The organism is Micromonospora sp. NPDC049366 (genome assembly GCF_044466625.1).
GTDB lineage: Bacteria > Actinomycetota > Actinomycetes > Mycobacteriales > Micromonosporaceae > Micromonospora.
In genome coordinates this window covers 1-54,982 of the sequence record NZ_JBITMV010000013.1, presented here as the reverse complement: position 1 = coordinate 54,982, position 54,982 = coordinate 1, and the positions used below count along the sequence as shown (strand labels likewise).

Annotated in this window: 58 protein-coding genes (1 of these 58 cut by a window edge); 24 read left to right on the top strand and 34 right to left on the bottom strand. The window is 74.0% G+C overall.

Annotated features, from left to right (window positions below; translation table 11 throughout):
- Window positions 1-380, bottom strand: the start of a protein-coding gene (locus ACIBTV_RS19295; protein WP_396706621.1) for a protein kinase. The gene continues 988 nt to the left of window position 1, outside the view; the window shows 380 of its 1,368 coding nt (coding positions 1-380); it begins with the start codon at window positions 378-380; the stop codon falls past the left edge of the window.
- A gap of 146 nt (window positions 381-526) precedes the next feature.
- Between ACIBTV_RS19295 and ACIBTV_RS19290 the strand changes: the two genes are divergently transcribed.
- The 7 genes from ACIBTV_RS19290 to ACIBTV_RS19260 all read left to right on the top strand — a co-directional run bounded on the left by ACIBTV_RS19290 (window position 527) and on the right by ACIBTV_RS19260 (window position 6,869).
- Entirely contained in the window at window positions 527-1,264 is a 738-nt protein-coding gene (locus ACIBTV_RS19290) for a hypothetical protein (RefSeq protein WP_396706619.1), read from the top strand.
- A 119-nt stretch (window positions 1,265-1,383) separates the two neighbouring features.
- Window positions 1,384-1,725, top strand: coding sequence for a PadR family transcriptional regulator (locus ACIBTV_RS19285; RefSeq protein WP_396706617.1), 342 nt, complete (start codon window positions 1,384-1,386; stop codon window positions 1,723-1,725).
- Window positions 1,722-2,672, top strand: a complete 951-nt coding sequence (locus ACIBTV_RS19280) for a permease prefix domain 1-containing protein (protein ID WP_396706616.1) — start codon at window positions 1,722-1,724, stop codon at window positions 2,670-2,672. The genes ACIBTV_RS19285 and ACIBTV_RS19280 overlap by 4 nt, the downstream gene beginning before the upstream one ends.
- A 183-nt stretch (window positions 2,673-2,855) precedes the next feature.
- Complete coding sequence (locus ACIBTV_RS19275; protein ID WP_396706614.1) at window positions 2,856-4,136, top strand: sensor histidine kinase; 1,281 nt, start codon at window positions 2,856-2,858, stop codon at window positions 4,134-4,136.
- The gene (locus tag ACIBTV_RS19270) at window positions 4,133-4,837 is read left to right on the top strand and encodes a response regulator (RefSeq protein ID WP_396706612.1); all 705 of its coding nucleotides are present in this window, start codon (window positions 4,133-4,135) and stop codon (window positions 4,835-4,837) included. The genes ACIBTV_RS19275 and ACIBTV_RS19270 overlap by 4 nt, the downstream gene beginning before the upstream one ends.
- A gap of 80 nt (window positions 4,838-4,917) precedes the next feature.
- Complete coding sequence (locus ACIBTV_RS19265) at window positions 4,918-5,811, top strand: ABC transporter ATP-binding protein (protein ID WP_396706610.1); 894 nt, start codon at window positions 4,918-4,920, stop codon at window positions 5,809-5,811.
- A complete protein-coding gene (locus tag ACIBTV_RS19260) occupies window positions 5,808-6,869 on the top strand; it encodes an ABC transporter permease (RefSeq protein WP_396706608.1) in 1,062 nt (353 codons plus the stop codon). The genes ACIBTV_RS19265 and ACIBTV_RS19260 overlap by 4 nt, the downstream gene beginning before the upstream one ends.
- A 63-nt stretch (window positions 6,870-6,932) precedes the next feature.
- Here the strand turns inward: ACIBTV_RS19260 and ACIBTV_RS19255 are convergent, their stop codons facing one another.
- From ACIBTV_RS19255 to pgsA, 8 genes are all read right to left on the bottom strand, one after another.
- Window positions 6,933-7,547, bottom strand: a complete 615-nt coding sequence (locus ACIBTV_RS19255; protein WP_396706606.1) for a DUF402 domain-containing protein — start codon at window positions 7,545-7,547, stop codon at window positions 6,933-6,935.
- 7 nt (window positions 7,548-7,554) lie between these two features.
- The gene (locus ACIBTV_RS19250; protein WP_091589736.1) at window positions 7,555-8,304 is read right to left on the bottom strand and encodes a YebC/PmpR family DNA-binding transcriptional regulator; all 750 of its coding nucleotides are present in this window, start codon (window positions 8,302-8,304) and stop codon (window positions 7,555-7,557) included.
- Window positions 8,305-8,627: 323 nt separating this feature from the next.
- Complete coding sequence (pdxT, locus tag ACIBTV_RS19245) at window positions 8,628-9,227, bottom strand: pyridoxal 5'-phosphate synthase glutaminase subunit PdxT (protein ID WP_396706605.1); 600 nt, start codon at window positions 9,225-9,227, stop codon at window positions 8,628-8,630.
- A 5-nt stretch (window positions 9,228-9,232) separates the two neighbouring features.
- Window positions 9,233-10,150 (bottom strand): pyridoxal 5'-phosphate synthase lyase subunit PdxS, encoded by a 918-nt coding sequence (gene pdxS / locus ACIBTV_RS19240; RefSeq protein ID WP_396706604.1) that lies wholly within the window; start codon window positions 10,148-10,150, stop codon window positions 9,233-9,235.
- A 126-nt stretch (window positions 10,151-10,276) separates the two neighbouring features.
- Window positions 10,277-10,780 carry a hypothetical protein gene (locus ACIBTV_RS19235; protein WP_396706602.1) on the bottom strand — a complete coding sequence of 168 codons (504 nt, stop codon included), beginning with the start codon at window positions 10,778-10,780 and terminating at the stop codon, window positions 10,277-10,279.
- Window positions 10,781-10,862: 82 nt separating this feature from the next.
- A complete protein-coding gene (locus tag ACIBTV_RS19230) occupies window positions 10,863-12,023 on the bottom strand; it encodes a glycosyltransferase family 4 protein (protein WP_396706601.1) in 1,161 nt (386 codons plus the stop codon).
- Window position 12,024: 1 nt separating this feature from the next.
- Complete coding sequence (locus tag ACIBTV_RS19225) at window positions 12,025-12,936, bottom strand: phosphatidylinositol mannoside acyltransferase (RefSeq protein WP_396706599.1); 912 nt, start codon at window positions 12,934-12,936, stop codon at window positions 12,025-12,027.
- Entirely contained in the window at window positions 12,933-13,562 is a 630-nt protein-coding gene (gene pgsA / locus ACIBTV_RS19220; RefSeq protein WP_396706597.1) for a phosphatidylinositol phosphate synthase, read from the bottom strand. Before pgsA ends, ACIBTV_RS19225 begins: the two co-directional genes overlap by 4 nt.
- Before the next feature lie 251 nt (window positions 13,563-13,813).
- Here pgsA and ACIBTV_RS19215 point away from each other — a divergent pair, with 251 nt between their 5' ends.
- Window positions 13,814-15,970: an elongation factor G-like protein EF-G2 gene (locus ACIBTV_RS19215; RefSeq protein WP_396706595.1), complete on the top strand. Its 2,157-nt coding sequence runs from the start codon at window positions 13,814-13,816 to the stop codon at window positions 15,968-15,970.
- Between the two features lie 145 nt (window positions 15,971-16,115).
- On the opposite strand, the gene ACIBTV_RS19210 is transcribed toward ACIBTV_RS19215, so the two are convergent.
- The gene (locus tag ACIBTV_RS19210; RefSeq protein WP_396706593.1) at window positions 16,116-17,174 is read right to left on the bottom strand and encodes an aldo/keto reductase; all 1,059 of its coding nucleotides are present in this window, start codon (window positions 17,172-17,174) and stop codon (window positions 16,116-16,118) included.
- Between the two features lie 134 nt (window positions 17,175-17,308).
- On the opposite strand from ACIBTV_RS19210, the gene ACIBTV_RS19205 reads away from it, so the two are divergent.
- Window positions 17,309-17,806, top strand: coding sequence for a hypothetical protein (locus ACIBTV_RS19205; RefSeq protein WP_396706591.1), 498 nt, complete (start codon window positions 17,309-17,311; stop codon window positions 17,804-17,806).
- A gap of 99 nt (window positions 17,807-17,905) precedes the next feature.
- On the opposite strand, the gene ACIBTV_RS19200 is transcribed toward ACIBTV_RS19205, so the two are convergent.
- Entirely contained in the window at window positions 17,906-18,418 is a 513-nt protein-coding gene (locus ACIBTV_RS19200; RefSeq protein WP_396706882.1) for an HIT family protein, read from the bottom strand.
- 205 nt (window positions 18,419-18,623) lie between these two features.
- Window positions 18,624-20,639: a threonine--tRNA ligase gene (thrS, locus tag ACIBTV_RS19195; RefSeq protein ID WP_396706589.1), complete on the bottom strand. Its 2,016-nt coding sequence runs from the start codon at window positions 20,637-20,639 to the stop codon at window positions 18,624-18,626.
- 296 nt (window positions 20,640-20,935) lie between these two features.
- Between thrS and ACIBTV_RS19190 the strand changes: the two genes are divergently transcribed.
- Window positions 20,936-21,802, top strand: a complete 867-nt coding sequence (locus ACIBTV_RS19190; protein WP_396706588.1) for a DUF1775 domain-containing protein — start codon at window positions 20,936-20,938, stop codon at window positions 21,800-21,802.
- A 54-nt stretch (window positions 21,803-21,856) separates the two neighbouring features.
- Here ACIBTV_RS19190 and ACIBTV_RS19185 read toward each other — a convergent pair whose 3' ends face one another.
- Window positions 21,857-22,774, bottom strand: a complete 918-nt coding sequence (locus ACIBTV_RS19185) for an ADP-ribosylglycohydrolase family protein (protein WP_396706586.1) — start codon at window positions 22,772-22,774, stop codon at window positions 21,857-21,859.
- Window positions 22,775-22,847: 73 nt separating this feature from the next.
- Here ACIBTV_RS19185 and ACIBTV_RS19180 point away from each other — a divergent pair, with 73 nt between their 5' ends.
- Together ACIBTV_RS19180 and ACIBTV_RS19175 are read left to right on the top strand one after the other, a co-directional pair.
- Entirely contained in the window at window positions 22,848-23,537 is a 690-nt protein-coding gene (locus tag ACIBTV_RS19180) for a response regulator transcription factor (RefSeq protein ID WP_091589747.1), read from the top strand.
- A gap of 29 nt (window positions 23,538-23,566) precedes the next feature.
- Entirely contained in the window at window positions 23,567-24,967 is a 1,401-nt protein-coding gene (locus ACIBTV_RS19175; RefSeq protein WP_396706880.1) for an ATP-binding protein, read from the top strand.
- 203 nt (window positions 24,968-25,170) lie between these two features.
- On the opposite strand, the gene ACIBTV_RS19170 is transcribed toward ACIBTV_RS19175, so the two are convergent.
- Window positions 25,171-26,190 (bottom strand): adenosine deaminase, encoded by a 1,020-nt coding sequence (locus ACIBTV_RS19170; protein WP_396706584.1) that lies wholly within the window; start codon window positions 26,188-26,190, stop codon window positions 25,171-25,173.
- Complete coding sequence (locus ACIBTV_RS19165; RefSeq protein WP_396706583.1) at window positions 26,187-26,981, bottom strand: trans-aconitate 2-methyltransferase; 795 nt, start codon at window positions 26,979-26,981, stop codon at window positions 26,187-26,189. Before ACIBTV_RS19165 ends, ACIBTV_RS19170 begins: the two co-directional genes overlap by 4 nt.
- Window positions 26,982-27,065: 84 nt before the next feature.
- On the opposite strand from ACIBTV_RS19165, the gene ACIBTV_RS19160 reads away from it, so the two are divergent.
- Entirely contained in the window at window positions 27,066-28,049 is a 984-nt protein-coding gene (locus ACIBTV_RS19160) for an aldo/keto reductase (RefSeq protein ID WP_396706581.1), read from the top strand.
- A gap of 223 nt (window positions 28,050-28,272) precedes the next feature.
- Window positions 28,273-28,467, top strand: coding sequence for a hypothetical protein (locus ACIBTV_RS19155; protein WP_396706579.1), 195 nt, complete (start codon window positions 28,273-28,275; stop codon window positions 28,465-28,467).
- A 137-nt stretch (window positions 28,468-28,604) separates the two neighbouring features.
- Here the strand turns inward: ACIBTV_RS19155 and ACIBTV_RS19150 are convergent, their stop codons facing one another.
- The 7 genes from ACIBTV_RS19150 to ACIBTV_RS19120 all read right to left on the bottom strand — a co-directional run bounded on the left by ACIBTV_RS19150 (window position 28,605) and on the right by ACIBTV_RS19120 (window position 32,901).
- Entirely contained in the window at window positions 28,605-28,808 is a 204-nt protein-coding gene (locus ACIBTV_RS19150) for a cold-shock protein (protein WP_007075740.1), read from the bottom strand.
- Between the two features lie 293 nt (window positions 28,809-29,101).
- Window positions 29,102-29,362 (bottom strand): DUF4235 domain-containing protein, encoded by a 261-nt coding sequence (locus ACIBTV_RS19145; RefSeq protein WP_396706878.1) that lies wholly within the window; start codon window positions 29,360-29,362, stop codon window positions 29,102-29,104.
- A gap of 8 nt (window positions 29,363-29,370) precedes the next feature.
- Complete coding sequence (locus ACIBTV_RS19140) at window positions 29,371-29,712, bottom strand: DUF3618 domain-containing protein (RefSeq protein ID WP_091589753.1); 342 nt, start codon at window positions 29,710-29,712, stop codon at window positions 29,371-29,373.
- Window positions 29,709-30,143, bottom strand: coding sequence for a phage holin family protein (locus ACIBTV_RS19135; RefSeq protein ID WP_396706576.1), 435 nt, complete (start codon window positions 30,141-30,143; stop codon window positions 29,709-29,711). The genes ACIBTV_RS19140 and ACIBTV_RS19135 overlap by 4 nt, the downstream gene beginning before the upstream one ends.
- Window positions 30,144-30,377: 234 nt before the next feature.
- Entirely contained in the window at window positions 30,378-31,574 is a 1,197-nt protein-coding gene (locus ACIBTV_RS19130) for a mechanosensitive ion channel family protein (protein WP_396706574.1), read from the bottom strand.
- A gap of 82 nt (window positions 31,575-31,656) precedes the next feature.
- A complete protein-coding gene (locus ACIBTV_RS19125; protein ID WP_396706572.1) occupies window positions 31,657-32,478 on the bottom strand; it encodes a DUF1206 domain-containing protein in 822 nt (273 codons plus the stop codon).
- Between the two features lie 60 nt (window positions 32,479-32,538).
- The gene (locus tag ACIBTV_RS19120; protein WP_396706570.1) at window positions 32,539-32,901 is read right to left on the bottom strand and encodes a hypothetical protein; all 363 of its coding nucleotides are present in this window, start codon (window positions 32,899-32,901) and stop codon (window positions 32,539-32,541) included.
- Window positions 32,902-32,962: 61 nt separating this feature from the next.
- Here ACIBTV_RS19120 and ACIBTV_RS19115 point away from each other — a divergent pair, with 61 nt between their 5' ends.
- Window positions 32,963-34,174, top strand: coding sequence for a cysteine desulfurase-like protein (locus tag ACIBTV_RS19115; RefSeq protein WP_396706568.1), 1,212 nt, complete (start codon window positions 32,963-32,965; stop codon window positions 34,172-34,174).
- Window positions 34,175-34,185: 11 nt separating this feature from the next.
- Window positions 34,186-34,473, top strand: a complete 288-nt coding sequence (locus ACIBTV_RS19110) for a GNAT family N-acetyltransferase (RefSeq protein WP_396706566.1) — start codon at window positions 34,186-34,188, stop codon at window positions 34,471-34,473.
- A gap of 15 nt (window positions 34,474-34,488) precedes the next feature.
- Here ACIBTV_RS19110 and ACIBTV_RS19105 read toward each other — a convergent pair whose 3' ends face one another.
- The gene (locus ACIBTV_RS19105; protein WP_396706564.1) at window positions 34,489-35,997 is read right to left on the bottom strand and encodes a glycoside hydrolase family 3 protein; all 1,509 of its coding nucleotides are present in this window, start codon (window positions 35,995-35,997) and stop codon (window positions 34,489-34,491) included.
- A gap of 218 nt (window positions 35,998-36,215) precedes the next feature.
- Here ACIBTV_RS19105 and ACIBTV_RS19100 point away from each other — a divergent pair, with 218 nt between their 5' ends.
- A complete protein-coding gene (locus ACIBTV_RS19100; RefSeq protein WP_269456569.1) occupies window positions 36,216-36,341 on the top strand; it encodes a hypothetical protein in 126 nt (41 codons plus the stop codon).
- 80 nt (window positions 36,342-36,421) lie between these two features.
- Window positions 36,422-37,372, top strand: a complete 951-nt coding sequence (locus ACIBTV_RS19095; protein WP_396706562.1) for a TIGR03557 family F420-dependent LLM class oxidoreductase — start codon at window positions 36,422-36,424, stop codon at window positions 37,370-37,372.
- Window positions 37,373-37,399: 27 nt separating this feature from the next.
- Here ACIBTV_RS19095 and ACIBTV_RS19090 read toward each other — a convergent pair whose 3' ends face one another.
- Window positions 37,400-38,230 carry a hypothetical protein gene (locus ACIBTV_RS19090; RefSeq protein WP_396706560.1) on the bottom strand — a complete coding sequence of 277 codons (831 nt, stop codon included), beginning with the start codon at window positions 38,228-38,230 and terminating at the stop codon, window positions 37,400-37,402.
- Window positions 38,231-38,396: 166 nt separating this feature from the next.
- Window positions 38,397-38,888: a hypothetical protein gene (locus ACIBTV_RS19085; RefSeq protein WP_396706558.1), complete on the bottom strand. Its 492-nt coding sequence runs from the start codon at window positions 38,886-38,888 to the stop codon at window positions 38,397-38,399.
- Between the two features lie 76 nt (window positions 38,889-38,964).
- On the opposite strand from ACIBTV_RS19085, the gene ACIBTV_RS19080 reads away from it, so the two are divergent.
- From ACIBTV_RS19080 to ACIBTV_RS19065, 4 genes are all read left to right on the top strand, one after another.
- Window positions 38,965-39,507, top strand: a complete 543-nt coding sequence (locus tag ACIBTV_RS19080; protein ID WP_396706556.1) for a hypothetical protein — start codon at window positions 38,965-38,967, stop codon at window positions 39,505-39,507.
- Between the two features lie 77 nt (window positions 39,508-39,584).
- Window positions 39,585-40,034, top strand: coding sequence for a hypothetical protein (locus tag ACIBTV_RS19075; RefSeq protein ID WP_396706554.1), 450 nt, complete (start codon window positions 39,585-39,587; stop codon window positions 40,032-40,034).
- Window positions 40,035-40,234: 200 nt separating this feature from the next.
- Window positions 40,235-41,866 (top strand): RecQ family ATP-dependent DNA helicase, encoded by a 1,632-nt coding sequence (locus ACIBTV_RS19070; RefSeq protein WP_396706553.1) that lies wholly within the window; start codon window positions 40,235-40,237, stop codon window positions 41,864-41,866.
- Window positions 41,867-41,941: 75 nt separating this feature from the next.
- On the top strand, window positions 41,942-42,445 hold the full coding sequence (locus ACIBTV_RS19065; RefSeq protein ID WP_396706551.1) for a hypothetical protein: 504 nt from the start codon (window positions 41,942-41,944) through the stop codon (window positions 42,443-42,445).
- Between the two features lie 173 nt (window positions 42,446-42,618).
- Here the strand turns inward: ACIBTV_RS19065 and ACIBTV_RS19060 are convergent, their stop codons facing one another.
- Window positions 42,619-44,196, bottom strand: a complete 1,578-nt coding sequence (locus tag ACIBTV_RS19060) for an MFS transporter (RefSeq protein WP_396706549.1) — start codon at window positions 44,194-44,196, stop codon at window positions 42,619-42,621.
- A gap of 79 nt (window positions 44,197-44,275) precedes the next feature.
- Between ACIBTV_RS19060 and ACIBTV_RS19055 the strand changes: the two genes are divergently transcribed.
- A complete protein-coding gene (locus tag ACIBTV_RS19055; RefSeq protein ID WP_396706547.1) occupies window positions 44,276-45,040 on the top strand; it encodes a TetR/AcrR family transcriptional regulator in 765 nt (254 codons plus the stop codon).
- A 67-nt stretch (window positions 45,041-45,107) separates the two neighbouring features.
- On the opposite strand, the gene ACIBTV_RS19050 is transcribed toward ACIBTV_RS19055, so the two are convergent.
- Genes ACIBTV_RS19050 through ACIBTV_RS19015 form a run of 8 tightly spaced genes read right to left on the bottom strand, consistent with a single transcriptional unit; the run spans window position 45,108 to window position 53,901 of the window.
- A complete protein-coding gene (locus tag ACIBTV_RS19050) occupies window positions 45,108-46,091 on the bottom strand; it encodes a DNA topoisomerase IB (protein ID WP_396706545.1) in 984 nt (327 codons plus the stop codon).
- Complete coding sequence (locus tag ACIBTV_RS19045) at window positions 46,075-47,028, bottom strand: glycosyltransferase family 9 protein (protein WP_396706543.1); 954 nt, start codon at window positions 47,026-47,028, stop codon at window positions 46,075-46,077. The genes ACIBTV_RS19050 and ACIBTV_RS19045 overlap by 17 nt, the downstream gene beginning before the upstream one ends.
- Complete coding sequence (locus ACIBTV_RS19040) at window positions 47,025-47,726, bottom strand: SDR family oxidoreductase (protein WP_396706541.1); 702 nt, start codon at window positions 47,724-47,726, stop codon at window positions 47,025-47,027. The genes ACIBTV_RS19045 and ACIBTV_RS19040 overlap by 4 nt, the downstream gene beginning before the upstream one ends.
- Entirely contained in the window at window positions 47,723-49,177 is a 1,455-nt protein-coding gene (locus tag ACIBTV_RS19035) for a PfkB family carbohydrate kinase (RefSeq protein WP_396706539.1), read from the bottom strand. The genes ACIBTV_RS19040 and ACIBTV_RS19035 overlap by 4 nt, the downstream gene beginning before the upstream one ends.
- An 11-nt stretch (window positions 49,178-49,188) precedes the next feature.
- Window positions 49,189-49,890, bottom strand: a complete 702-nt coding sequence (locus ACIBTV_RS19030; RefSeq protein WP_396706537.1) for an SIS domain-containing protein — start codon at window positions 49,888-49,890, stop codon at window positions 49,189-49,191.
- A complete protein-coding gene (locus ACIBTV_RS19025; RefSeq protein ID WP_396706535.1) occupies window positions 49,887-51,104 on the bottom strand; it encodes a glycosyltransferase in 1,218 nt (405 codons plus the stop codon). The genes ACIBTV_RS19030 and ACIBTV_RS19025 overlap by 4 nt, the downstream gene beginning before the upstream one ends.
- Window positions 51,089-52,066, bottom strand: a complete 978-nt coding sequence (locus tag ACIBTV_RS19020; protein WP_396706533.1) for a glycosyltransferase — start codon at window positions 52,064-52,066, stop codon at window positions 51,089-51,091. Before ACIBTV_RS19020 ends, ACIBTV_RS19025 begins: the two co-directional genes overlap by 16 nt.
- Complete coding sequence (locus ACIBTV_RS19015) at window positions 52,063-53,901, bottom strand: HAD-IIIA family hydrolase (RefSeq protein ID WP_396706531.1); 1,839 nt, start codon at window positions 53,899-53,901, stop codon at window positions 52,063-52,065. Before ACIBTV_RS19015 ends, ACIBTV_RS19020 begins: the two co-directional genes overlap by 4 nt.
- A 149-nt stretch (window positions 53,902-54,050) precedes the next feature.
- Between ACIBTV_RS19015 and ACIBTV_RS19010 the strand changes: the two genes are divergently transcribed.
- Window positions 54,051-54,485, top strand: coding sequence for an SRPBCC family protein (locus tag ACIBTV_RS19010; protein WP_396706530.1), 435 nt, complete (start codon window positions 54,051-54,053; stop codon window positions 54,483-54,485).
- The last annotated feature ends 497 nt before the right edge of the window (window positions 54,486-54,982 follow it).

The following is a 54,982-nucleotide window of genomic DNA, read 5'->3' as shown; positions in this document are numbered from 1 at the left end:
TGCCGGTGCAGCACGGCCACGCCGGCGGCGATCTGGTCCAGCAGGGCGAGCGCCGCCGGCACCGGCAGCGGGCCGAGGGCCAGCCGGTCCCGCAGGCTGCCGCCGTCCGCCCAGGCCAGCACGGCGTACGGACGGCCGTCGGGCAGTTCGCCGACCGCGTGCACCCGGACCAGCCGCTCGTGGTCCAACCGGCGCAGCAGCCGCGCCTCGTCGAGGAACCGCTCCCGGACCCGCAGGTCGTGGCTCCAGTTCTCGGCCAGCACCTTGATCGCCACCGGGCCGTCGAGGGCCGGATCGTGCCCGAGCCAGACCGTCGCGAACGATCCCGTGCCCAGCAGCCGTTCGACCCGGTACGGCCCGATGCGCTCCGGTGCGGTCAATCGCCTCACCCCCGCCGAGCGGCACGTGGGCCCCGCTCCCTTCCGACCGTAGAGGCCGCGGCGCGCGTCGGGTACCCGACGAACCGCGGGTGGTCGGGCGGAGACCAACAGGACAGGAGGTTCGACATCCGAGGAGGAGATCCACCATGAACCGCTTCCCGTCCACCGTTCTCGCCGGTGTGCTGGCGTTCGTCGCCGCCACGTCGGTCGCCGCCGCCCCGGCCGGGGCCGCGCCCGGCCCCGTCACCGCCGCGTCGGCCGCACCCCGCCTGACCGACGCCGCCGAGGTCGCGTCCCGCCCCGCCGATGCCGCCGGGGTCGCCTCCCGTCCCGCCGACGCCGCCAAGGTGGCGGCCCGTCCCGCCGGGGTTGCCTCCCGTCCCGCCGGGGTGGCGGCCCGTCCCGTGACGCCGGCCCGGGCCGGTGCGACGACGGCCACCTCGACCGATGTGCTGAGCGTCCGGGGCGCCGGCCCGTTCCGGATCGGCGACCGCCTGGACCGGCTCACCGCCGCCGGCCTGATCGACTGGGTGGCCGAGGGCTGCTCGGGTGTGCGGCACGCCGGCGTGACCGGGCCCTGGGCCGGGGTGATCCTGCTGGCCTTCATGGGAGGCCGGCTCGTCGAGATCTCGACGGCCACCGCGCCGCCGCGCTCCCCCGCCGGTGCCGCGGTCGGCATGTCGTTCGCCGAGTTGGAGGCGATCTACGGGCGGCGCGGTTCGCTGATCCGGAACGACGCGGGGACCGCGTCGGCGTACCTGGTCCGGGTCGGATCCCGGGTGGAGCTGTTCACCGGCCACCCGATCCGCCCGGGCGTCGGTGCCTTCCAGGTCGGGCCGGCGTCCTTCGTCGAGCGCGGCTTCCGCCAGGGTCCGTCCTGCTGAGAGACCCATCCCCGGCCCGGTACGCATCGTCGTACCGGGCCGGTCCCGTTACATCACCGTCGGGCACACGATGATGTAGCCGTAGACAACGGTGTGTGTCACACAGTATGGTGTGACGCATGGTCAGCGACGAGATCCTCCGGACGCACCTCCAGGAGCTGCGGCGGGGCACGGTCGTGGTGGCGAGCCTGGTGGCCCTGCGTCACCCCGGCTACGGCTACGCGCTGCTGCAACGGCTCACCGGCCACGGCTTCCCGGTGGACGCCAACACGCTCTACCCGCTGCTGCGCCGCCTCGAAGAACAGGGGCTGCTGACCAGCGAGTGGAACACCGAGGAGAGCCGCCCCCGAAAGTTCTACCGGACCAGCGACGACGGCGAATCGGTCCTGCGCCGACTCCTCGACGACCTGGCCGCCGTACAGACCTCTCTCACCGGCCTGATCGAAGGAGTGGACCGATGACCTCCCTGACCGACCGCTACCTCGCCGCCACCCTGCGCTCCGTCCCCGCCGCCCGACGCGAGGAGATCGCCACCGAGCTGCGCGCCTCGATCGAAGACATGATCGACGGCCGTTCGGCCGACGGCCACGACCCGACCACCGCCGAGCGGGAGGTGCTCACCGAGCTGGGCAACCCGGCCCAGCTCGCCGCCCGCTACGCCGACCGCCGGCTCCAGCTCATCGGCCCGACCTACTACCTGGCCTGGGAGCGGCTGCTGAAGCTCCTGCTCTCCTTCGTGCCGGCCCTCGTCGGCGTCGTGGTCGGCCTGGTCGAGGCGACCGACGGCGACAACCCCGGCGGGGCGGTCGGCACCGCCATCGGCACGGCGATCCAGGTCGCGGTCCAGATCGCCTTCTGGGTCACCCTCGTCTTCGCGATCCTCGAACGCACCAACGCGTCGCTCGACCTGCCCGAGTGGACCGTCGACCAGTTGCCCGAGCACCAGGCCGACCGGCAGATCACGCTGACCGACACCGCCGCCGCCGTCGGCTGGCTCGTCCTGGTCATCGCGTACCTGCCGCTGCAGCACTTCCACTCGTTCGTGCCCGACCGCGACAACGGCAACCTGCCGATCCTCGACCCGGCGCTGTGGAGCTTCTGGCTGCCGTTCCTGATCGCCGTGCTGGTCGCCAACGTCGGCCTGGAGATCGCCAAGTACCGGGCCGGCCGCTGGACCTGGCCGCTGGTCGGCGCCAACGCCGCCGTCAACCTGGCGTTCTCCGTGCCGGTCATCTGGCTGATCTCGACCGACCGGCTGCTCAACCCGGACTTCGTGGCCCGCTGGGAGTGGCTCGGGCAGGCGGAGAACCTGAACCTCGTCGCCACCCTCGTCGTGGTCGGCACGGTCCTGATCGCGCTCTGGGACATCGCCGACAGCGCGCTCAAGGCGTACCGCAACCGGCACTGACGCCGACGCACGACGCGGCCCGGCACCCACGGGGGTGCCGGGCCGCGACACGTCCACGTCGGACGGCAGAGGTACGCACGGCGGCGGCTCCGCCGGCCATCGACGATCGGCATGGGCAGGTGACGGGCCGCGCGACGGAGACGGGATTGGGCGGTCGCGGGAGTGGATGGGATCCTTGACCAGGTGACCACCCCCACAAGTGACGACTGGCGCCGCCCCGGGCCCACCCGGGAGCAGCGGCGCCTGGACCTCTACGGCGGGCTGGCCCTGACCGTGCTGGCCCTGTTCAGCCTCACCCTGACCCGCAGCACCGGGGCGTTCCTGCTCGGGCCGCCGCCCTCCGGTCCCGAGCAGATCTTCTGGACCGTCGCGGTGACGCTCCCACTGATCTGGCGGCGCCGCTTCCCGGTCGCCATCTCGCTGGTCATCGCGGCCGCCTTCATCGCCGCGCAGGCCCGGTCGGCGCCGGAGACGCAGCTCTCCAGCTGGGCGCTGTTCGCGGCGATCTACACGCTCGGGGCGTGGGGCCCGGACCGGCGGCTGTCCCGGCGGCTGCGAATCGGCATCATCGCCGCCATGTTCGCCTGGCTCGGCGTCTACTACGCGGTGACCATGGGCAGCATCCCGCCCGACGCGTTCGAGCGGGCCGTCGGGCCGGTGCCCCCGCTGCTCGCCGCCATGGTGACCGGCGTGCTGGTCAACGTCCTGTACTTCGGGTTCGCGTACTTCTTCGGGGAGACCGCGTGGCTGGCCGCGCACCGGCAGCACGAGCTGGCGGAGCGGGCGGAGGAGCTGCGCCGCTCGCAGGCCGAGGCGCGTGGACGGGCGGTGATGGGCGAACGGGTCCGGATCGCCCGTGAGCTGCACGACGTGGTCGCCCACCACGTCTCCGTCATGGGGGTGCAGGCGTCGGCCTGCCGGCGGGTGCTCGACCGTGACCCGGACAAGGCGCGTACCGCGTTGACGGCGATCGAGCAGACCGCCCGCACCGCCGTGGACGAGCTGCGCCGGATGCTCGGTGTGCTGCGGGCCGGCGAGGCCGTCCCCGATCCGGTCGGGCCAGCCGCCGGCGTCGACGGGATCGCGGCCGTCGTGGAGCGGGCCCGCGACGCCGGGCTGCGCGCCACGCTCGGCGTGTACGGGGACCCGGTGCCGCTGCCCGAATCGGTGTCCCAGGCGGTGTACCGGGTCGTGCAGGAGGCGGTGACGAACGTCCTCAGACACGCGACCGGGGCGGGCGTGCTCGACGTCCGGCTGCGGTACCTGGCCCGGGAGGTGGAGGTCGACGTGACCGACGACGGCCGGCCCACCCGCCCGGCGAACCCCGACGGGCTGGGCCTGGTCGGGATGCGCGAGCGGGTCGCCACGCACGACGGCACGCTGGAGGCGGGGCCGCGCGGCGGCGGCGGTTGGCGCGTACGCGCCCGGTTCCCGGTGCCGGCTGCCGTCCCGGAGCCGGCGTGAACGCCCCGGCGGCCGGGGACCGGCCGATCCGCGTGCTGCTCGCCGACGACCAGCACCTGGTCCGCACCGGCTTCCGGGTCATCCTCGAGGTGGAGGACGACATCGATGTGGTCGGCGAGGCCGCCGACGGTGAGCGGGCGGTGAGCATGACCCGGGCGCTGCACCCCGACGTGGTGCTGATGGACGTGGAGATGCCCGGCGTCGACGGTCTGGAGGCGACCCGGCGGATCACCGCCGCCACCTCGCCGGAGGGACCGGCGGTGCTGATCCTCACCACCTTCGACCGGGACGACTACCTGTTCGCGGCGCTGCGTGCCGGGGCGAGCGGTTTCCTGCTCAAGAACGGCACCCCGGAGGCGCTCATCGAGGCGATCCGGGTGCTGGCCCGCGGCGACGGCCTCCTCGCCCCGGAGCTCACCCGCCGGGTGATCGCCACGTTCGCCCGGCCGGGCGACCCGTCCGGGGTGGGCGGCACGGAGACCGGTGACGCCGCGCTGCGCGACCTGACCCCACGCGAACGGGAGGTGCTGGTCCTGGTCGCCCGGGGCGCCAGCAACGCCGAGATCGCCGCCGCCCTGCACCTCGGGGAGGCGACGGTGAAGACCCACGTCAGCCGGGTGTTGGCGAAGCTGGGGCTGCGCGACCGGGTCCAGGCGGTGGTGTTCGCGTACGAGCAGGGGGTGGTCCGGGCCGGCGGGTGAGCGGGTCCGTCGCGGGGTGGACCCGGATCTCCACCGGCGGACGGACGGCGGCCGGCGCCCGGCGATTTAGCGTGGGCGCCGTGACCAATGTGCTCCGCCTCGACGGCGTCGACCGCAGCTTCGGCGACCGTCAGGTGCTCAAGAACGTGTCCTTCGACGTGGTCGCCGGACGGATGACCGGCTTCGTCGGCGGCAACGGCGCCGGCAAGACGACGACCATGCGGATCATCCTCGGCGTCCTCGCCGCCGACCGGGGCGCGGTGAGCTGGCGGGGCTTCCCGCTGACCCGGGACGCGCGCCGCCGTTTCGGCTACATGCCGGAGGAGCGCGGCCTCTACCCGAAGATGAGCGTCCGCGAGCAGGTGGTCTACCTGGGCCGGCTGCACGGCCTGACCGCCGAGGCGGCCCGCCGGGCGACGGACGCGCTGCTGGAGCGGGTCGGCCTCGCCGAGCGCGGCGACGACCTGCTGGAGACGCTGTCTCTGGGCAACCAGCAGCGCGCCCAGATCGCCGCCGCGCTGGTGCACGACCCCGAGGTCCTGGTGCTGGACGAGCCGTTCTCCGGCCTGGACCCGCTGGCCGTCGACACGGTCGTGGCGGTGCTGCGGGAGCGGGCCGCCGCCGGTGTCCCGGTGCTGTTCTCCAGCCACCAGCTCGACGTGGTGGAGCGGCTCTGCGACGACCTGGTGATCATCGCGGACGGCACGATCCGCGCCGCCGGTGACCGCGAGCAGCTGCGCCGGACGTACACGTCGCCCCGGTTCGAGCTGGTGGTCGAGACCGACGCCGGCTGGCTGCGCGACCAGCCCGGGGTGACCCTGGTCGACCTCGACGGCGCCCGCGCCGTGTTCGACCTGGCGCCCGGCACCGACGAGCAGCCGGTGCTGCACGCGGCCCTGACCCGCGGTCCGGTGCGCACGTTCCGCCCGGTCCGCCCCTCCCTCGCCGAGATCTTCCGAGAGGTCGCCCAGTGAACACGATGCAGGCCGCCCGGCTGGTCGCCGCCCGGGAGATCCGGGTCAAGCTACGCGACAAGACGTTCCTGTTCAGCACGCTGTTCTTCCTGCTCATCGCCGCCGCGGCGACCATCCTGCCGCCGCTGCTCTCCGGTGGGCCGGACAGCGTGGCGGTGACCGAGCAGGCGGCCGGGCCGCTACGCGCGGCCGGGCTGGAGGTGCGGACGGTGCCCGACGACCGGGCCGCCGAGCAGGCCGTCCGCGACGGCGACGTGGACGCCGCCGTCGTCGCCGGTCCGACCGTGCTCGCCATGGACGAGGCGCCCGACGAGGTGGTGTCCGCGCTGAGCACCCAGCCGCCGGTCCGGCTGCTCGACCCGGACGCGGTGAATCCGGTGGTGGCGTTCCTGGTGCCGTTCGTGTTCGCGTTCGTCTTCTTCGTGACGTCCCAGACCTTCGGCGCGCAGATCGCGCAGAGCATCATCGAGGAGAAGCAGACCCGGATCGTGGAGATCCTGGTGGCGGCGGTGCCCGTACGGGCCCTGCTGATCGGAAAGATGGTCGCCGGGACGCTGCTCGCCCTCGGCCAGATCGCCCTGGTGGCGCTGGTCGCGGTCGCCGGCATGGCGTTCAGCGGGGACACCGGGCTGCTGCACCTGCTCGCCCCGGCGATCGGCTGGTTCCTGCCGTTCTTCCTGCTGGGCTTCGTGCTGATCGCGGCGATGTGGGCGGCGGCCGGCGCACTGGTCAACCGCCTGGAGGACATCGGTGGCGTGTCGACGCCGGTGCAGCTCGCGGTGATGCTGCCGTTCTTCGCGGTGATCTTCCTGAACGACAACGCGACCGCCATGCGGGTGCTGTCCTACCTGCCGTTCTCCGCGCCCACCGCGATGCCGCTGCGGCTGTTCACCGACGACGCGGCCGCCTGGGAGCCGGTGGTGTCGCTGATCCTGCTGCTGGCCACCGCCGCCGGGTTCCTGCTCGCCGGCGCCCGCGTGTACGAGGGCGCGCTGCTGCGGACCAACGGCCGCATCTCGATCGGGACGGCGTGGCGGACCCGGGAGACGCTGGGCTGAGCGCTGCCCTCGGTGGGTGCATCTGATGTCGTCACAGCGACGACAGCAGATGCACCCACGGCGTCATACTGCGACCGCATGCCAGCCGGCGGGCAGCCGGGGCACCGGCCAGGCCGGGTCGGGCTTCCAGGAGGCCCAACTCTCGTCCCACCACCGCTCACCCGCGTCCAACAGGGCCGCGATCCGGTCGCCCTCGGCGCGGATCGCCGCCTCCATCCCCGGGTAGCGGCCCTCGACGAGCCGCTGCGCGAAGATCTCCACGTCCTTCCAGACGTAGCGGTCGGCGTCCGCGGCCCACCACAGGTCCAACTCGTGGTCGAGGGTGTCCACCCCGATGGGTGTACGCCGCAGCGCGTCCTGGAGGTTGAAGTACCAGCCGGCGAAGGCGCGGTCGGCGCCGGACCAGAACACGTCCACCGAGTGCGCCTCGCCGGGGCGCTGGAGCATCAGCTTGCCGTGCCCGCTCCACGCCCGGTGGCCGGCGGTCTGCCACGGGTGCCGGCCGCACGGGAACTCGCCCAGCTCGGGGAAGCCGAACTCGGCGCCCGGCGGCAGGTAGAGGGCGAGCAGGTCGGGACTGTCCTCGACGCAGATCGTCGGGCAGCCGAACCACACCTCGCCGAGCAGGATCTCGCGCCGGACGACCACGTCGCCCGGCGCGAACCGTCGGTCCGTCACGGTCGGGTCAGCCGACCGCTGCCATGACCTCGTCGCTGACGTCGAAGTTCGCGTAGACGTTCTGCACGTCGTCGCAGTCCTCCAGGACGTCGATAAGCTTGAAGATCTTGCGCGCGCCCTCCTCGTCGAGGGGAACGTTCACGCTCGGGATCAGCGAGGACTCGGCCGACTCGTACTCGATGCCGGCGTCCTGCAGCGCGGTGCGCACCGGGATCAGGTCGGTCGGCTCGGAGACCACCTCGAACGCCTCACCGAGGTCGTTGACCTCTTCGGCGCCGGCGTCGAGGACGGCCAGCATGACGTCGTCCTCGGTGGTGCCCGCCTTGGGGACGATCACCACGCCCTTGCGGGAGAACATGTACGACACCGAGCCGGCGTCGGCGAACGAGCCGCCGTTGCGGGTCAGCGCCGTCCGCACCTCGGTCGCCGCGCGGTTGCGGTTGTCGGTCAGGCACTCGATCAGCAGCGCGACACCGTTCGGGCCGTAGCCCTCATACATGATCGTCTGGTAATCGGCGCCGCCGGCCTCCAGGCCGGAGCCACGCTTGACCGCGCGGTCGATGTTGTCGTTCGGGACCGAGTTCTTCTTCGCCTTCTGGATGGCGTCGTAGAGGGTCGGGTTACCGGCCGGGTCCCCGCCGCCGGTGCGGGCCGCCACTTCGACGTTCTTGATCAGCTTGGCGAACATCTTGCCGCGCTTGGCGTCGATGACGGCCTTCTTGTGCTTGGTGGTCGCCCACTTTGAGTGGCCGGACATCTGCTACCTCCGTCTGTCATTCCACGCCTGCGTCGACTGCCACGCCGATCCACGCCGCACCCGGCGATCCGGCGGCCGGTCGGCACCCGCGGGAGACGCCACGCGGGCGGTTGGCGCTGCCGAACCGCGGCAATCCTACCGAGGTCGCACCCCGGCGTGTCACACCCGGCTACCACCGGGGGCTGCGCCGCGTCCTCGGGCGCACCCTGGACACAACGGCCGGGGCGCGAGAAACATGCCCCGGCCGCGCCGGTCCGCCGGCCGCCCGCCCGCTCAGCCGGCGGCGAACACGGCCCGCTCAGCCGGCGGCGAACACGGCCCGGTCAGCCGGCCGCGCGCACCAGGTCCACGAAGTAGCGGTGCAGCCGCCGGTCACCGGTCAGCTCCGGGTGGAACGACGTGGCGAGCAGGTTGCCCTGCCGTACCGCGACGATCCGCCCGGCCGCCGGGCCCTCGGTGACCCGTCCCAGCACCTCGACGCCGTCGCCGACCCGCTCGACCCAGGGCGCCCGGATGAAGACCGCGTGGAACGGCTCGCCGTCGACACCACTGACGGCGACCGGCGCCTCGAACGAGTCGACCTGCCGGCCGAACGCGTTGCGGCGGACCGTCATCGTGATGCCGTCGAAGCCGCGCTGGTCGGGGCGGCCGTCCAGCACCTCGGTGGCGAGCATGATCATGCCCGCGCAGGATCCGTAGACCGGCATCCCGGCGGCGATCCGCTTGTCGATCGGCTCACGCAGCTCGAAGATGTCGACCAGCTTGCTGATCGTGGTGGATTCGCCCCCGGGGATCACCAGCCCGTCGACCGCGTCCAGCTCGTGCGGACGCCGGATCGGGCGGACGTCCGCGCCCGCCGCCGCGAGGGCGGCGGCGTGCTCGCGGACGTCGCCCTGCAGGGCGAGCACCCCGATGGCGGGCATCCCGGTCACCAGCCGCGCTCGGCCAGCCGGTGCGGCTGCGGGATCTCGTCGACGTTGATGCCGACCATCGCCTCGCCGAGACCGCGGGAGACCTTCGCCAGCACGTCCGGATCGTCGTGGAAGGTGGTGGCCTTCACGATCGCCGCGGCGCGCTGCGCCGGGTTGCCGGACTTGAAGATGCCGGAGCCGACGAAGACACCCTCGGCCCCCAGCTGCATCATCATCGCGGCGTCGGCCGGGGTGGCGATCCCACCGGCGGTGAAGAGCACCACCGGCAGCTTGCCGGTCTCGGCGATCTCCTTGACCAGCTCGTACGGGGCCTGAAGCTCCTTCGCCGCCACGAACAGCTCGTCCTCCGGCAGCGACTGGAGCCGGCGGATCTCCTGTCGGATCTTGCGCATGTGGGTGGTGGCGTTCGAGACGTCACCGGTGCCGGCCTCGCCCTTGGAGCGGATCATGGCCGCGCCCTCGGTGATCCGGCGCAGCGCCTCGCCCAGGTTGGTGGCGCCGCAGACGAACGGGACGGTGAACGCCCACTTGTCGATGTGGTTGGCGTAGTCGGCCGGGGTCAGCACCTCGGACTCGTCGACGTAGTCGACGCCGAGCGACTGGAGGATCTGCGCCTCGACGAAGTGGCCGATGCGGGCCTTTGCCATCACCGGGATGGAGACGGCGTTGATGATGCCGTCGATCATGTCGGGGTCGCTCATCCGGGACACGCCGCCCTGGGCGCGGATGTCGGCGGGCACCCGCTCCAGCGCCATCACGGCGACGGCTCCGGCGTCCTCAGCGATCTTGGCCTGCTCGGGGGTGACCACGTCCATGATCACGCCGCCCTTGAGCATCTCGGCCATGCCGCGCTTGACGCGGGCGGTGCCGACGACGGGGCTGGCGGTGGTGTTCGGGGAGGTGGTTTCGGGCACGGGTTATCGCTCCTCGGGCGTGCTCTGGGGGTGGCAGCGAAAATGCTACGCCGGGTGCAACGCCGGGCCGACAGCCAATCAGACCACCGGTGGCCTGCTCTGTGGCGGTCGTCACCGGGGAAACGGTCAACCGGTCGGGACGTCCGCCGGGGCCGTCAACGTCGGGTCGTCGATGTCGAAGTAGCGGGGCCACTGCCGGCCGCGCCCCATCCGCAACAGGCGCACCAGTGGTCGCCCCCGTGCCGTACGGGCGTCCCGGACGAGATCCGTGTGCACCTGCCGGGCCAGCGCGAGACGGCGGCTGGCCGCGATGACCGCGTCGCAGTCCGGGTCCGTCGGGTCCAACTGCACCGCGCGCAGCTGGCGGGTGAGGTCGTTCTCGGCCGCCTCCCGCTCGTCCGGGCGCGCGTCGAGCGCGATCCGCGCCGCCGCGTACAGCTCGACGCCGTACCGCCGCTCGGCGAGCACCGCGGCGGCCGCCGCGCGCCGCAGCAGGTGTGCCTCCAGGGCGCGGGCGGCGAGCTCCGCCCGGGCGTGCAGCCGCTGGACCCGGCCGGCGGTCCAGATCAGGTACGCCGAGAGGACCCCGACGACCACGATCGCGCCCACCACCCACCGCATGCCCGGCATCGTAGTGCTGCTCCCATCCGGTCCCGACGGTCCGTCCGACGCGGGAGGGCCCGGTCACGCCGGGGTCCTCCTGGTCCCCGGCTCAGCCCAGCTCCACCCACTCCTGGTCGATGACCCGACCGTCGGTGGCCTCGATGGCCGCCGCGTACACCTCGAGGACCCGCCGGGCGACCACCGGCCAGTCGAACGTCGACACCACCTGGTCGCCGCAGGCGGTGAGGGTGGCCCGCGCCGCCGGGTCGTCGAGCAGTTCGACGAGCGCGTCACCCAGCGCCGTCGCGTTGCCGGTCGGGAAGAGCCGGCCGGCCCGGCCGCCGTCGAGGACCCGGCGGAACGCGTCGAGGTCACTGGCGACCACGGTGGTGCCGGCCGCGAGCGCCTCGGTGAGGATCATGCCGAACGACTCGCCGCCGGTGTTCGGTGCCGCGTAGACGTGCACGCTGCGCAGCATCCGCGCCTTGTCCGCCTCGGAGACCAGGCCGAGGAAGGTGACCCGGTCCCGCAGCTCGGGCGGGAACTGGTCGTAGAGGTCGTCCGACTCGCCCGGCCCGGCCACCAGCAGCCGCAGGCCCGGACGATGCGGCGCCAGCCGTACGAAGGCGTCGCGCAGCACCGGGAAGCCCTTGCGGGGCTCGGTGAAGCGACCCAGGAACCCGATGCTCCCGCCGCTGCCCGGCGCGCACTCCCCCGGCCATCCGGGCAGCGGCGGCGCGTCGGCGAACTTCGCCACCGCGACCCCGTTCGGGATCTCCACGGCGCCGCCGTCGAGGTGCTCGACCTGCACCTTGCGGGCCAGAGCGCTCACCGCGATCCGGGCGGTGATGCGTTCCAGGACGATCTGGAGCACCCCCTGGGCGGCGGCCAGCGCCCGGGACCGGATGATCGCGGTGTGGAAGGTCGCCACCACGGGCCCACGGGCGGAGAGGACCGCGAGCAGCGACAGACTCAGCGTCAGCGGCTCGTGCACGTGCAGCACGTCGAAGTCGCCCCGGGTGATCCAGCGGCGGACCCGGGCGGTGGAGACCGGGCCGAACGCGATCCGGGCCACCGAGCCGTTGTAGGGCAGCGGGACCGCCCGACCGGCCGGCACCACGTACGGCGGCAGCGGCGAGTCCTCGTCGGCGGGGGCGAGCACGCTCACCTCGTGGCCGAGGGCGATCAGCGCCTCCGCGAGATCCATGACGTGGTTCTGCACGCCGCCCGGGACGTCGAAGGAGTACGGGCACACGATCCCGACCCGCACGTCAGCGCCCTCTGTCCGCGACCGCGGCGCTCCGCTGGTCCAGCCACAACCGCTGGAGCATGTGCCAGTCCGCCGGGTGGCGGGCGATGCCCGTCGCGAGGTGGTCGGCGATGCGCTGGGTCAGCGTCCGCACCCGCTCGTCGAGCGGACCCTCGTCGGGGCCGGGCACCGGCAGCGGCCCCTCGAGGGCGGCGCACGGCGCGTCCGGCTCGTACCACATGTGGGCCACGTAGAGCGGCGCTCCGGTGCGCAGAGCCAGCAGCGCCGGCCCGGCCGGCATCCGGGTCCGGGCGCCGAAGAAGTCCACCTCGATGCCCCGCGCGGAGAGGTCCCGGTCGGCCAGCAGCGGCACCACCGCGCCGGCGCGGAGCCGGTCGACCAGCACGTCGAAGGCGGGCCGCGCGCCGCCGTGGGTGGGCAGGATCTCCATGCCGAGGCTCTCGCGGAAGGCGACGAACCGGTTGAAGAGACCCTCGGGCTTGAGCCGCTCGGCGACCGTGGTGATCGGCCAGCCGTTGGCGGCCACCCAGGCGCCGGCGGCGTCCCAGTTACCGCCGTGCGGCAGGGCGACCACGGCGCCCCGACCGGCCGCCACGTCGGCGGCGAGCTTCTCCTCGCCGTCCAGCCGGAACCCGGCGAGGATCTGGTCGCGGCGCAGCGTCGGCAGCCGGAAGGCCTCCAGCCAGTAGCGCGCGTAGGAGCGCAGCCCCTGCCGGACCAGCGCGTCGAGCTCGGTCTCGGGGACGTCGGGCCCGACCACCCGGCGCAGGTTCGCCGCCAGTCGGGTCGCGCCGCCGCCGCGCCGCCGGTGGGCCCGGTCGGCGCCGGCCCGGAAGGCCGCCGCCACGACCGGCCCGGGCAGCGCCCGGGCCACCCGCCACCCGGCCACGTAGCCGAGCTCGGTCAGGTTCATCGGGGTACGCCGTCCGGTTGGCTCTGCGCCTGCCGGTACACGTGCGTCATCCGCTGCCCCACCGTGAAGATCGACACGGCGGCGAGCAGCCACAGCGCGATCTCCAGCGCCGGGTCGACGCCGACGCCGGTGAGCAGGCCGCCCACCCCGACGATCAGCAGCCGCTCGGTGCGCTCGGCGACGCCCACGTTGGCCGTCATGCCGAGCCCCTCGGCGCGGGCCTTCACGTAGGAGACCAGGCCGCCCGCGGCGAGGCAGAGCAGCGCGGCGGCCATCCCGCGATGGTTGCCCTGGGTGGCCAGCCAGTACGCGACCGCACCGAAGACGGCGCTGTCGGCGACCCGGTCCATGCTCGAGTCGAGGAACGCGCCGAACCGGGTGGAGCCGCCGCTCATCCGGGCCATCGTGCCGTCGAGCAGGTCGGTCAGCGCGAAGATCGTGACGATCACCGCGCCGGCGACGAGCTGGCCCCGGGCACCGAAACCGAGCGCGCCGACCAGCACGCCGATGGTTCCGGTCACGGTGACCGCGTTGGGGGTGACGCCCGCTCGAAGCAGGCCGCGTGCGAGCGGCTCGACGACACGGGTCATCCCCGCGCGGGCCGACACTTGGAAGATCTTCGCCATGGCGGTCCCACGATAACGGTCCGCCCTGGTACGGCGATACGGCCGGTCAGCGGACGCCGCGCGCGGGAGGCTTGTGTCGGTCCCGGAAGGGGTGTGAGATCGGGTCAGGAAGGTGACCCAGGTCACCCCTCCGACCGTCCCGTTACCCGCTGTGCAGCAGACCACCGGAGGATATCGCCGCGCACTCGCCCCGGGCCGCTTCCCCGTCGCGCGGCGGTCGCCACCACCACCGGCTGAGGGAGGTGCGCCCGATGGCGCAGAAGAGTCAGGAGAAGGGGGTCGCCGGCGGGATGCCGGTCGTGACCGACCCCGCCAGGGTCCGCAACGTGGTGCTCGTCGGGCACTCCGGGGCGGGCAAGACGACCCTGGTCGAGGCGCTGCTCACGGCCAGCGGCACGATCGGCCGCGCCGGCACCGTCACCGACGGCAGCACCGTCTGCGACCACGACCCCGCCGCCGTACGCCAGCAGCGGTCGGTGAGCCTGGCCTGCGCGCCCCTGCTGCACGACGGGGTGAAGGTGAACCTCCTGGACACCCCCGGCTACGCCGACTTCGTCGGTGAGCTGCGCGCCGGTCTGCGGGCCGCCGACGCGGCGCTCTTCGTCGTCTCCGCGGTCGACGGCATGGACGCGGCCACCGCCGCCCTCTGGGAGGAGTGCGCCGCCGTCGACATGCCGCGGGCGGTCGCCGTCACCCGGCTGGACCACCCGCGCGCCGACTTCGACGAGTCCGTGGCGCTCTGCCAGCGGGTCTTCGGCGACAACGTGCTCCCCCTCTACCTGCCGATGCTCGGCGACGACGGCGTCTCCACGGTCGGCCTGCTCGGGTTGATCACCCGCCGGGTCTTCGACTACACCGCCGGGCTGCCCGCCGACGTCCGCGAACCGGACCCGGAGCACCTGCCCGCGATCGCGGAGTCCCGCAACGAGCTGATCGAGGGGATCATCGCGGAGAGCGAGGACGAGTCGCTCATGGACCGCTACCTCGGCGGCGAGGAGATCGGCACCGACCTGCTCATCGACGACCTGGAGAAGGCGGTCGCCCGCGGCCACTTCTACCCGGTGGTGCCCGTCTGCGCGGAGACCGGCGTCGGGCTGGACGCGTTGCTGGAGGTGCTGACCGCCGCGTTCCCGTCCCCGCTGGAGCACGAGCTGCCCGCGGTCGCCGGGGTGGACGGCTCGCCCCGTCCGCCGCTGACCTGCGACCCGGACGGCCCGCTGGTGGCCGAGGTGGTCAAGACCACCATCGACCGGCATGTCGGGCGCGTCTCCCTGGTCCGGGTCTTCTCCGGCACGCTGCGCCCCGAGCAGACCGTGCACGTCTCCGGGCACGGCCTGGCCGAGCGCGGGCACCCGGACCACGACGCCGACGAGCGGGTCGGGCACGTCTACACGCCGTTGGGGGCCGCGCTGCGTGAGGTGACGGCCTGCGTCGCGGGCGACATCTGCGCCATCACCAAGTCGGGCAGCGCCGAGACCGGCGACACGATCAGCGCCAAGGACGACCCCCTGCTCATCGCCCCCTGGGAGATGCCCGAGCCGCTGCTGCCGGTGGCCATCGTGGCGAAGAGCCGGTCGGACGAGGACGCCCTGGCCCGCAACCTGGGGCGGCTGGTGGCCGGCGACCCCACCCTGCGGCTGGAGCGCAACCCGGAGACCCACCAGCTGGTGCTCTGGTGCATGGGCGAGGCGCACGCCGACGTGGTGCTGGACCGGCTGCGCGCCGGTGGCGTGGAGCTGGAGACCGAGCCGGTGCGGGTCGCGCTGCGGGAGACGTTCACCGTCCCGGCGCGCGGGCACGGCCGGCACGTCAAGCAGTCCGGCGGCCACGGCCAGTACGCCGTCTGCGACATCGAGGTGGAGCCGCTGCCCCGCGGCGCCGGCTTCGAGTTCGTCGACCGGGTGGTCGGCGGCGCCGTGCCGCACAACTACATCCCCTCGGTGGAGAAGGGCGTCCGGGCCCAGATGGAGCGCGGCCTGGTCGCCGGATACCCGGTGGTGGACCTGCGCGTGACGCTCGTGGACGGCAAGGCGCACAGCGTCGACTCGTCCGACGCCGCCTTTCAGACGGCGGGGGCGCTGGCCCTGCGGGACGCGGCCGAGAAGGGGCAGCCGACGCTGCTGGAGCCGATCGACGAGGTCACCATCCGGGTGCCGGACGCCTCGGTCGGCGCGGTGATGGGCGACCTCTCCGGGCGGCGCGGGCGCGTGCTCGGCACCGAACCGGACCCGGACGGCGAGGGGCGCACCCTGGTCCACGCCGAGGTGCCCGCCACCGAGCTGCTGCGCTACGCGGTCGAGCTGCGCTCGATGACCGCCGGCACCGGCACCTTCCGCCGCCACCTCGTCCGCCACGACCCGATGCCCACCCACCTGGCCGACCAGATCCGCAAAGAATCCACCCCCTAACCCGCCCCGCTCCACCCCGCCCCACCCCCGTCGATCATGCAGTTGTGGTGCCTGCGATATACGCCTCTGCACCTTTTGCGAGGCACCACATGTGCATGATCGCCGCAGCGGCGGGGGGAGGGGGCGGCGGCGGGGGCGGGGTGGTTTACGGGTGGGTGGCCGGGAGGGTGGGGGCGGGCCAGTGGGGGTGGTCGGCGCCGCGCAGGGCCGCGGTGCGCAGGGCGGCGAGTTGGCGCTCCACCTCGGCGAAGTGGTCGGGGGTGAGCGGGCCGCGCTCCACCGCGGCGGCGTTCTCCTCCACCTGCGCCACCGTCCGGCACCCGGGGATCGGCACCGTACGCCCGCTGCGGGCCCAGATCCAGCCCAGCGCGCCCTGCGCCAGGGTCCGCCCGTCGGCGGTCAACGCCGTCCGGACGGCCGCCACGCGACGGAGCCACTCCGGGGCGGGCCGGCCGCCACGGAACCACTCCAGCCACCCGGGCGCGAGTCCGCGTACGTCGTCGCGGGGCAGGGTGGACGTGGCCGTGTACTTGCCGGTGAGCAGGCCCATCCCGAGCGGCCCCCGGTTGACGCTGGCCAGGTCGTGCTTGTCGCAGACCGCGAGCAGGTCAGGGGCGTCCCGGAGCACGGAGAGGGTGTGCTGGACGGCGGTCGCCCCGGCGCCGTGCTGCCCGAACGCGGCGGCGCGGTCGGGGCGGTCGGTGCTCCAGCCGTACGCCCGGATCAGCCCCTCGGCGACGAGGTCGTCCAGGGTGCCGATCAACGCCTCGCCGCGCGGCACGGACAGGTCGGCGAGGTGCAGCTGGTACAGGTCGATCCGGTCGGTGCCCAGTCGGCGCAGCGAGTCGGTGACCGCCCGGCGCAGGTGCTCCGGTGAGGCGTCCTCGCCGGTGGCCTGCCGGGTCGCCTCGTCGAAGGTGTAGCCCCACTTGGTGGCGATCACGGCGTCGTCCCGGCGGCCGGCGAGGGCCCGGCCGAGGATCCGCTCGCTGTGGCCGGCCCCGTACGTGTCGGCGGTGTCGAAGAGCGTGACGCCCAGGTCGAGGGCGCGGCGCACCGCGCGGATCGACTCCTCGTCGTCCACCGCTCCCCACCCGAGCGGCTGGGTCCCTTCCCACCAGGGCCCACCGATCGCCCAGCACCCCATGCCGAGGGCGCTGACCTCGATGCCGCTGCGCCCCAGAACGCGCGTCGTGACTCCCACCGGTGAATGGTGCCACCTGAAACCCGCCCGTCAACACCACGTCACCAAACCCTGCCGGTGATCACGAGGTTCGCGTCACCGGCGACGCGAGATCCCGACGCTCTTGATCAGCCACGTCGACCGGCGAGACTGGCATGATCGTCGTCATGCGACTGCTCGGGGTGGACATCGGTGGTGTCATCATCCAGCCGGCCGACGATGACGAGGACACCTCGTTCTTCGGGCGGAACTACCTGCGTACGCCCGCCATGCCCGGGGTGTTCGAGGCGCTGGGCACGCTCGGCGACGGGTCCTTCGACGAGGTGCACCTGGTCAGCAAGTGCGGCGAGGCCACCGAGCAGCGGACCCGGGAGTGGTTGGCGCACCACGACTTCCACGCCCGCACCGGGATCCCGACGTCCCGGCTGCACTTCTGCCGCACCCGGCCGGCGAAGGCGCCGATCGCCCGGGAGCTCGGGCTGACGCACTTCGTGGACGACCGGCTGGAGGTGCTGAGCTACCTCGACTCGGTGCCGCACCGCTACCTGTTCCGCCCCCGGCCCGAGGAGGTGGCCGCGTACGGCGCGCACCTGCCCGGCGTACACCGGGTGGAGAGCTGGCCGGAGCTGGTCACCGCGCTGCGCGGCAGCTGACGGCCCGGCGCGGACGCCGCGGTCGGCGGACCCACCGCCGTCACGGGCGCCGGACGCCGACAGCCCGGGCCGCACCGGCCCGACGGGGTCGGATCGGCGTCAGGACGGCCAGGCGGCCGTGAAGAGGTCGCGGGTGTCGGCGAGCAGCTGCGGCAGGACCTTCGTGCGGCCGATCACCGGCATGAAGTTGGCGTCGCCGCCCCAGCGCGGCACCACGTGCTGGTGCAGGTGCGCGGCGATGCCGGCGCCCGCCACGCCGCCCTGGTTCATCCCCAGGTTGAAGCCGTGGGCGTTGCTCACCTTGCGGATCACGCGCATAGCGGTCTGGGTGAACGCGGCCAGCTCCGCCGTCTCCGGCCCGTCCAGGTCGGTGTAGTCGGCGACGTGTCGGTAGGGGCAGACCAGCAGGTGCCCCGGGTTGTACGGGTAGAGGTTCAGCACCGCGAAGACGACCCGCCCGCGCGCCACGACCAGGCTCTCCTCGGGGGGCGCCTCGGGGGCACGGCAGAACGGGCAGCCCGTCGGCTTCTCGTAGCCCTCGGCCGGGCGGTCCTCGCCCGAGATGTAGGTCATCCGGTGGGGCGTCCAGAGCCGTTCGAGGCCGTCCGCCATCCCGCCGCTGTCCGTGTGCCGCTCCGCCCCTGTCACAGGGGCGATCCTACGGCGGCCGCCGGACCGGTGCCGCAAGCCGTCCACGGCCCCGCCCCGCCGTGCCCCGCCCCGCCGCCGACGGCTGACCGTGCTCGAACGCGGTTGTAGTGGCCTCCCGAGCGCCGGGAGGCCACTACATCACCGAACGAGCGCGATCACCGCACGATCACGCGGCGGCCTCCGCGGCCGACGGGCCGACGTTGCTGCGCGAGGTGACCACGTCCAGGACGTGCGCGACCGCCTCGGCGATCGGCACGCCGTTGCGCTGCGAGCCGTCCCGGTAACGGAAGGACACCGTGCCGGCGGCCACGTCGTCGTCGCCGGCGATGACCATGAACGGGATCTTCTGCTGCTGGGCCGTACGGATCTTCTTCTGCATCCGGTCGTCGCCCGCGTCGACCTGCGCCCGGATGCCCTCGGCGCGCAGCGCGGCGACGAAGCCGTGCAGGTAGTCGGTGTGGTCCTCGCGGATCGGGATGCCGACCACCTGCACCGGGGCCAGCCAGGCCGGGAACGCGCCCGCGTAGTGCTCGGTCAGCACCCCGAAGAACCGCTCGATCGAGCCGAAGAGCGCCCGGTGGATCATGACCGGCCGCTGCCGGCTGCCGTCGGCGGCCTGGTACTCCAGCCCGAAGCGCTCCGGCTGGTTGAAGTCGACCTGGATGGTCGACATCTGCCAGGTCCGGCCGATCGCGTCCTTGGCCTGCACCGAGATCTTCGGCCCGTAGAAGGCCGCGCCGCCCGGGTCGGGCACCAGGTCCAGGCCGGACTGCTCGGCCGCCGTCCGCAGGGCCTCGGTCGCCTCCGCCCAGTCCTCGTCGCTGCCGATGAACTTCGGCGAGTCGTCCCGGGTGGACAGCTCCAGGTAGAAGTCGTCCAGGCCGTAGTCGCGCAGCAGGTCGAGCACGAACGTGAGCAGGGTGGTCAGCTCGCCGGCCATCTGCTCACGGGTGCAGTAGATGTGCGAGTCGTCCTGGGTCAGGCCGCGTACCCGGGTGAGGCCGTGCACGACGCCGGACTTCTCGTACCGGTAGACCGTGCCGAACTCGAACAGCCGCAGCGGCAGCTCCCGGTAGGACCGCCCGCGCGCCCTGAAGATCAGGTTGTGCATCGGGCAGTTCATGGCCTTGAGGTAGTAGTCCGCGCCCTCCAACTGCATGGGCGGGAACATCGTGTCCGCGTAGTACGGCAGGTGGCCGGAGGTCTCGAACAGCTGCGCCTTGGTGATGTGCGGGCTGTTCACGAACTCGTAGCCGGCGTCCTCGTGTCGCCGCCGCGAGTAGTTCTCCATCTCCCGGCGGATGATGCCGCCCTTGGGGTGGAAGACCGCCAGGCCCGAGCCGATCTCGTCGGGGAAGCTGAACAGGTCGAGGTCCGCGCCGAGCTTGCGGTGGTCGCGCCGGGCGGCCTCCTCCAACAGCTTCAGGTACGCCTTCAGCTCGTCCCGCGTCGGCCACGCGGTGCCGTAGACCCGCTGGAGCTGCGGGTTCTTCTCCGACCCCCGCCAGTAGGCGGCGGCCGAGCGCATCAGCTTGAACGCCCCGATCAGTCGGGTGTTCGGCAGGTGGGGGCCCCGGCACAGGTCCGACCAGCAGACCTTGTCCTCGTTCGCGGCGAGGTTGTCGTAGATGGTCAGCTCACCGCCGCCGACCTCCATCACCTGCGAGGAGTCGAGGCCCTCGCCCTTGACGTCGATGAGCTCCAGCTTGAACGGCTCGCCGGCCAGCTCGGCGCGCGCCTCGTCGAGGCTGCCGAACCGGCGCCGCCGGAAGCGCTGGCCCGACTTGATGATCTCCTGCATCCGCTTCTCGAGCTTGGCCAGGTCGTCGGGCTGGAACGGCTTGTCGACGGCGAAGTCGTAGTAGAAGCCGTTCTCGATCGGCGGGCCGATGCCGAGCTTCGCCTCGGGGAAGACGTCCTGCACGGCCTGGGCGAGCACGTGGGCGGTGGAGTGGCGCAGCACGTTGAGGCCGTCCGGCGAGCTGAGGCTCACCGGCTCGACCTCGGTGTCGCTCGCCGGCTGCCAGTCCAGGTCGTGCAGCTGGCCGTCGGGGTCGCGGACCACGACGATCGCGTTCGGGCCGTTGGCGGGCAGCCCGGCCGCGGCCACCGCGTCGGCCGCCGTCGTCCCGGCGGCGACGACGACGGGGTCGGCCACGGCGGGGGTACGGGGTGCGGACACGGTGACTCCTCGCAGCAGACGGTACGGAAGGGGCCGCTCGGGCCCCCGCCGATGCTATCGGTCGCCCCGGTCCCCCCCACCGCCGACGCCACACCCCGCCCCTCCCGGTCCCCCTCCCCCGTCCCCTCCCCGTCGATCATGAAGTTGTCGCCGTCCCGCCCGGCGTGTCGCGGCGACAACTTCATGATCGCGGCGAGATCGGGGGCGGGGGATTGAACCTTTTGGCGATGGGGGCCGAACTACCCGGTGTGGCCGGAGACCGGTACCGGCCACGGGGACACGGATGGGGACGCGACATGGCGATGACGTACGGCGGACGCCGCCGGCTCCGCGCCGGGGTGGTCACCGCCCTGGCCACGGCCACGGTGCTGGGGTGGCCCGGGGCGGCCCACGCGGCCCAGGTGAGCACCGTCCCGGGGCAGGCGCGGCAGGGCGAGTCGGTCCGGCTGGAGTTCGTGGTGCCGGAGGAGCGGGCCGGCACGCAGACCCGGCAGATCGAGGTCCGGCTGCCGGCGGAGAGCCCGATCGCCGAGGTGTACCCCATGTCGGTGCCCGGCTGGGCGCCCCGGATCAGCTCCCGCACCCTCGACAAGCCCGTCGCCGGCATCCACTCCAGCACGGTGACCACGGTCACCGAGTCGGTGACGTGGATCCGGGTCGACGGCGCACCGGCGGGCCCGGCCCGGCTCGCGCTCTCCATGGGGCCGCTGCCCCGCACCGACCGACTCGCGTTCCCGGTCGTCCAGACGTACGCCGACGGCACCGTCGTGCGGTGGGCCGAGGCCACCGGCGCGCACCGGGCACCCGTTCTCACCCTCCTGCCGGCCGCCCCCGGCGCGCCCGACGCCGCGGCCGGGCACGGCGGCCACGGCACGGTGATCGGCGGGGCCACGGACGCGGGCGCAGCGGACGCGGGCGTAGGAGGTGACAACGGCTCTGACCCGGGCGCGGACGGGGGCGCTCCGGCCGCGACCGGCGACCCGGCCGGCGGGGTGAACGCCGACGCGCTGCTCGCCGCCGGTCTGCTCGCCGGCCTCGGCGGCGGAGCCGCGATCGGATGGCTGGCCAGCCGCTGGCGCCGACGCTCCGCCGTCGCCGAGGCCGACGACGCTACGGCGGCCGAGGACCGGAACGAGGCCGCTCCGGCCGGGATCCGCGCCTGATCGACGATTCCGGAGAGCGCCGCTCGACGGCTACCGGAGGGCGGCGCGCGACGGTCAGGTGAGCCAGGACGGGAGGGGTTCGCGGGCGGCGAGCCACTGCGCCGGTACGCCGCCCGGGGTGCCGACGCCCGCGTACGCGGCGACGATCCCGCCCACGATCGCCGCCGTGGTGTCGACGTCACCGCCCGCCTCGACGCACGCGCGGATCGCGGCCGGGTAGTCGTCGAGGCGGCTCGCGGCCACCCACAGCGTGAAGCCCACGGTGTCCTGCGCGGTCACCCGGGAGCCGTTGCCGAGCGCCGCCACCGCCTGCGGCAGGGGCCGACCGAGCAGGTCGGCGGCGAGGCGTACCCGGCGGTGCACCTCGGTGGCCGGGTCCACGGCGGCGGCCACCCCGGCGAGCAGCCGGTCGGCGGCGGGCCGGTGACCGTCGAGCCGGCCCCGGGCGGCGAACGCGGCGGCCACCGCCACGGCGACCGCGCCGGCGATCCCCTCCGGGTGCGCGTGGGTCACCTCGGCGGAGGCACGGGCCTCGGCCGCGGCCCGGCTGGTGGAGTCGGCGAAGTACGCGCCGAGCGGCGCGACCCGCATGGCGGCGCCGTTGCCGAGGGACCCCTGACCGTCGAACGCCGACGCGGCGGCCACCGGCCAGGGCGTCCCGGCTCGGACCAGCTCCAGCAACTCCACCGCGCCCGCGCCGTAGCGCCGGCCCGGGTCGTAACGGGCGGCGAAGGCGCCGGCCAGCGCGTCCCGGTCGATGCGCCCGGCCTCGGCGAGCACGGCCACCACCGAGCAGGCCATCTCGGTGTCGTCGCTCCACTCCCACGGCCCAGGCGGCGGGTCCTCCCGCCACGGCGTCACCCGCCCACCGGGCACGAAGAACCGCCCGCCGAGGGCGTCGCCGACGGACAGGCCGGCGAGGCTGTCCCGGGCGAGCGTCAGGCGGGTGTCGGCGAAGAGTGTGAAGGACATCGTCGTCCCAGCTTGCCCGGTTCGCGGGTGCGCCGCAACGCGATCAACTTGCCACGCCAAGTACCGTCTTGGGGTGGCCACCGTCCTCCTGGTCGAAGACGACCACGTCGTACGCGGCGCGATGCTGCGATCCCTCGCCGATCGGGGGCATGCGGTGCACGCCGTCGGCACGGCGCTGGACGCGCTGCGCCGGGTCGCCGCCGAGACCCCCGACCTGGTGGTGCTCGACCTCGGGCTGCCCGACCTCGACGGTTCGGACGCGCTGCGGATGCTGCGCGGCATCACCGACGTGCCGATCATCATCGCCACCGCCCGCGACGACGAGCAGTCGGTGGTACGCCTGCTGCGCGCCGGCGCCGACGACTACATGGTCAAGCCGTTCACCGGCGCCCACCTCGACGCCCGGATCACCACCGTGCTGCGCCGGGCCGGTCGGGCCAGCCGTACGGTCCAGCCGGCGGTGCACGTCGTCGGCGGCCTGCGGGTCGACGTCGGTGAGCGCAGCGCCCAACTCGACGGGGAGGCCCTGGCGCTGACCCGCAAGGAATTCGACCTGCTGGCGTATCTCGCCGCACGTCCCGGGCGGGTAGTGTCCCGCCGGGAGCTCTTGGAGGAGGTATGGCGGCAGCCATCGGTCGGCGAGGACCAGACAATCGACGTTCATCTGTACTGGCTGCGCCGCAAAATGGGCGAGTCCGCGGCGAAGCCGCGCTACCTGCGCACCGTGCGGGGGGTCGGTTTTCGGCTGGTGGCGCCGGACTGAGGACGTCGCTGGCCCTGCTCACGGCCGGCCTGTGCGCCCTGGCGGCGCTCGCCTTCGTCATCCCGCTCGGCCTCAACCTCGGTGAGCGCGCCCGCGAGGAGGCGATCGCCGACGCGGCGCGACGCAGCGCCCTGGTCACCGGGGCCCTGGCGGTCAGCACCGACCCGGCGGTGATCGAGCGGGCGGTGGCCGCCAGCGGCGACGACGCCGCCGCCCGACCGGTGGTGCACGGCCTCGACGGGGACGCCGGAACGGGCCGCGCCGCCCCGGGCGACCTGGACCGGGCCCGGGCCGACCGCCGGTCGCTGGTGGTCGACGTGGCCGGCGGGGTGGTCCGACTCGACCCGGTGGTGCTCGGTGACCGGGTCGCGGTGGTCGAGGTCTTCGTGCCGGATTCCGCCCTGGGCGACGGGGCCGGTACCCGCTGGCTGACGCTCCTCGGCGTCGCCGCGCTCCTGGTGGGCGCGGCGGTCGTGCTGGTCGATCGGGTCGCCGCCCGGACGGTGGACGCGACGCGCGGACTGGTCGACGCCGCGCTCGCGGTGGGCGACGGTGACCTGGGTGCACGCGTGGAGCCGAGCGGGCCGCGGGAGCTGGCCGAGGCCGGTCACGCGTTCAACCGGATGGCGGAGAGCCTGGTGGCGGCCCGTACGGACGAGCGGGAGCTGGTCGCAGACCTGTCGCACCGGCTGCGTACCCCGCTGACCGTGCTCCGGCTGGACGCCGAGGCGCTGGAGTCCGACGACACCAGCGTCGGCACGTTCAGCCAGGCGGAGCTGGACCGACTGCGCGGGATCCGGCGGATGCGGCAGGCCATCGTGACGCTGGAGGGCGAAGTCGACGTCCTCATCAAGACGACCCGCAAGGCGGTCACCCACGACGCCGGCCCGGCGATGTGCGACGTGAGCGAGGTGGTCCGGGACCGGATGGTGTTCTGGGCGGCGCTCGCCGGTGACCAGAACCGGCCGCACCGGGTGATCGGCGCGCAGCTGCGTACGCCCGCTCCGGTGCCGCGCGCGGAGCTGGCGGCGGCGCTGGACGCGGTGATCGGCAACGTGTTCCGCTACACGCCGCAGGGCACCGCGTTCGAGGTGGCGGTCTCCCGCCGGGACGGGTATGTGGCGATCCGGATCGACGACGCCGGGCCGGGCATCGCCAACCCGGACCGGGCGCTGCGCCGGGGCGCCAGCGACCAGGGCTCCACCGGGCTGGGCCTGGACATCGCCAAGCGGGTGGCGTTGCAGGCCAACGGGTCGGTCAGCATCGACCGGGCGCGGTTGGGTGGGGCGAGCGTGGTGATGCTCCTCGCCGACCCGGAGGCGACGCCCCGGCAGGTCAACCGGTTCGGGCTGGTCGGCCGGATGGCCCGGGAGGCCCGCGAGCAGAAGACCGCCCGCCGCTGGCCCCGCCAACGCCCCACCGATCCCTGACCCCACCGGTGGTTGTGGTGGGACGCAAGTCTTCCTTAGATCCGGGTTAACGATCGCGTCGGCGGGCTCGGTGGCTGCGAGGATTTCTCTCAGGAACCCATCAGTTCCACCGGTTCAGCGCCCCGCGCACCCACCACCGGTGGAGCCGTGCGCGCGGCGGGAGGACGGTCCCCCCACACCATCTCCCGCCGCGCGCCCACCCCTCACACGCCTGCCACGTACGCGTCGATCTCCGCGATGATCCGCTGCTTGCCGGCCGGGTCGAGGAACGAGGCGGTCACCGCGTCGCGGGCGAGCGCGGCGACGCCGTCCGGCCCGCGGCGCAGCAGTCGGGCCGCGACCGCGTACTCGTCGTCGAGGGTGGTGCCGAACATCGGCGGGTCGTCGGAGTTGATGGTCACCAGCACCCCGGCGTCGACCAGCCGGGGCAGCGGGTGCTCGTCGAGGTTGGCGACCGCCCGGGTACGCACGTTGGAGGTCGGGCAGACCTCCAACGCGATCCGGTGCTCGGCGAGGTGGGCCAGCAGCTCCGGATCGTCGGCGGCGGAGATGCCGTGCCCGATCCGTTCCGCGCCGAGGTCGCGCAGCGCGTCCCAGACCGTCTGCGGGCCGGTGGTCTCCCCCGCGTGCGGCACCGAACGCAGCCCGGCCGCCCGGGCCTGGTCGAAGTACGGCTTGAACTGCGGTCGGGGTACGCCGATCTCCGGGCCGCCCAGGCCGAAGCTGATCAGGCCGTCCGGGCGCTCCTCCAGGGCGATCCGCAGGGTTTCCTCGGCGGCGGGCAGGCCGGCCTCACCGGGGATGTCGAAGCACCAGCGCAGCTCGATGCCGAAGTCGGCCTCGGCCCGCTTGCGGGCGTCCTCTATCGCCTCGCAGAACGCGGGGGCGGGGATGCCCCGGTGGACGTGCGAGTAGGGCGTGACGGTCAGCTCGGCGTAGCGGACCTGCTGGCGGGCCAGCTCCCGGGCCACCTCGTGGGTGAGCAGCCAGACGTCGTCCTGGTCGCGGACGAGGTCGACGACGCTGAGGTAGACCTCGATGAAGTGCGCGAAGTCGCGGAACGCGAAGTAGTCGACCAGCGCGGCCGGGTCCGCCGGCACCGGGCTGCGCCCCTCGTGGCGGGCGGCCAGTTCGGCGACGATCCGGGGCGAGGCGGAGCCCACGTGGTGCACGTGCAGCTCCACCTTGGGCAGTCCGGCGATGAAGGTGGACAGGTCGGTCACAGGTTCTCCTCGGCACGGCCGCCGGTACGGGCGACGACGAAGACGCGGCGGAACGGGAAATACACCTGACCGCCCCGGGCCGGGTACGCCTCGTCGAGGCGTACCTCCAGCTCGGCGCGGAAGTCGGCCCACCGCGCGGCGTCCAGTGCCGCGCGGACCGGGCGCAGCGCCGTGCCCTCCATCCAGGTGAGCACGGGGTGCGCGGCGTCGGCCGGGGCCGAGAGCAGGTGCACGTAGGTAGTCTCCCAGGCGTCGACGGCGCAACCGGCACCGGCCAGCAGCGCGGCGTAGCCGACCGCGTCGTCGACCGGCGCCTCGCGCAGCAGCGGGAGCAGCTCCCCGCGCCAGGCGGGTCGGCCGGCGACCTCGCGCAGCGCCCGGTGCGAGGGGGCGTCGAAGTTGCCCGGCACCTGCACCGCCAGCCAGGCGCCGACGGGCAGCTCGTGGGCCCAGCGGCGCAGCAGGTCGCGGTGGCCGGGGACCCACTGGAGCACCGCGTTCGTGACCAGCACGTCGACGTCGGGGGTCGGCCGCCAGTCGCGGACGTCACCGACGTCGTACTCGACCGGGGCCCCCAGGGTGGACGCGCGCGCGATCATCTCCGGCGAGGAGTCCAGCCCGCGCACCCGGCTCCCCGGCCAGCGGTCGGCCAGGGTCGCGGTGAGCCGGCCGGGGCCGCAGCCGAGGTCGACGACCGTCCGGGGCCGGTGGGCGGCGATCCGGGCGACCAGGTCGTGGAACGGCCGGGACCGCTCGTCGTCGTAGCGCAGGTACGTCGCCGGATCCCACATGGCCGCCTCCCAAACCGTACGTCCGTCTTGTTTTACGGTACGGGCCGCCGCCCGCCCGGGCAAGCCGCTCACTAGGCTCAGGGCATGGAGCAGCGCACCTTCCCCCGCCTCGGGCGGACCGTCGGCGTCGTGGGTCTGGGCGCCTGGCAGCTCGGCGCCGACTGGGGCACCGTCAGCGAGGACGACGCGATGGCGATCCTGGCCGCCGCCGTCGACTCCGGAGTCACCTTCCTGGACACCGCCGACGTCTACGGCGACGGCCGCAGCGAGCAGCTCATCGGGCGGTTCCTGCGGTCCCGGCCCGCCGACGGGCTGACCGTGGCCACCAAGATGGGCCGTCGCGTCCCGCAGCGGCCGGAGGCGTACACGCTGGCGCACTTCCGGGAGTGGACGGACCGCTCGCGCAAGAACCTCGGCACCGACACGCTGGACCTGGTGCAGCTGCACTGCCCGCCGACCGCCGTCTTCGCCGACGACGCGGTCTTCGACGCCCTCGACACGCTGGTCGCCGAGGAGGCGATCGCCGGCTACGGGGTGAGCGTCGAGACCTGCGACCAGGCGCTCACCGCGATCGCCCGGCCGGGTGTGGCGAGCGTCCAGATCATCCTCAACGCGCTGCGCCACAAGCCCGTCGAGCGGGTGCTGCCCGCCGCGGCCGCGGCCGGGGTGGGCATCATCGCCCGCGTGCCGCTGGCCAGCGGGCTGCTCTCCGGTCGCTACGACGAGCGGACCACCTTCCCGGCCGACGACCACCGCACCTACAACCGGCACGGCGAGGCGTTCGACGTCGGTGAGACGTTCTCCGGGGTGGACTACGCGCTCGGGCTCGCCGCGGTGCGCCGGTTGGCGCCGCTGGTCGGCGACGACCGCACGATGGCGCAGTTCGCGCTGCGGTGGGTGCTCGACCAGCCGGGCGTCACCGTGGTCATCCCCGGCGCCCGCGACGCCGGGCAGGCGCGGCGCAACGTCGAGGCGGCGGAGCAGCCGCCGCTCACCGCCGACCAACTGGCCGGCGTCGAAGCGGTCTACGACGAGCTGATCCGCCCGCAGGTGCACGACCGGTGGTGACGGGCCCCCGGCGGATCGCCGCCGGGCCCACACCGCATCGGGTCCACGCCGTGGCGACCCCGCGGTGGGTCCGCCCGGCGGCCACCCCGCCGCCGGCACGTACGGCGGGCACGCCGGGTCGCGTGCTCGCCCCGGCCGGTGCGGCCCGCCATGCTGGACATCTCGCGTCGGCCGGCTCGGCCCGCCACGCTGGAGCCTCGGGGCGCGCGGAAGGGGGGACGCGGTGAGGGGTTGGTTCCCGCTCACGCTCGGTCTGCTGGCGTTGGTGATCGGTGCCGTCTGGACGGTGCAGGGCCTGGGCTTCGTCGACGGCAGCGTGATGAGCGACGAGCGCATCTGGGTGGTGGTCGGGCCGGTCGTGGCGCTGGCCGGACTCGTGGTGCTCTGGCTGGGCCTGCGCGCCCGTCGTCGCCCCTGACCGACGCGCGCCGCAGGCGCACCGCAACCGGGGCCGGACAAGCGGAAAGCCCCGCGTCCCGGGGTGGGACACGGGGCTCCACTGTCGATCCGAAGGCCGGATCAGCCCACTGGCCGGCGGGGGCCGGCCGTCACTGCTCAGATGGGGCGGACCTGCTCAGCCTGCGGGCCCTTCTGACCCTGAGCGATCTCGAACTCCACCCGCTGGTTCTCCTCCAGCGTGCGGTAGCCGCTGGTCTGGATGGCCGAGAAGTGGACGAACACGTCAGCACCCCCGCCGTCGACGGTGATGAAGCCGAAGCCCTTGTCAGCGTTGAACCACTTCACGGTTCCCTGCGCCATGTGTATCTCCTTCTAAAACTGGCGGCCGAGCACGCCGTGCGGCCGGTTGGCCGTTTTCGAGCAGCGGCGCCTGAGGCGGCCCCCGGTGAAGGAGACTTCTCTCAACCCACGCCATCTCTTCAACAGCGTGGAACAGCAAACCACGTACGCAAAAACTCTGCACAGCCTACCCGACGAAATTCTCCGACATGTGACCTGACGGATGCCATAGATCCGCTGGGTGGGCTTGCGGAGCCGTGCGAAAGGCCCCCTTCCCATCGAACTGTGAAGGGGGCCCGCACCGGTTTGTCCGATCAGTCCGGCCAGCGGCCGGTCAGCTTGCGGACGCCGACCGCGCCGCCCCGGTCGACCGCGGCGCGTACGACCGAGAAAATGGCCCCCTGCAACGCGGCGGCGGCCAGGACCTCGCCCCAGCGACGGTCCTCGTCGGTGGCGCTGGGCGCCTCACCGTCGCCCGCCGTGAGCTTCCAGACCTGCCGGAAGATGCTGCCGGCGAGCATGCCGGCGGCGAGCCCCAGCAACACGCCGACGGGCTTGTACGCCGCCCGGTTGATGGCCTTGCTCACCTGCGCCTCCCTCGGACGACCAGCAACACGATCATCGTGGCGACCGCACCGGCGGCGACGGCCGCCCACGGTACGGGGCTGCGCCGAAGCATGTCCCGCTGCTGGGACACGTCCGCCCGGGCCAACCCGGCCACCTCCGCCGCCTGCCCGCGCACCCGGGCCAGCCGCTGCGCGGCCTGCGCCCGCATCCGCTGCCGCGCCTGCTCGGCGGACTCCTTCAGGCGCGCCTTGACGTCCGCCTTGGCGGCCAGCGCCTCCATCGTCTCGCCCAGCTCCACCCGGGTCCGCCGGATCTCCTCGCGGAGCGCCTCGGTGTCGCCCCGCCCGTTGCCGGTCATGACCGTCTCCCGTCCTTCACCGCGGCGGTGACGGTGTCCACGTCAGCCCGCAGGCTGCGGACCGTCGCCGCCGGAACCGGAGGGACCGCACGGCTGACCTGCTGCTTGCCGATCAGGGCCAGGATGCCGGCGAGCAGGAAGAGGCCGACCGCGACGACCAGCGCGGCGGCCCAGCCCGGTAGCACCAGGTCCAGCGCGAGCCCCACCGTGATGACCAGGGCGCCCAGGCCGTAGAACGCCAGCGCCCCGCCGCTGCCGAAGAGGCCGATCCCGATGCCGGCGTGCTTGCCCTTCTGGGCCAACTCCGCCTTGGCCAGCGCCAGTTCGTCCCGCACCAGCCGGGAGACCTGCTCGGTGGCCCGCTGCACGAGTTCGGCGGTGGAGGGCTCGCTCCCGTTGCGGGATGTGCGGGCGTTCGCCACGTCAGCCATGCTGTCCTCCTTTCCTCATTCCCGCGCTGTATGCCCGGAGTCGCCGCTCGTCAATCCTGTGCGTGGCCTGCCGGATCCATGGAGAGACGTCCGGCAGCAGGTCCCCCGCAACCGGCTCGTCAAACCTCCCGGAACGGGCGAACGTGTCGCGGAGCGGGGCCACGGCCCCCGCCACGACACCCGCGCCCCCGCCACGACAAACGCCGACATCCGCCGCGAGGACACGTGACGGGGTCAGCGGCGGGCCTCGGCGGGCTCGTCCGGGCCGACGAAGGCCTCGCTGCGGGCGTCCCCGTCGTCGCTGCCGCCGAAGAGCCGGGCGTCGTCGGGCACGTCGCCGTCGGTCAGCCGGGGGGTCGCCCGCCGGGGCTGCACCCACTGCCAGGGCAGGCGGCTGTCGGCGTCGCCCAGCTCGGTGCGGACCCGGGGCATGGCCACCGGACGCTGGTCGCGTACCCAGGCGACGAGGTGTTCGCGGACGAGGCAGCGCAGGTCCCACAGGCTGCCCGCGTCGGCGGCGCTGACCAGCGCGCGGATCCGTACGGTGCCACCGGTCGCGTCGGTCACCTGCAGCACGCAGACCCGACCGTCCCACAGGTCGCTGCTCTCCACCAGCCGTCGCAGCTCCTCCCGCATGGCCTGCACCGGCACGGACCAGTCGACGTCGAACTCGGCGGTGCCGAGCACCGCCGCCTCCGTGCGGGTCCAGTTCTGGAAGGGCTTGCTGGTGAAGTACGACGTCGGCAGGATCAGCCGCCGGTCGTCCCAGATCTGCACCACCACGTAGCTGAGGGTCAGCTCCTCGATGCGACCCCACTCCCCCTCGACGACCACCACGTCGTCGAGCCGCACCGCGTCGCTGAAGGCCAGTTGCAGGCCGGCGAACACGTTGCCGAGGAGGCTCTGCGCGGCCAGGGCGGCCACCACGCCGACCACACCGGCGCTGGTCAGCACACCGGCGCCGACGCCGCGTACGGCGGGGAACGTCATCAGCATGACGCCGAGGGTCAGGATCACGATCACGGCGATGGTCAACCGACGCAGCATCACCACCTGCGTACGCACCCGGCGGGCGTGCCGGTTGTCGGGCACGTCGACCCGGAACCGGGCCAGCGCGGTGTCCTCGACGACCACCAGCAGCGCGGCCACCAGCCACGCGACGCTGGCGATGACGGCGAGCACCAGCAGGTGCAGCAGGAGCTGCCGCCAGTGGGTGCCGACCCCGTAGCCGGTGCTGAACCGGACCGCGAACTGGATCGCCACCACGGTGGCCGCCACCCGGAACGGGCGGTGGGCGTGGTCGGTGAGCTCGGTCATCAGCCGCGAGCGGCCGCCGAGTCGTCGGGTCACCCGGTGGACCACGGCGACGACGAACAAGGCGACCGCCGCCGCGACCAGCGCGACGACGGTCGTCTCCAGGTAGTACCGCACGGACTTGCTCCCTCCGGGCCGGGCACGACGGGGTCTCGGGCAAGGGCCCCATGCTGCCCGGTGTATCCGGTATCGACCAGCTTCAGACCTTGCGGTACCGCGACTGGAGGAAGCAGAACGCGCCGAAGGCGGCGATGCCGAGGGCGACCAGGGTGAGCAGCAGGCCGCCGTAGGACTGCTCGCGCAGCGTCCGCAGCGCGGCGTCGAGTCCGCGGGCCTTCTCCGGGTCGTAGGTCACCGCGGCCACGATGACCAGCACGCCCGCGATGGCGTACGCGACGCCCTTGGCGACGTAGCCGGCGATGCCGAGCCGGCGGGCGAGCCGACGCGTACGTGGGCTCATCTCGGTGGTCTTCAGGTGCTTCTCGAAGCGCTTGATCAGCCCGTAGACGACCAGCCCGACGCCGATCGCGGCGAGCACCAGGCCGGCCAGGCCGACCAGCCACCGACCACCGGAGGAGTGCATCGCCTGACCGGTGAGCGCCTCCTGCTGGTCCGCCGAGTTGGACTTGGCGTCGGAGAAGACCTTGTAGGCGGTCCAGGCGAAGTAGAGGTAGACGACGGTGCGTCCGGCCGACGCGACGCGTTCCCACGTCCGTTCCCGGCCCCGCTCGGCGCGGTGACCGGCGGCTGCCTCCAACGCCTGCCAGATCGCCATGGCGACCAGGCCGACGGCCGTCGCGATGACGAGGAACTTGCCCAACGGCTGGGCGGCGAGGGTGCGCAGCGCGCCGGACTGGTCACCGTCGTCGGCGGATTTCCCGAACGCGATCTGCAACGCGAGCCAGGCGAACAGGAGGTGCACGATCCCGTAGCCGATGAAGCCGGCCCGGGCGAGAAGTTCCAGCCACCGGCTGTCGGCCGTACGGGCGGCGGTGGCTTCGGCGTTCCGGGTGAGTGACATGGTGCCACCTATCTCCGATTGCGGAGATTCCCAAACGTCCGGCCACCGCCGCCGACCGGGTCAGCCGCCCTGCGCGATGCGGATCTTGATCTCCTTGTCGGTGACGCTGTCGAGGGTGACGGCGAGGCCACCCACCTCGGCGGCCTGCTGGCCCGCGAGCAGCGTGACCTGCTCGCCGGCCACCTCGACGGTCACCTGGTCGCCCTGGACGCCGACGAGCTTCGCGTCTACCCCCAGGATGCTGGCGCTCGCGTCCACGCCGCGCTGGAAGGTGACCGTGCAGGAGCCGGCGATGCTGCAGTCGGTGTCGGCGCCCTCGGAGCTGCAACCGGCCAGCACGGCGACGCCGAGCGCCAGGCCGGCCAACAGGCCGGCGGCGCGGCGGGTGGGGGTCAGCGGGAAGTTACCGGGTCGGTGAGTCACCCAGACAAGGGTACGAGACGCCCGCGAACGGGCCGCTCCCCCGGCGCGTTAGGGTCGCGCCATGCCGTTCGACATCACCCGGGTCCGCGCCGCCTACCCCGCCCTGAGCGAGGGCTTCGTCCACTTCGACGGTGCCGGGGGCACCCAGACCGCCGGGTCGGTGGCCGACGCGGTCGCCGGGGCGATGCGCGCCGCGGCCGGCAACCGCAGCACCGCGTTCACGCCGGGCCGACGGTCGCTGGAGCAGGTCGCCGCGGCCCGGTCGGCGGTGGCGGACCTGGTCGGCGGCGACCCCGCCGGTGTGGTGCTCGGCCCGAGCGCGACCGCGCTGCTCTACACCCTGGCCCGGACCGTGGGCGCCGGCTGGCACCCCGGCGACGAGGTGGTGCTCTCCCGGCTGGATCACGACGCCAACGTGCGTCCGTGGGTGCAGGCCGCCGAGGCGGCCGGGGCGACCGTACGGTGGGCCGAGTTCGACCGCGCCACCGGTGAGCTGCCCACCGGCCAGTACGCCGACCTGGTCACCGACCGGACCCGGCTCGTGGCGGTGACCGCCGGCAGCAACGCGATCGGCACCGTCCCCGACGTGTCCGCGATCGCCAAGACCGCCCACGCGGTCGGCGCGCTGGTCGTCGTGGACGGGGTGCACGCGGTGCCGCACGCGCCGACCGACCTGGCCACGTTGGGCGCGGACGTGCTGGTCACCAGCGCGTACAAGTGGTCGGGTCCGCACCTGGCCGCGATGGTGGCCGACCCGGCCCGCTGGGCCGAGCTGCGCCCGGCGAAGCTGATCCCGTCCTCCGACGCGGTGCCCGAGCGCTTCGAGTACGGCACGCCCAGCTTCCCGCTGCTCGCCGGGGTGACCGCGGCCGTCGACCACCTGGCCGGGCTGGACCCGGAGGCGACCGGTGACCGGCGTGCCCGGCTGCGGGCCGGTCTCGCCGCCGCGCAGGCGCACGAGGAGGCGCTGCTGGACCGCCTGCTCGCCGGGCTCGCCGAGCGGCCCGCGATCACCGTCTACGGCTCCCCCGCCCGGCGGTGGCCCACCGTCTCGTTCCGGGTCGCCGGGATGTCCCCGGCGCAGACCCAGGCGGCGCTGGGCGAGGCGGGTTTCTGCCTCACCGCCGGCGACTACTACGCCTACGAGTACTTCACCGCGATGGGCCTGCGGGACACCGGCGGCGCGGTGCGGGCGAGCATCTACCACTACAACACCGCGGACGAGGTGGACCGGTTGCTCGCCGAACTCGACCGGCTGGCCGATCGGGCGTAGACAATGACCGGGTGAGCAGCCTGGTCGAGGACAATCCCGCGCAGAACCGGTTCGAGATCCTGGTCGACGACGCGCTGGCCGGGTTCAGCGCGTACGAGCCCGTGGGCGACGTGCTGGTCTTCACGCACACCGAGGTGGACCCCCGGTTCCAGAACATGGGCGTGGGCGCCACCCTGGTCCGGGAGACCCTCGACCAGGTCCGCGCCCGCGGCGGCCGGATCGTGCCGCAGTGCCGGTTCATGTCCGCGTTCATCGAACGCCACCCCGAGTACGCGCCCCTGGTCGCCGACCAGCCCTGACCGGGGACCTCTCGATCAGGGCTGGAGCCGGCCGGCGAGCACTTCGGCGGCGGCTCGCGCGCAGGCCCGGGTCGCGCCGTGCGTGGCGATGTGCACCGGCCCGGCGACCAGCTCGGGCACGCCGAGCTCGACGACCACCGCGTCCGGCCGCGCGGCCAGCGCCCGGGTCAGCGCGGCCCGCATCCAGTCGTGCCGGTGCAGGTCGCGGACCACCAGCACCACCGGCCGCCCGTCGGCTCCGGCGGTGGGGTCGACCGGCACGTCCGGCTCGGCGTACCGGCGGGTGGTGGTGCCGGGGAGCAGGTCGGTGAGGGGGGCGCCGATCCCCCACGGGGTCTCCGCCCCGATCGCGATGTTGCGCGGTGGCTCGAACTCCACCACGTGGGCCGGCCCGGTCAGCGGAAGGCGCACGCCGACGCTGGCGGTGGTGGTGGTGACCCGCACGGCACGGCGGGCGGCGGCGAGCCCGACGGTCGAGGTGTCGGCCGGGAGAGCCGCGGCGGCCGGACGCTCGGCCCGCGCCGCCACGGTCCAGGCGGCGAGCTGGCCGACGCGCTTGGCCGCCTCGGTGAGCCGCTCCTCGGGCAGCTCGCCGGAGACGACCGCGGCCACGATGGCGTCCCGCAGCTCGCGGGCGTCCTGCTCGCCGGCCCGCTCGCCGCCGATGCAGATCGCGTCGGCGCCGGCGGCGAGGGCGCGGACCGCCGCCCCGGCGAAGCCGTAGCGTCCGGCGACCGCCCGCATCTCCACCGCGTCGGTGACCACCACGCCACTGAAGCCCAACTCGTCGCGGAGCAGCTCACCGAGGACCGGTGGGCTCATCGTGGCCGGCAGCTCGCGGTCCAGCGCCGGGACCAGCAGGTGACCGGTCATCACCGCCTGGACACCGGCGGCGACGGCGGCGCGGAACGGGGCCAGTTCGATGTCGTCCAGCCGGTCCCGGTCACCGCCGATCACCGGCAGGTCGTGGTGCGAGTCGACCCGGGTGTCGCCGTGGCCGGGGAAGTGCTTGGCGCAGGCGGCCACCCCGCTGGACTGGAGTCCGCGTACCCAGGCGGCCGTGTGGCGGGCCACGAGGGCCGGGTCGGCGCCGAACGCGCGTACGCCGATCACCGGGTTGGCCGGGTTGGAGTTGACGTCCGCGTCCGGCGCGTAGTCCAGGGTGACACCGAGCGCGGCGAGGTCGACGCCCAGGTCACGGGCGACCTCCTCGGTCAGCAGCGGGTCGTCGACCGCCCCGAGGGCGAAGTTGCCCGGCCGCGAGCTGCCCCGGCGGGACTCGATGCGGGTGACGTCGCCGGCCTCCTCGTCGATCGCCACGATGACGTCGGGCCGCTCGGCCCGCAACGTCGCGGTGAGCGCGGCGACCTGCTCGTGGGAGACCACGTTGCGAGCGAACAGCACCACCGAGCCGAGGCCCTCAGCGAGCCACCGGCAGACCCAGGGTGGCGGCGTGGTGCCGACGAAGCCGGGTTGGAGGACAGCCGACGCGAGCGCGGCCAGGTGTGGCGCCGGGACCGTCATGCCGCCGTCTCCCGCCGGTCGGCGACGTCGACCGCTGCCGGCGAACGCCGGCCGACGGTCCCCTGGTTGCGCTCGCTCATGCGGCCCCCGTACCCCACGTTTCCCCGCGCCTGGCGGCCCGCCCGGGCGGGCGGTGCTGCCATGGTCACACCGTCCGATCAAATAGTCAATAAACCTTACAGTTGCCGGGACGGGCCGCCGGTGGGCAGAGTGCGGGCATGGACCCGACCCCGCTCGCCGACGCGACCAGCCCCGCCGACATCCCCGGCGTACGCCTGCTCGGGCTGGTGGTGGGCGGCCTCCTGCTGCTCGCGGCCATCCGCGCGATGTTCCGCCGGCGCTGACGACCTCCGCCGGGTGTGGCCGGCGGTGGCCGGGGTACCGCTTGCCTCGTTGACCCCGGTACACGTCGCGAGGGAGCGCCATGAAGATCGGATACTTCCTGTCCAGTGAGGAGTACACGCCGGCCGAGCTGCTGGAACACGCGCGCGGCGCCGAACGGGCCGGCTTCCACGCCCTGTGGATCTCCGACCACTACCACCCATGGGTGGACGCCCAGGGGCAGAGCCCCTTCGTCTGGTCGACCATCGGCGCGCTCAGCCAGGTCTGCCGGCTGCCGGTGACCACCGCGGTCACCTGCCCCACCGTCCGGATCCACCCGGCGGTGATCGCCCAGGCCGCCGCGACCAGCGCCGTCCTGCACGAGGGTCGGTTCGTGCTCGGCGTCGGCAGCGGCGAGGCCCTCAACGAGCACATCTTCGGCGACGCCTGGCCGCAGACCGACGTCCGGCTGGAGATGCTGGAAGAGGCCGTCGAGGTGATCCGCGAACTGTGGAAGGGCGACTTCGTCAACCACCACGGCCGGCACTACACCGTCGAACACGCCCGCGTCTACACGCTGCCCGACACCCCGCCGCCCATCTACGTCTCCGGGTTCGGCCCGAAGGCCGTCGACCTGGCCGCCCGCATCGGCGACGGGTACATCAGCACCATGCCCGACGCCGACCTGGTCCAGCGGTTCCGCAGCGGCGGGGGCGGCGACAAGCCGTGCCAGGCCGGCTTCAAGGCCGCGTACGCCGACACCGAGGACGAGGGCATGCGGATCGCGTACGAGCGGTGGCCGAACGCGGGTGTGCCGGGCGAACTGTCCCAGGTGCTGCCGTCGCCCCGCCACTTCGAGCAGGCCGCGCAGCTGGTCACGCCGGAGATGATGAAGGAGGCCTTCGTCTGCGGCAACAGCGCCGAGGCGCACCTGGCGATGATCGACCAGTACGCCAAGGCCGGCTTCGACGAGATCTACGTGGCCAACACGGGCCCGAACACCCAGGGCCTGTTCGACCTCTACCAGCGAGAAGTCCTCCCCCGCCTCCGGTAACCGACGAGGCGGGGTCGATCCGTCGGGTCACGCGACGGCGCCGAGGAGCCGGCGCCAGGTGTCGGGGGACACGTCGTTGCCCCACAGCACCGCTCGGCTCTCGTCGGCGGCGATCGTCGCCATGGTGCGTACGAACGACAGGCTCAGCTCGCGCCACTCACCCGGCGAGTAGCCGCCGCGCCTCGCGTGGTCTGCCATCGCGGCGAACGTCGGCTCGCAGCGGGGCAGGTCGAGGCGGTCGAGGCGGACGGCCAGTTCGGCGGTCTCGGGGACGTCCAGCCACCCGTGGATGCCCTCCGTGACGCCGAACTGGTCGCCCAGCACCGCGCCGCGGGTGGCCAACGCGGCGAGCAGGCTCCGCAGCGGGTCTCCGGCGGGAACCTGCTGGCTGTCGAGGACCGGGAGGTAGAAGTCCGGGGTGACGGAACGACCGAGGAACTGCCCCGGACCGAGGCAGTACAGCGCCACGAGCGCCTCGTGGAGGGCGTTCAGCTCCTCGACGATCACCGGCTCGCCGGCCTGCGGCGACCGACTCGACCCGCGCTCGGCGCCGTCGCCCGACGGGCGGCCCACGTGCCGGCCGAGCGCCCGCTGGTGCGGCCGCTCGCCGACGTAGCGCAGGTCGGAGCCGAGCCACGGCCAGTCCCGAGCGATGTCCACGGGCTGCTCGCGCAGTCGCTCGGCCAGTCGCGTCCAGAGGACGTCGTAGCCGTACCCGCCCATCGGGGTGGCGGACGCGAACACGGCATCGAGCCACGGCACGACCGAGCCGGCGCGCAGCAGCTCGGTCAGCGCCGGCACCACCTGGTCCCGGTAGCGGTCGTGGTCGAACAGGAAGATCTCGGCGTCCGCACCCATGATCGACCCGCCTCTCGGAGTCCGCCGGCGGCGAGGCCCACGAACGGACCGTGGGTGCCCGCCGACGCCATGGACGGATGGTAGCGACGGTCGATCCGCCGCGGGTGCGGCACGACGTCCGGCGTCTGCTCGCACGGGAGGCGGCGTCGCGCCGCCCACGTCGCCGCTAGGTCAGCGACCGGATGCCGGGCGCTTCCCGGCTCTCCACGAGGGGCACCGCGCAGTGCTCGCACGAGCTGGAGACCGGTCGGATCTCGTTCGTCTGGATGTGGAACCGACCTGACTTCTGCTGGTCGGGGCAGTGGTAACCGAGGTGGAGACGGACCCAGGGTGTCCTGGTGAGAGCGGTGGCGGGCTGGTCCCGCTTCGCGTCGTGGAAGGGCGCCCACCAGTGGTCGACCACCGCGCGAAGGCTGCTCCGCCCTCGCTCCCGGGTGTGGTCGAAGGCGGCGATCCGCGCGGCCGTGTAGTGCTCCGGGGTCCGGTCGTCACCGGAGCAGACGGCGCGTTCCGCGCCCAGGACGACGGTGGTGGTGCGGCCGCCGCGTTGGCAGATGAAGCAGTCCAGGCTCAGTTCCAGCGTGTCGCCCCAGTGCGGGTTGTGGAAGGGCGATTGGGTCAGGACGACGACCGTCGTGATCTCAATGGACCGCAGCACGTCCGGAGTGTGACACAGGTAGGGCGACGGCTGACGGGGCTGCCGTGCCAGCGAGTCGGCGATAAGGTCGCTCGCCATGACGGGGACTACGGGGACGGCATGGTGGCGGCGCGCTCGGCTGTGGCGCTGGGGTGCGGCGGCGCTCGCGGCGGTCGTGCTGGCGGTGCTGCTCTATCCTCCGGCGCATTTCTGGGGGCCACGGCCGTACCGGCACCCGGACGGCATCTTCGGGGTCACCCGGGGCGATTTCGAGGACGACATCCTGCCGCACTACCAACTGAGCCTGCCGTGCGACGTCGACGGCCTGCGCTACGCGAACCTGGAGGACATGACGGGGCCGATGGGTGAGCTCTACCTGCACTTCACCACGTCGCCGGACTGCCTCGACCGCATCCTGGACGGCTTCGCCGCGGCGCCGACGCAGCCCGCCGTCATGACGCCGGCAGACGCCGCCTTTCCGTTCCCCGCCTCGTCCGTGCCGGACACCTTCGGGTGGGACTTCGACGCGGACTCGTACCTGGTGTTCCGGCGAGCGGGGAACCCGGTGACCGCCGACGTGGTCGCGCACGAGGAGGGTGCGGACCGTTCCGTGTACCTGCGCGCGCGTTACGGCTACTGACACCGGCACCGCGATCGAGATCGATTCGTGGCGCGACCGTGTTCGGGCCATCACCCGCCGCACTTAGCGTGGCGAGCATGACGCCCGCGCCCCCGCAGTCGCCGCCCAGGTCGAAGCGCACCATCTGGCTCATCGTCAGCGCCTGCGGCGCCCTGCTGCTCCTGCTGATGGCGCTGCCGGTCGGCGGCTTCCTGCTCTGGCTGTACGCCGGCCCCGACCTCGACCAGCCGCGCGCGGTGGCCGACCAGTTCGTGCAGCAGGTGGAGCGGAACGACGACGTCGCCGCCTACCGATCGCTGTGTCCGGACGCCCAGGAGCGGACCACGCTCGCGGAGTTCACGGCCGAGGTGGAGCGTCTGGGCCGCCCCACCTCCCACACCCTCGGTCACGCCGCCTTCGCCGACGAGGCCGGCTCCGCCGCGTTCGTGACGGTGGAACTGACCGACCGGACCGGCCGGACGACCTCCGTGGATCTCTATCTGGAATCGGACGCGGGCTGGCAGGTCTGCGGCGACATCTTCGACTGACCCGCCCCCGGCCGCACCCCGCCACGCCGTACCGCTCCCGCGATCTTGCAGTCTCGGCCCTCGCGGCGGGGACTTCGCCCTGTTTGTCGGGGCCGTAACTGCAAGATCGCCGGGGAAGGACGGTGGGGCGGCGGCGGTGGGGCGGCCGGCGGGCGTGGGGCGGTTTTGGTGGATGGTGGGGTGGGTACCTCCGGGCCTCGATGAAGCTGTCCACGCACTCGACGACGTTGCGCCGCGCGGCGCGGAGCCTCTTCGGCTGGACCACGCTGCGGCCCAACCAACTGGCCGCCATGCGGTCGGTCATGAAGCGACGCGACGCCCTGGTGGTGCTGCCCACCGGCGCCGGCAAGTCGGCGATCTACCAGATCCCGGCCAGCCTGATCCCCGGCCCGACCGTGGTGATCTCCCCGCTGCTCGCCCTTCAGCAGGACCAGATCGCCGCGCTCAACGAGCGCCAGCGGCCGGAGCTGCGGGCGGTGCGGATCAGCTCGAACGAGAGCGCCGCGCAGCAGGTGGAGGCGATCGAGGAGATCCGGGCCGGGCGGGCGGAGTTCCTCTTCATCACGCCGGAGCAGCTCGCCAACCCCGACCGGATGGCCGAGGTCCGGTCACTGAAGCCGGCCCTGGTCGCGATCGACGAGGCGCACTGCATCTCGGCCTGGGGGCACGACTTCCGCCCGGACTACCTGGCCCTGGGCCACCTGATCGAGGGGATCGGTCGGCCACCCGTGGTGGCGCTGACCGCCACCGCGTCCCCGCCGGTGCGCGACGACATCGTCGCCCGGCTGCGGCTGCGCGACCCCGAGATCGTGGTGTCCGGACTGGACCGACCCAACCTGTTCCTCGAGGTCGCGCACTGCCCGACCGAGGACTACCGCTGGCGACGGCTGGTCGCGTTGCTGCGCGACGACGAGCGACCCGGCATCATCTACGTGCCCACCCGGCGCAGCGCCGAGGAGTTGACCGCCCGGCTCACCGACGCCGGTTTCCCCGCGCAGTACTACCACGGTGGCATGCCGGCCGGGGCGCGCGCCGAGCTGCACGAGGCGTTCCTCGCCGACCGGGTGCCGATCATGGTGGCGACCTCGGCGTTCGGGATGGGCATCGACAAGCCGAACATCGCCTGGGTGGTGCACATGGCGCTGCCCGACTCGCCGGACAGCTACTTCCAGGAGATCGGGCGCGCCGGCCGCGACGGCGCCCCGGCCCGCGTCCTGCTCCTGTGGCAGGCCGAGGACGTGGGCCTGCAACGCTTCTTCACCGGCGGGCTGCCCCGCGCCGAGGAGCTGCGGGACCTGGCCGCGCTGCTGCGACGCAAGCCCAGCACGAAGAAGGAGCTGCGCGAGCTGACCGGGCTCGGTCCCCGCAAGCTCGGCCAGTACCTGTCGCTACTGGAGCAGGTCGGTGCCGCCGAACCGCGGGCGAAGGCGCGGATCGGTTCGCCCCGCTACTCCCCCGCGCCGGCCGAGGCCGCCGCGGCGGCGCTGGCCGAGGCGGAACGCCAGCAGGCGGTGACGCGGTCCCGTACGGACATGATGCGCGCCTTCGCCGAGACCACCGCCTGCCGTGGACAGACCCTGCTCGCCTACTTCGGCGAGCAGATGACGTCGGTGTGCGGGCACTGCGACAACTGCCACGCCGGCACGAGCGTGGCGGACAACGGTGCAGTCGGGCCGTTCCCCGTGCACAGCCAGGTCCAGCACCCGGAGTGGGGCCCCGGACTGGTGCTCAGCTACGAGGACGACCGGATGACGGTTCTGTTCGACGAGGTGGGGTACAAGACGCTGTCCGTGCGCGTGGTGTCCGAACAGGGCCTGCTGACGCTGGACTAGCCTGAGCGGGCGCCGCGGTCCTGCCCGCGCGCGCCGACGACGAGCAAGGAACAGACAGGCGGAAGGGGCGTTGCCGTGATCGAACAGCCGGCGTACACCGGGTTCGGCTTCTCCGACGGTGAATGGGGTCTGCTGGTCGGGCTGCCGCAGTCGGTCCTGACCGCGGCGAGCGCGGCCGAGTCCGACAGCACGCGCCGCACCATGGCCGAGAACGCGGCCGGCCTGGAGACCATCGCCGCCGGTCGTGAGTCGGCCAGCCCACTGGTGGCCGCGGTGGCCGGCGAGGTCGTCACCCGGGTCGGCGACCCGGAGGCCGGCGAGGAGTTGCCGGCCATCTCCCCCGCCGACCCGCAGGCGATGATCGACGACGTGCTCGCGCGAGCCGGTGAGGCCGCCGCGCTGCTGGCCGCCCGCGTCGACGAGGGCGAGGCCGGGGCGTACAAGCACTGGCTCGTGGAGATCGCCGAGCAGGTGGTGGGCGCGGCGTCCACGGGCGGCCTGCTGGGCCTCGGCGGCGACCAGGTCAGCCCCTCCGAGCGCCGCTTCCGCGACCGCCTGGCCCAGGTCCTCAACGACTGACCCGCCGCCCCACCCCACCCCGCCCGCCAGCGCCCCCGCGATCTTGCAGTTTCGGCCCGCGAATCGCGGCAGATGCCCTCTTTGCCGGGGCAGGAACTGCAAGATCGCGCGAGGTGGCTAACGGCGAGGCTGCTAACGGCGGGCCGCGAGCGGCGGGGCTGCGAGCGGGGCCGTCAGTGGGGGGTTGGGGCGGGAAGCTTGTGGGGCGTGGTGGGGGTGTCCGCGGGCTGGGGTGCGTCGACGGGGACGCGGACGCCGCGGAGGGTGGTCACGGCGGCGACCGCGGCCACCAGCATCAGGACCCCGGCGGCGCCGGCCGCCAGGTGCAGGCCGTCGGTGAACGCGACCGCGGCGGCGTGCCGCACGGCGGCCGCGGCCTCGGCGGGCAGCCCGTCGGCGACCGCGAGCGCGCCGCCCAGGGTCTCGCGGACCGAGTCCACCGCGTCGGAGGGCAGCCCGCCGGGCAGCCCGTCGGCCACCTCGCGCCGGTAGACGGCGCTGCCGAGGCTGCCGAGGACGGCCATGCCGAGGGCACCGCCGAGTTCGCTGCTCGACTCGGTCAGCGCCGACGCGACCCCGGCCCGCTCCGGCGGTGCCGCGCCGAGCACCAGCTCGGTGACCAGTGACATCACCACCACCAGTCCGGCGGCGTAGATGCTGGCGCCGAGCAGCAGGGGCATCAGCCCGTCGTCGGCCGGCACGCGGGTGAGCACCGCGAAGCCGGCGGCCGCGATGACGAAGCCCGCGCCGATCAGGAACGCCCGGTCGATCCGTCGGGCCAGGGCGGCCGCGGCGGGTGCGACCCCGCCGACCACGACGGACGGCAGCAGGCTCCACAGTGCCGCCCGCAGCGGGCTGAACCCCAGCACGGACTGGAGGTGCTGGGTGGTGAAGATGGCGAAGCCCACCATGGCGAACATCGCGACCAGGTTCACCCCGATCGCCCCGCCGACCGCCCGGCGCCGTACCAGCGCGAGGTCGACCATCGGGTACGCGAGCCGGCGCTGCCGACGGACGAAGACCACGGCGACCAGCAGCCCGGCGGCGATGGCCAGCGCCGGTCCGGTCGCCCAGCCCGCCCGGGCCAGCTCCTTGACACCGTAGATGACGGGGAGCAGCGCGGCGAGCGAGAGCAGGGCGCTGAGCACGTCGAACCGGCCGGCGGCCGCGTCGCGGAACTCGGGGACCAGCACCGGCGCGAGCAGGAGCAGCAGCGCCATCGCCGGCAGGTTGATCAGGAAGACCGAGCCCCACCAGAAGTGTTCGAGCAGGATCCCGCTGAGCACCGGGCCGATCGCGATGCCGCCGGTGAGGGCGGCGGTCCAGATGGCGATGGCGGTGCCGCGCTGCTTCTCGTCGTGGAACATGTTGCGCACCAGCGCCAGCGTGCTGGGCATGAGGGTGGCGCCGCCCACACCGAGCAGCGCCCGGGCCGCGATCAGGGTGGCGGCGCTGTCGGCGTACGCGGCGAGGACCGAGGCCACGCCGAAGGCGACCGCCCCGCAGAGCAGCAGCTTCCGCCGACCGATCCGGTCGCCGAGCGCGCCCATCGTGATGAGCAGTCCGGCGAGCACGAAGCCGTAGATGTCGAAGATCCAGAGCTGCTGGGTGCCGGTGGGGCGCAGCTCGGCGCTGATGAACGGGACGGCGAAGTAGAGCACGGAGACGTCCATGGAGACCAGGAGCAGGGGCAGCATCAGCACGCTGAAGCCGATCCACTCGCGGCGTCCGGCGCGGGGCGTCGAGGTCATGAGCACTCCTTTTGCGTATGGCATACGCTTATCTGCGTAGACCATACGCAGAACTAGGATGAGCCGGCAAGGAGGAATCGTGGAGCCGAGACCAGACCAGACCGCCGCCGCGCTGCCGCCGGTCATCGAAGCCGCCTGGGGAGTGCGCGAGCGCGCGCCCAGAGGACCTCGCCCCGGGCTGACCCTGGCCGGGATCGTGGCCGCCGCGGTCGCCGTCGCCGACGCCGACGGGCTGGCCGCCGTCTCGATGAGCCGGGTCGCCAAGGAGTTGGGGGCCGCGACCATGGCCCTCTACCGGTACGTCGGCGCCAAGGACGATCTGCTCACGCTGATGGTGGACGCGGCGTACGGCGAGCCGCCCGGCCCGGGCGGGACCGGGCCGCACTGGCGGGCGGGACTGGCCCGGTGGGCCTGGGCCGAACGCACCGCGCTGCACCGACACCCCTGGGTGGTCCGGGTCCCGATCAGCGGCCCGCCGCTCACGCCCCACGCGCTCGGCTGGCTGGAGGACGGGCTGCGCTGCCTGGCCGGCACCGGGCTGACCGAGCCGGAGAAGATGTCGGTGATGCTGCTGCTCACCGGCTACGTCCGCAACGAGGTGCTGCTCACCGTGCAGATCCAGGACGCGAGCGCGGCGTCCGGCCGTGGCCCCGAGGAGATCATGCCGGAGTACGGGCGGCTGGTCGCGCGGCTGGCGGACCCGGCCCGCTTCCCGGCGCTGCACGCGGTGCTCGACGCCGGGGTGCTGGACCGCGACGACGGCCCCGACGACGAGTTCGTCTTCGGCCTGGAGCGGCTGCTGGACGGCGTCGAGGCGCTCGTGGACCGCCGCGCCGACGCCTGACCGCACCGCCGCCTGACCGCACCGACCGTGACCGCGACCCCGCGACCCGCCGCCGGCACGTCGTCGGTCAGGCGTCTTCGAGCAGCGCCAGGACCACCCGCTCGGCCTCCTCGCGGGGCGCGGACGGGTCCACCTGCACGAGGACGCCGTCGTGGTACAGGTCGACCACCCGGGGGTCCACGTAGGACGTCCGGGCCACGGTCGGCGTGTTGCCGAGCAGTTCGGCCACCTCCCGCATGACCGCGGCGACCGCCCTCTTGCGCGCGGTCGCCGAGCGACCCAGCCCCACCGTGGCCAGCTCGGTGGCCGCCAGCACGGTCGCGTGCCAGGTGCGGAAGTCCTTGGCGGTCATCTCCCCGCCGCTGGCGTCGCGCAGGTAGTCGTTGACCTCGTCGGCGCGGACGTCCCGCCAGGTCTGACCGTCCCAGTAGCCGAAGAGCCGGTCCGCCCGCCGCCGACGTCGGCGCAGGTTGGTCAGCACCCGGCACAGCTCGGGGTCCTCGATCCGGCGCACCTGCTCGATGCCGCCCTTGGCGGGGAACTCGAAGACCACACAGCCACGCCGTGACCGGGCGTGCTCCGGGCGCAGCGTCGACACGCCGAAGGTCGGGTCCTCGCCGTTCGCGTACTGGTCGCTGCCCACGCGGAACATCCCCATGTCGAGCAGCCGGGCCACGGTGGCGAGCACGCGGTCCCGGTTCAGGCCGCGCCCGTCGAGGTCCCGTCCGACCCGCTCGCGCAGCGTCGGCAGCCGCCGGGCCACCTCCAGGACGTGGTCGAACTTCGCCTCATCCCGCTTCTCCCGCCACGCCGGGTGGTAGAGGTACTGCTTGCGGCCGGCCGCGTCGATCCCGATGGCCTGGATGTGCCCGTTCGGGTACGGGCAGATCCAGACGTCGCGCCAGGCGGGTGGGATCACCAGGGCGCGCAGCCGCTCCAGCACCGCGGGATCGCCGACCGCGGCGCCGTCCGGGCCGACGAAGAGCCAACCCCTGCCACGCCGGCGCCGGCCGTATCCCGGCCTGCCCGGATCACTACGCCGCAACCGCACCGGAGACCCGCCCCACCCGTTCCACCTCGGCCACGGCGGCGCACACCTCGTCGACTCCCAGCGCCGCCAACGTCGGGTGCGTTCCTACCCCGTCCCACCTGGGCCAATCCCGTTGACCCGCCCACAGCGCCCGGTGCCGGGGCCGGTCGGGCGGCGGCCCCCAGCGCGCCGGCGACACCGGCCCGAACAGCACCACCGAGGGGGTCCCGTACGCGGTCGCCAGGTGGGCCGCCCCGGTGTCACCGCTCACCACCATCCGGGCGTACGCGATCAGCGCGGCCAGGTCGCCCACGTCGGTGCGGCCGGCGAGGACAGCGTCGGGCGGCAACCCGGCGGCCGCAGCAACCCGGTGCGCGAGCCCGCGCTCGTCGGTCGACCCGGTGACCACCACCCGGTGCCCCTGCCGGTCGAGCCGGTGGGCGAGGGCGGCGAACCGCTCGGCCGGCCACCGCTTCGCGGCGATCTTGGAGCCGGGATGGAGCACGGTCGCCCCGCGCGGCACCCCGGCCGGCGGTGGACGGCGCAGCGCGAGGTCGGCCGGGTCGGCCGGGACGCCGTACCAGGCGAGCAGCCGACACCAGCGCCGCACCTCGTGCGCGTCCTCGTCCCAGTCCGGTCCGTCGGTGAAGCCCGCCTCGGGGTTGGCGTACGCGAGGATCCGGTCGGGTCGGGCGGCGGCGAGCATCCGGTGCGACCCGGGCCCGCTCCCGTGCAGGTTGACCGCGATCTCGGGGGCCGGGCCGGGCCAGCGCGCCGGGCCCAGTCCCGGCGTGTCGAGCAGCCGGTCGACCCCGCCCACCAGCCCCACCAGCGGCGCCAACCACGCCGGAGCGGCCAGCGCGAGCGGCCGGTCCGGGTAGGCGGCGCGCAGGCCACGCAGCGCCGGCACGGCGGTGGCCAGGTCGCCGACGCCCAGGGCGCGCAGCACGAGGATCACGGGTAGGAGGACTCCTGCGCCGCGCAGACCACCATCTCCCGCACCGCGCAGCCGGGCGGCTGGGCGAGGGCGAACATGACCGCCGCGGCGGTGTCGGCCGGGTCGTTGAGGACCGCGTCCGGGCCGGGCCGGTACTGCGCGTCGCGCTCGTCGAAGAACGCGGTGCGCATGCCGCCGGGGATCAGCAGCGTGACCCCCACCTGCCCGGCCAGCTCGGCGGCGAGCGCCCGGGTGAAACCGACCACCCCGAACTTCGCGGCGCAGTACGCGGTCGCGTCGCTGACCGCCTTGACGCCCAGTGTCGAGGCGACCGTGACGATGGTGCCCCGGGAGCTCTCCAGGTAGGGCAGGGCCGCCCGGATGACGGCGGCCGTGGCGAGCAGGTCCACCGCGACGATCCGCTCCCAGGTCTCGGCCGGGACGTCGCCCAGCCGGCCCGGCACGTCCATGCCGGCGGCGGTGACCACCGCGTCCAGGCCGCCTGAGCGTTCGGCGAGCTGCCGGGTAGCGGCCTCGGCGGCGCGCGTGTCGGCCAGGTCGCACTCCACCCAGGGCACCCCGTCGCCGGGCGGCTGCCGGTCGATCACCAGTGGTCGGCCGCCGGAACGGGCCACCGCGGTGACCACCGCCGCGCCCAGGCCGCTGGAGCCACCGGTCACCAGCACCGTCGGCCCGGCGCCGGGCGGGACCCCGGTCACCGGGCCCGCTCCGTCGTCGGCTCCAGCGTGCCGGCGGGTTGGCCGCCTGCCCGGGCGGCGGCGATCATGTCGGTGGTGGAGCGGCCGTCCAGGTAGGGCACCACCACCGTGTTCCCGCCCCACCGGCCGAGGACCTCCGCCTCCGGCAGATCCGGCGCGTCGCCGCCGCCTGCGTAGTCGCCGCCCTTCACCCAGATGTCCGGACGCAGCCAGGCCAGCGCCGCGTCCGGGGTCGGCTCGTCGAAGATCATCACGGCGTCCACGCAGCTCAGCGCCGCCAACAGCCGACCGCGGTCGCCCTGCGGCACGACCGGTCGCCCGGGCCCCTTCAGCCCGGCCACGCTCGCGTCCGAGTTCAGGCAGACGACGAGGCAGTCACCGAGCTTGCGGGCCGCCTGCAACGTCGCCACGTGACCGGCGTGCAGCAGGTCGAAACACCCGCCGGTGGCGACCACCGTGCCACCGGCCGCGCGGACCTCCGCGAGCACCGCGGCCACCGCGGCCACCCCGACCCGTTCGCCGGCCGACCCGACCACCGTGCTGACCACCGGCCGCTCCGGGGGCGGCAGCGCCGTCGCCACTCCCCCGGCGGCGACGTACGCGGACGCCTCGGCCACCGCCTCCTGCACCGCCTCGGAGACCAGCGCGCCCCGGGCGAGGGCGAGGCTGGCGGTCGCGGCGAACCGGTCTCCCGCGCCGCAGGTGTCGCCCTCGGCGCTGGTCGGGGCGGGCACCACCAGCGGGGTCGACCCCGCGTGGCAGAGCAGCGCGCCGTCGGCGCCGAGGGTCACCGCCACCGCGCCGGCCTGCCACCGCCGGCGCAGCCCCTGCGCGCCCCGCGAGGCGGTGGCCAGCCGGGTCGCCCCGGGCAGCGCGGGCACCAACTCGCGGGCCTCCGCCTCGTTCGGGGTGGCCAACTGCACCCCGGGCACCACGGCCGGCCCGCGCGGGTGCGGATCCCACACCACGGGCGCCCGGGTCGCGGCCAGCGCGGCGCGCAGCGCCGGCTTCCGGGCGACCCCCCGGCCGTAGTCGCTGACCAGCACGGCGGACGCGTTGGCGATGGCCCGCAGCACCGCCTCGCTGGGCTCGCCGGGTTCACCCGCGGGGCCGCCCCGGTCGTGGCGCAGCAGCACCCGGCCGCGCGCCCGCAGCCGGATCTTCTCGGGCGTGGCCCCGGCCAGCGGCAACGCGTACACCTGGACGCCCGACGCGGTGAGCAGCGCGCTCAGCCGGGCCCCGCCGGCGTCGTCGGCGAGCGCGGTCACCAGCACCACCTCGGCGCCCTGGGCCGCGGCGAAGACCGCGGCCAGTCCGGCGCCGCCGGGCCGGTCGACGTACCCGGTCTCGTCGAGCACCGGCACCGGAGAATCCGGGCAGAGCCGGTTGACCGCCCCCTCCACGTCGCGGTCGAGCAGGGTGTCACCGACCACCACCACGGGTCCCGTCATGCTTCCCCTCCTCATCCTCGCGCCTTCGCCGCCGGCCCGGCCCCGCCGTCCAGCACCACCTCCACACCGGCGCGCACACCGCCGGTGCGCCCGACCGTCTCGACCGGGGGCCCGGCCACGCCGACCGACCCGGCCAGCGCGGCGGGCAGCGCCTGGTCCACGTACTCGCAGAGCACGTGGCTGGAGACCAGGTGGAGTTCCTGCACCACCTGGCTGTCCGGCGAGGCGATGGCCAACGCCTCGTCGCAGGCGTCGGCGAGCGGGTTGGGTGCGGGCCCCGTGAACGCCCAGCAGGTCAGGCCGCTCTCACGGGCGGCCCGGGCGGCGGTGAGCAGGTTGGGACTGGTGCCGCTGGTGGACAGCAGCAGGAGGATGTCGCCGTCGCGGCCGTGGGCCCGGACCTGGCGGGCGAAGACCTCGTCGTAGCCGTAGTCGTTGCCGATCGCGGTCATCGCGGAGGTCTCCGCGTGCAGGGCGATGGCGGACAGGGGCTGCCGGTCGTCCCGGAGCTTGCCGACGAGTTCGGCGGTGAGGTGCTGGGCCTCGGCGGCGCTGCCCCCGTTACCCGCGACCAGCAGCCGCCCGCCGCCGGCCAGCCGGTGGGCCAGGGTCCCGCCCCACCGGGCGAGCATCCGCTCGCAGTCGCGGTAGGGCAGCAGAGCCGCCGCCAGGTTCGCCAGGTGGATGTCGAGCAGCGAGCCCTCCGCCATCACGCCACCACCCGGGTGGGCCGCCGCACGGCGGCCACCTCGCCGTAGACCTCGGCGAGCCGCTCGGCGGTCGCCGCCCACGAGTAGCGCAGCCGCGCCCGCTCCTGCGCCGCGGTGGCGTACGCGAAACGCCGGATCCGGTCGTCGAGCAGCGCCTGGATCGCGCCGCCGAGGGCGCGTGGGTCGCGGGCCGGGACGAGGTCGCCGGTGACGCCCTCGATCACGGTGTCCTTGAGGCCGCCGACCGCCGTGCCGATCACCGGCACACCGCACGCCATCGCCTCCAGCGGGGTCAGCCCGAACGGCTCGTACCAGGGAGCGGCGACCAGGACGTCCGCCGACCGGTACCAGCGGCCCATCTCCTCCCGGGGCACCGCGCCGACCAGACGCACCCGGTCGGCGATGCCGCAGGTGCCGGCGAGCGCCCGCAGCCGCCGCGCGTACGGGTCGGTCTCCAGCAGCCCCGCCGGTGGTCCGCCGACGATGACACACTCGGCGTCGGGGACCAGGGCCATCGCCCGGATCACCGTCTGGAAGCCCTTGCGTTCCACCAGGCGGCCGACGGTCAGGATCCGGGCCCGGCCGGGCTCCCGCTCCTCGGCCGGGCCGAGCGGGGCGAAGGTGCCGAGGTTGACGCCGGAGGGGATGACGGTCATCCGGGTGCGGGGCACGCCCATCCGGACCAGCTCGCCCACCTCGTCCTGGCACTGGGCGACCACCCGGTCGACCGAGCGGCCCAGCTCCCGCTCGTACGCGATGCGCCGCGCCGGGCTGGTGTCCTGCACGCCCTGGTAGCGCCGCTTCACGGTGCCGAGCGCGTGGTACGTCTGCACCACCGGCACCCCGGTCTGGCGGCTGGCGGCGAGGGCGGCGAGGCCGCTCATCCAGAAGTGCGCGTGGATCACCTCGGGCACCCAGTCGCCGCCCCGCCAGCGGTCCACCAGCCAGTTGCTGAACTCCTTCATGTGCGGCAGCAGCGCGTCCTTCGCCACCGGCTCCGCCGGGCCGGCCGGCACGTGCACGACGTCGTACCCGTCCGGGGCGCGGACCGTCACGGGCAGGTCCACCGCGTCGCGTCGGGTGTAGACGCGTACGTCGTGTCCGGCGGCGGCGAGCGCGGCGGACAGCTCCGCGACGTGGGTGTTCTGGCCGCCGGCGTCCTCACCGCCGAGGATGGCGAGCGGGCTGGCGTGCTCCGAGATCATCGCGATGCGCATACTTCCTCCTCCAGCAGCCGGTCCCAGTCGGTGAGGAAACGGTCGAGGCCGTACCGGTCGCGGGCGGCGGTGCGCCCCACCGCACCGGCCCGACGCGCGAGTTCGGGGTCGTCCATGAACCGTCGGGCGGCGTCGACCAGCGTGTCGACGCGGGTGGCGATGGCGCCGGCGTCCGGCGGGACGGCCATCGCCGCCTCGGTGGTGGCGAGGGCGATCACGGGCATGCCGATGGACATGGCCTCGATGAGGCTGAGACCGAGGGAGGTCCAGCGGCACAGGTGCAGGTACGCCCGCCGCCGGGCCAGCTCGGCGTGCATCGCGGCCTGCGGAATGTCGTCGTGGCTGGTGACGCGCTCCGGTGGCAGCCCGAGGGCGTCGGCGAGGCCGTCGACCCGCATGCCGTAGACGTCGAGGGGGGCGATCTCGGCGAACCGGGGCAGCAGGTCGGTGCCGGTGACCCGCCAGCGGCGGACGGGCTCGTTGATGACGACGGCGAGGCGGTCGAGCTCGCCGGTGTACTCGACGGCGGGGGCGACGATGCCGTGGTCGATGACGGTGGTGCGGGTGGCGCCGGTGTCCCAGATCAGCTGGTTGAAGCCGGTGACGTGGGCGACGAGCAGGTCGTCCCGGTCGGCCATGGGGTGGCGGCTGTTGGGGACGTCGCCGTCCTTGGGGGTGTTGTGTTCGACGTAGACCGCGGGCAGGTCCCGGCCGGGCCGGCGGCCGAGCCACTCCTCGACGAGGCCGATCTCCTCGGGACGTTGCAGGATGACCGCGTCGACCTGGGTGCGGGCCAACTCCTCGGGGGTGACCTCGACGGCGCTGTCCGGCCACGGGTAGGTGCGGGCGCGGCCGAGGCCGTAGGGACCACGGTCGGGGGTGACCGGGATCAGGTAGCGGTGCCGGCCGTGCACGAAGGCGGTGGTCCACGAGCCGTGCACGTGCCACAGCAGGAGGTTCATCGGCCGCTCCCGCCGGTCGCGGGCACGGCCACCGCGCCGGCCGTGGCGGTGGTCCCGTGGACCGTCGCGGTGGGCGCGGCGAGCCTCGTCGGGATGGGCGCGCCGGGGACCGTCGCGGCCGGTACGCCGAGCGACCGCAGGGCGGCCACCACCTCCCCCGGGTCGATGCCGGCGAGGCAGGGGTGCCCGGGGACCAGGCAGGTGGCGGCTCGGGTGTCCCGGCACGGAGCGGTCGCGTCGCCGAGGCGTACGGTGGGCACCCGGTAGGGGCCCCACTGTCCGAACGGGACGGTCGGGGCGAAGAGGCTCACCACCGGCACCCCGTACGCGGCGGCCAGGTGCGCCGGCCCGGTATTGCCGACCACCACCGCCCCCGCCCCCGCGACCACCCCGGCCAGTTCGGCCAGTCCGGTGCGGCCCCCCAGGTCCACGCCGTCGGCCGCGGCGGCCACCGCGGCGGTCAGGTCCCGCTCGTCCGGCCCGCCGGTCACCACGACGCGGTGCCCGGCCTCGCCCAGCGCCCGGGCGATCCCGACGGCCAGACCGGCCGGGATCGCCCGGCTCGACGCCGCCGAGCCGGGGTGCAGCACGACGTAACCCGACGCGCCGAGCCGCACCCGGGACGGATCCACCCCCACGGCCGCCACGCGGAGGGTGGGCTGGTCGCCGGGCGCCAGGCCGTGCCCGGCCGCGGCGGCCAGGGACAGCGCGCGCTCCGGCTCGGGCACGCCGGGCGGCACCCGGTGCCGTACGTCCAACAGGCTGCCCGGATAGTCGTCGCTGATCGCCGCGATCCGCGGCACCCCGGCCATCCGCAGCAGCAACGCCAGCGGCAGCGGCGACTGGTGGAACGAGGTGAACACCACCGCCTCGTCCGCGCCCACCGCGGCCAGCCGCGCCGTCAACGCGCGCATCTCGTCGGCGTCCACCGGGCCGGGGTCCGGGTCGATCCACGGCAGCGGATGCGCGACGACCTCGTCGACTCCCGGCAGCAGCTCCGCCGCCGCCCGCCCGCGCGGACCGCACAGCAGCACCACCCGGTCCGCCGAGTGCGCCACCGCGCGGATCGCCGGCCCGGTCACCAGCACGTCCCCGGCCGAATCCGACCGCACCACCAGGACCGTCCCACCGCGCCGGCCCCGCCGGGCGGGCCCGGCCGCCGGCTTCGGCCACGGCGCGGAGACCGGGACGATCGCGGCCTGCCGACGAAGGATCTCCGCCGCCGCGCCCGGCAGGTCCGCCGCCACCGCCGGCGCGGCGGCCACCTCCTCCGGCCGCGTCACCGGCGTCGGCACCAGCAGGCCCGCCGCGCCCGCCGCCAGCGCCGCGCCCATGTCCCGGCCGATGTCCCCCACCAGCACGCACCGCGACGCCACCGTCCCCAGATCCGCCGCCGCGGCGTGCACCAGACCCGGGGCCGGTTTCCGGCAGCCGCACCCGGCGGCGTCGTCATGCGGGCACACCCGCCACGTGTCGAACGGCCCCAACAGCTCCTCGATCCGGGCGTGCACCGCCCGCATCTGCCGCACCGAGAAGTGACCACGGGCCAGGCCCGACTGGTTCGACACCACCCCCAGCCGCAACCCGGCCGCCCGCAACCGGTCCAACGCCGCCCGCGCGCCCGCGACCGGCCGTACCTTCTCCGGATCGCCGTTGTACGGCACGTCCTCCACCAGCGTGCCGTCGCGGTCCAGCAGCACCGCGTCGAACAGGACGGGCCCGGACCCGGCCCGGTCAGCACCGGCAAAAACCCCGGCTGACCTGCGCTGATCCGGCTTCACCTGGTCCTGTCGCACGGCCGGCGGGTTCCCGACGCCCCGAGGAGTAAACGTCATCCCCGACGCGGCAGACGCGACCGCGCGCACCGCGGCCCGCACGGCCGCCCGCGCAGGCCTTACCCGTCGCCCCGGAGAAGCTAACCCGACGCCGCCGTTAGCCGCGGTCAGGTCGCGGGTACGGGGAGGCAGTGGCGATTGTGGAGAAAGTGATCGACGCTCCCCCGCAGCAGGTCTTCGATGTGCTCGCCGACGGGTGGACGTACAGCGACTGGGTGGTCGGCACGGCGCACGTGCGGGACGTGGACGACGAGTGGCCGAAGGTCGGCAGCCAACTGCACCACCGGGCCGGACCGTGGCCCCTCTCGCTGCAGGACGCCTCGACGGTGCTGCTCTGCGAGCCGCCGCACCGGTTGGTGCTGCGGGCCGGGCTCTGGCCAGCTGGTGAGGCGATCGTGACGTTCACGCTCGACCCGGTGGACGGGAACCCGAACGCGACCCGGGTGCGGATCGGCGAGGACTTCGCCGCCGGCCCGCTGCGCTGGGTGCGTACCAAGCTCAACGACCTGGTGCTGCACCTGCGCAACCGGGAGACGCTCGCCCGGCTGTCCGACATCGCCACCCGCCGGGAGGACCAGCGGTGACCGAGGCCGTCGAGTAGCGGCAACTCTCACATTGTCGACCCCGAGCGGCTGAGCGATTTGCGAAAACATCGGTTGCCGACGCTCCGCTATCACCCACCGCCGCAACGGTCGGCGAGATCACGATCCGTGAAGGGATCGACGATGCTGCCGGCGTACCGGCTTGTGTGGGCCGGGCTCGCTTTCGCCACATGATCATGTGGGTCTAATATGAAATTCGCGGTTGCACGGGGCATTGTTCGGTTGATGAGCGGCCCTGGATGCCGCGCGCCGGGCGTGGGACCTGATTTCGGGCGGGGTGGACCTGTGCTGCTTCCGGGTGGCGTGGCCCCTTCTCCGTGTGCGTGGGGGTGTTGAGGCGGTGCCGGTTTTTCAGGATTCGGATGATCTGGCGGAGTTCTTCAAGTGGTTTTATGGTGAGGAGCTTCCGGGGCTGTATCCTGAGCGGTTTTTTGCTTTGGCGCAGTCGTTGCATCAGGTCGCGGATTCTTTGGATGAGG

What these genes read in the sequence shown, in the direction of transcription:
- ACIBTV_RS19190 (WP_396706588.1), top strand. Translation starts at nt 20,936, where the DNA reads ATGGCGATGACGTACGGCGGACGCCGCCGGCTCCGCGCCGGGGTGGTC.
- ACIBTV_RS19140 (WP_091589753.1), bottom strand. Translation starts at nt 29,712, where the DNA reads ATGACCGGCAACGGGCGGGGCGACACCGAGGCGCTCCGCGAGGAGATC.
- ACIBTV_RS19020 (WP_396706533.1), bottom strand. Translation starts at nt 52,066, where the DNA reads ATGAACCTCCTGCTGTGGCACGTGCACGGCTCGTGGACCACCGCCTTC.
- ACIBTV_RS19150 (WP_007075740.1), bottom strand. Translation starts at nt 28,808, where the DNA reads ATGGCGCAGGGAACCGTGAAGTGGTTCAACGCTGACAAGGGCTTCGGC.
- ACIBTV_RS19025 (WP_396706535.1), bottom strand. Translation starts at nt 51,104, where the DNA reads ATGCGCATCGCGATGATCTCGGAGCACGCCAGCCCGCTCGCCATCCTC.
- ACIBTV_RS19080 (WP_396706556.1), top strand. Translation starts at nt 38,965, where the DNA reads ATGACGGGGACTACGGGGACGGCATGGTGGCGGCGCGCTCGGCTGTGG.
- ACIBTV_RS19205 (WP_396706591.1), top strand. Translation starts at nt 17,309, where the DNA reads ATGATCGTCGTCATGCGACTGCTCGGGGTGGACATCGGTGGTGTCATC.
- ACIBTV_RS19125 (WP_396706572.1), bottom strand. Translation starts at nt 32,478, where the DNA reads ATGTCACTCACCCGGAACGCCGAAGCCACCGCCGCCCGTACGGCCGAC.
- ACIBTV_RS19015 (WP_396706531.1), bottom strand. Translation starts at nt 53,901, where the DNA reads ATGACGTTTACTCCTCGGGGCGTCGGGAACCCGCCGGCCGTGCGACAG.
- ACIBTV_RS19200 (WP_396706882.1), bottom strand. Translation starts at nt 18,418, where the DNA reads ATGGCGGACGGCCTCGAACGGCTCTGGACGCCCCACCGGATGACCTAC.
- ACIBTV_RS19225 (WP_396706599.1), bottom strand. Translation starts at nt 12,936, where the DNA reads ATGAACCTGACCGAGCTCGGCTACGTGGCCGGGTGGCGGGTGGCCCGG.
- ACIBTV_RS19290 (WP_396706619.1), top strand. Translation starts at nt 527, where the DNA reads ATGAACCGCTTCCCGTCCACCGTTCTCGCCGGTGTGCTGGCGTTCGTC.
- ACIBTV_RS19235 (WP_396706602.1), bottom strand. Translation starts at nt 10,780, where the DNA reads ATGCCGGGCATGCGGTGGGTGGTGGGCGCGATCGTGGTCGTCGGGGTC.
- pgsA (WP_396706597.1), bottom strand. Translation starts at nt 13,562, where the DNA reads ATGGCGAAGATCTTCCAAGTGTCGGCCCGCGCGGGGATGACCCGTGTC.
- ACIBTV_RS19160 (WP_396706581.1), top strand. Translation starts at nt 27,066, where the DNA reads ATGGAGCAGCGCACCTTCCCCCGCCTCGGGCGGACCGTCGGCGTCGTG.
- ACIBTV_RS19095 (WP_396706562.1), top strand. Translation starts at nt 36,422, where the DNA reads ATGAAGATCGGATACTTCCTGTCCAGTGAGGAGTACACGCCGGCCGAG.
- ACIBTV_RS19280 (WP_396706616.1), top strand. Translation starts at nt 1,722, where the DNA reads ATGACCTCCCTGACCGACCGCTACCTCGCCGCCACCCTGCGCTCCGTC.
- pdxT (WP_396706605.1), bottom strand. Translation starts at nt 9,227, where the DNA reads ATGCCCGCCATCGGGGTGCTCGCCCTGCAGGGCGACGTCCGCGAGCAC.
- ACIBTV_RS19115 (WP_396706568.1), top strand. Translation starts at nt 32,963, where the DNA reads ATGCCGTTCGACATCACCCGGGTCCGCGCCGCCTACCCCGCCCTGAGC.
- ACIBTV_RS19250 (WP_091589736.1), bottom strand. Translation starts at nt 8,304, where the DNA reads ATGTCCGGCCACTCAAAGTGGGCGACCACCAAGCACAAGAAGGCCGTC.
- ACIBTV_RS19285 (WP_396706617.1), top strand. Translation starts at nt 1,384, where the DNA reads ATGGTCAGCGACGAGATCCTCCGGACGCACCTCCAGGAGCTGCGGCGG.
- ACIBTV_RS19105 (WP_396706564.1), bottom strand. Translation starts at nt 35,997, where the DNA reads ATGACGGTCCCGGCGCCACACCTGGCCGCGCTCGCGTCGGCTGTCCTC.
- ACIBTV_RS19035 (WP_396706539.1), bottom strand. Translation starts at nt 49,177, where the DNA reads ATGACGGGACCCGTGGTGGTGGTCGGTGACACCCTGCTCGACCGCGAC.
- ACIBTV_RS19100 (WP_269456569.1), top strand. Translation starts at nt 36,216, where the DNA reads ATGGACCCGACCCCGCTCGCCGACGCGACCAGCCCCGCCGACATCCCC.
- ACIBTV_RS19215 (WP_396706595.1), top strand. Translation starts at nt 13,814, where the DNA reads ATGGCGCAGAAGAGTCAGGAGAAGGGGGTCGCCGGCGGGATGCCGGTC.
- ACIBTV_RS19075 (WP_396706554.1), top strand. Translation starts at nt 39,585, where the DNA reads ATGACGCCCGCGCCCCCGCAGTCGCCGCCCAGGTCGAAGCGCACCATC.
- ACIBTV_RS19185 (WP_396706586.1), bottom strand. Translation starts at nt 22,774, where the DNA reads ATGTCCTTCACACTCTTCGCCGACACCCGCCTGACGCTCGCCCGGGAC.
- ACIBTV_RS19070 (WP_396706553.1), top strand. Translation starts at nt 40,235, where the DNA reads ATGAAGCTGTCCACGCACTCGACGACGTTGCGCCGCGCGGCGCGGAGC.
- ACIBTV_RS19165 (WP_396706583.1), bottom strand. Translation starts at nt 26,981, where the DNA reads ATGTGGGATCCGGCGACGTACCTGCGCTACGACGACGAGCGGTCCCGG.
- ACIBTV_RS19090 (WP_396706560.1), bottom strand. Translation starts at nt 38,230, where the DNA reads ATGGGTGCGGACGCCGAGATCTTCCTGTTCGACCACGACCGCTACCGG.
- ACIBTV_RS19135 (WP_396706576.1), bottom strand. Translation starts at nt 30,143, where the DNA reads ATGGCTGACGTGGCGAACGCCCGCACATCCCGCAACGGGAGCGAGCCC.
- ACIBTV_RS19060 (WP_396706549.1), bottom strand. Translation starts at nt 44,196, where the DNA reads ATGACCTCGACGCCCCGCGCCGGACGCCGCGAGTGGATCGGCTTCAGC.